Genomic DNA, 42,941 nt, shown 5'->3' with positions numbered 1-42,941 from the left:
ACCAAACACCACCGCGGCGAAACCCTGCCCGACAACCTCACCCACCTCCTCACCAACACCACCCCCGCCACCCAAGAAGCCAGCAGCATCCTCAGCCGCCAGTAGGGAGAACGTCGTACGGAAGTCCGGGTGAATCCCTGACGAAAGTCGACCGCGCGACGGATACCGTCAGCGATACCGTGTGGTTAGCGGGCCGGCATTCGGGCCGGCCCCGGAAGCCGAAGATCAAGGGGACATCTCGTGGCGTTGGTGACCGACTTTCTCGAGTGGTTGCAGGGCCTGCCCCCGGCCGGGGTGACGGCCGGGGCTGGCCTGCTGGTACTCGGCGAGTGCACCCTTGGGCTCGGCTTCATCGCGCCGGGCGAGACCGGGCTGTTCATTCTCGGCACCACGGCCAACACGGTCCCGAAGTTCCTGATCATGTGGCTGGTGACGACGCTCTGCGCGATCGCCGGTGACTCGATCGGGTATTACCTCGGCAAGAGATTCGGCCCCCGCATCCGGCAGACCAAGATGGTGCAGCGCCATGGTGCCGAGGGCTGGGACAAGGCGACGGACTTCCTGCGCAGGCGCGGATCCATTGCTGTGCTGGTGGCGATCTACCTCCCGGTGATGCGCACCCTGATCCCGGCCGCCGCGGGTGCGTCGGGGCTGGCGTTCCGCAAGTTCCTGCCCGCCGTCGCCATCGGTGCCACGGGCTGGACGGCCCTGCACATCGGTGTCGGCGCCGCGGCGGGTGAAGCCGCGATGCGCATCGAGGGCGCGATCGGCAAGGGCAGTTGGGTGGTTCTGGGCGTCATCGTGGCAGTGGGCGTGGTCGTCGTCCTGCGCAAGCGCAAGAAGGCGGCCGCCGAAGCGTCCGCAACCGACGACGACACTGCCCACACCGACACCGACAAAGCCGCCCAGAACTAAACCGCCAGGCCGCCGCTCACCCAGGGATGGTGCGTCTGCAAGTACACCCAAGCAAGATCCACTACTCCTTTTTCTACAGCCAAGCAGGCCAAGCCGTGGCGTGCCTTGGTAGCGGTTGGCGACGAAGTCGATCTTGCTTGGTGGTACTTGCAGACGCTCCAACTGAGTCGGGGACGCTGGTTAGCGGGTGGAGGGCAGGTATCTCCTGGCCACGTTTTCCTGGTCGGACTTGCCTGCGCGCCAGTCCGTGATCCACGGGCCGGTGCCCTCGCTCGGGTCGAGGACACCCTGCTCCAGCCAGGTGAACTGGCCGTCGAGCGTGTGACCGGCGATACGGTGGTCGACGTCGTCGGTGTTCGTCCACAGTGTCTCGAAGAGATGCTCCACCCGCAGCCGCGCCTGCCTGCAGAACGCGTCGGCCAGTTCGAACGCCGCCTTGCCCTGCCGGGCGTCCTCGGAGCGCTGCATCTCCGCCCGGACGCAGGACGCGGACATCGCGAACAGCTCCGCACCGATGTCGACGATCCTGGACAGGAAGCCCTGGCGCTTCTCCAGCCCGGCCTGCCAGCGCGCCATACCGTAGAAAGTGGAGCGGGCGAGCTTGCGTGCGGTGCGCTCCACGAAGCGCAGATGCGTGGCGAGCTCGCCGAACTCGCCGTACGACGTCGGCACGTGCCCCTTGCCGGTCACCAGCTGCGGCAGCCACTTCGCGTAGAAGCCGCTGGCCTGCGCCGCGGCCTTGGCCTTGCTCTTCAGGTCCGCCTCGGCGTCGGCGAGGTCACCGGCCGCGGCGAGGTGCGCGTCCACCGCCTCCCTGGCGATCAGCAGATGCATGATCTCGGTGGAGCCCTCGAAGATGCGGTTGATCCGCAGGTCGCGCACCATCTGCTCGACCGGAGCTGCCCGCTCGCCACGTGCGGCCAGTGACGCGGCGGTCTCGTATCCGCGACCACCACGGATCTGCATCAGCTCGTCCGCGACCAGGCAGGCCATCTCGCTGGACCACAGCTTCGCCAGCGCCGCCTCGATCCGGATGTCGTTGCGGCCCTCGTCACTCATGTGCCCCGAAAGGTCGAGCACACTCTCCAGGGCATACGTCGTCGCGGCGATGAAGCTGATCTTGTTCTCCACCGCACCGTGTTTGCCGACCGGCTTGCCCCACTGCACCCGCTCGGCCGACCACTCCCTGGCGATCTTGAGGCACCACTTGCCCGCGCCAGCGCACATCGCCGGGATCGAGAGCCGTCCGGTGTTCAGGGTGGCCAGCGCGATCTTCAGCCCGTCGCCCTCACGGCCGACGACGTTCTCCTTCGGCACCCGAACCTTGTGGAACCGCGTGACCCCGTTCTCGATGCCGCGCAGTCCCATGAACTCGTTGCGCCGCTCGACGGTGATCCCCGGGGAGTCCGCCTCCACGATGAACGCCGTGACCCCGCCCCTGCGCCCCTCGGACTTCGGCACCCTGGCCATCACCACGACGAGTTCGGCGACCACTCCGTTGGTGGTCCACAGCTTCACGCCGTCCAGCTCGTACGCCTCACCGTCCTCGGTGGGCGTGGCTGAGGTGGCGAGGCGGGCCGGGTCGGAGCCGACGTCGGGCTCGGTGAGCAGGAACGCCGTCACCGCGCCCTTCGCGCATCGGGGCAGGAACTTCTCCTTCTGCTCCGGGGTGCCTGCCAGCTTCAACGGCTCGGGCACACCGATCGACTGGTGGGCCGACAGCAGCACTCCCAGCGTCGAGTGCACCGAGCCGACCAGCATCAGCGCCCGGTTGTAGGCGACCTGGGTCAGCCCGAGGCCGCCGTACTCCCGCGGGATCTTGATGCCGAAACAGCCGAGCTCGGCGAGACCCTTGACGTACTCGTCAGGGATCCTGGCCTCCCGCTCGATGACCGTGCCGTCCAGCCCCTCGCAGTACTCCCGCAACTGCGCCAGGAAGGCTTCCGCGCGCGCCGCCGACTCCGGCTCGGGCCGGGGATGGGGGTGCACCAGGTCGAGCCGGAACCTGCCGAGGTAGAGCTCCTTGGCGAAAGACGGTTTCTGCCAGCCGCTCTCCCGGGCCTGCTCGGCGACCTCTCTGGCTTCCTTCTCCGTCACCTTCGGCTGCTCCGCCACGGCGCACCTCCTGATCAGACAGCTCAGGGCGAGTCAAGATTGTGTGACCAGTGTTACCCATCGGTAGGATTTAGGAAACCCGCAGCCGGCCCAACGGGGCACCGATTTCGCGACGGCCGCAGCGCACCAACCCGGTTACGATCTTGACCGCGGGGAGGAATGCGATGACCGGGAGCCAGAACGAAGCGGCTTTCGCACTACCGGGAGGCAGGCATCACCCGGACCTGGTCACCGGCACCTCCGTCGGGCTGGCCTCGACCATCGACGACCATCTCGGCGCGGACACCCGGTTCGAGGACCTGCGCCTGCCCGTTCACGGCCATGGTCAGCATGCGCAACCAGGCGGTCCCGGAAGCACCGGTCGCGGCCGCCGAAGTTTCCGTCCTCTACCTGCCGGGCCCCGCGCCGATCCGGCTCAGCCCGCTGGACTTCAGCCACGCCAACCAGCTTGTGGAGCAGGCGTACGAGGCGGCACGCGGCTACCTCGCCGCGCTGGCCGTGCACGGCCCCGGCCTGTACGGCGGGCCGGGAGTCGTCGTCTGAGCAGCCGCACCGACACGGTCAACAGCAACACCGGTCGAGCGAGTTGTACCGGATGGGCTCGGGGCACCGGAGATCCCGAGCCCACCCGGCAGACGCCCTCGAAGGGGGACCAGCAGCTGTGGTCGCGCCCCTCGCACGTCACCGATCGATCCCCCGCGGCCGCCGATAACGCCCTACTGAGAGGTAACCGTCCGTGTTCATCCCGCTGTGGTTCCGAAACACTCCGGTCAACTCGATTCCGCAGTCACTCCCCGGACTCCGCATCGAGTTGCCACTCTTGGTAGCTGTTTTCCCGTCCTGAAGGCGGTATCAGCCTTCCACAGTAGCTCTCCGTAGCGCTACTACTTTGAGTAACTAGTAACCCGAATGGAGTACTCGTGGTGACTTACCGTCACCATTCGCCTGCGTGTTGGCAGCACTGCCCCTGCCGGAGCACAACTGGGCGATGGCGATGGCCAGTGCGATGATCGTGAACCCCACCGAGCAGAACATCGCCACGGTCAACCCGGAGGTGAACTCGCCGGAGGACAGGGTGACCGCGTGGAAGACCGAGGCGAGTACCGCCGTTCCCAGCGCGGTACCGAGCCGCTGCCCGGTCTGCAGTGCGCCACCGGCGACGCCGGCCATTCGCGTCGGCACGCTGCCCAGCGTGAGCGTGGTGTTCGGCGAGATCACCATGCCGCCACCGATGCCGGCCACCAGCAGTGGCAATACCGTCACGAGTCCGATCCGGTGTTCCGGCACCAGCCCCGCCAGCACAGCCACCACCGAGAGCCCGGCCGCGACGAGCCCCAGCCCGGCGACGGTGAGCCAGCGGCCCCAGCGGGGTACCAGTCGTCCGGCAACCGCGGCCGACACCGCGGACCCGAGTGCGAACGGAGTCACCGCGAGCCCGGACTCCAGCGGCGTGTAGCCCAGCCCCTGCTGGAAGAACAGCGCGAAGACCAGCCAGATCCCGGCGAAGCCACAGAAGTACACGGTGCCGATGGTCGCCCCGGCCGAATAGCCGGGGGTGCTGGTGAAGAGCCGGGTGTCGAGCAGCGGCGGCCTGCCCCAGCGCACCGTACGACGCTCCCAGCGAACGAACAGGAAGCCGAGGACCGGCGCGACCCCGAAGAGCCACCACAGCGTGCGCAGCCCGCCCTGCTCGGACTCGACCAGCGGCAGCAGCACACAGAACACCGCCCCACCAAGCAGCAGCATCCCGGGAACGTCGATCTCCGATCGCACCGGCCCCTTCCGGGGGACCGAAGGCAGCAGCCTCGCGGCCAGCACCAGTGCGACGATGCCGATCGGCACGTTGACGAAGAACACCCAGCGCCAACCCGAGGAGTCGCCGAACGCGGCGAGGATCAGCCCGCCGAGAACCGGTCCGATGGCCGTGGAGATGCCGACCGTCGCCCCGAACAACCCGAAGGCCTTGCCCCGCTCCGCCCCCCGGAACAGGTCCTGGATCAGCCCGGTGTTCTGCGGCGTGAGCAGCCCCGCGGAGAATCCCTGCAACAACCGGGCCAGCACCAGTGTCGTCTCGGTGGGGGCCGCCCCGGCGAGCGCGCTGGTGACGACGAACGCACTCAGCGCGATCAGGAACATCCGGCGACGGCCCAGCACGTCGCCGAGCCTGCCGCCGGACACGAGCACGAGCCCGAAGGTCAGCGCATACCCCGAGATCACCCACTGGATCCCACCGGCAGACGCATTCAGACTGTCCTGAATGGACGGCAGAGCCACGTTCACGATGCTGACGTCGAGCAGGCTCATGAACCCGGCCATCAAGGTGACGGCAAGAATCCGCCACCGGCGCGGATCGGGCTCGTAGGCCTCCGAGCTTGTCTGAGAACTCGGGTCACTTTGACCTGGCGATCCACCGTTCTCAGACGCACTCTCCGGCACGCCGGTCATCCTCCGGCGGTGATTCCCGGGATCCCCTTCAGCTCACCCATGAGCATCGAGCTGACCTTGACCGGGTAGTCGTACAGCGCGAAGACCGTCTGCCGCCGCTTGCCGACGAGCTTGAGGTGCACCGGAGTCTCACCGCGGTGTGCCTGCAGTGTCTGCTTGAGTTCGCTGACCACGCCCTGGTCGATACGTTCGGCCGCGGCCAGCAGCATCAGCGGTGGTTCGTCCCCGCCGAGTTCGGCGGAGCTGAGGTCGAGTGGGACGAGACCGCCGCCGAAGATCGACATCTTGTCCTCGCGCCAGTTGACCCTGCCCTTCACCAGCACCGCGTTGTCCTCGGCCAGGTCGGCGGAGAACATCGCGTAGGCCTTGGGGAAGAACAGCACCTCGAGGGAGGCGTCCAGGTCCTCAACCGTGCAGATCGCCCACGGCTCGCCCTTCTTGTTGACCCGCCGGTCGAGCGAGGTGATCAGCCCGGAGATGATGAGCTCGCCCTCCTTCGGCGGATCGGCGAGGATGGCCGCGATCGGCCTCGGCGCGTGCTTGCGCAGAATGCGCTCCGCCCCGTCCAGCGGGTGCGCGGAGACGTAGAGCCCCAGCATCTCCCGCTCGTAGCCGAGCAGTTGCTTGCGCGGATACTCCTCGTCCCCGAACTTCAGATGCGCCAGCGGAGACGAGGCGTCGGAACTCGAATCGTCGTCCCCACTGAGTCCGAGCGGGTCACCCGCACCCGGGCTGAAAAGGTCGAACTGCCCCATCGCCTGCTGGCGCTTGAGTGGCACCACGGCTTCCACCGCGTCCTCGTGTACCTGCACCATCGACAGCCGGGTGTTGCCGAGCGAGTCGAACGCACCCGCCTTGATCAGCGACTCGATCACCCGCTTGTTGCAGGCCAGCAGCTCGGACTTGTCGAGGAAGTCGGTGAAGGAGGAGTACTTGCCCTTCTCCTCGCGCGTCTTGATGATCGACTCGACGACGTTCGCGCCGACGTTGCGCACCGCGCCCATGCCGAAGCGGATGTCGTCGCCGACCGCGGCGAAGCGCAGCGCCGACTCGTTGACGTCCGGCGGCAGCACCTTGATGCCGAGCCTGCGACATTCGGACAGGTAGATCGCCGACTTGTCCTTGTTGTCGCCGACCGAGGTCAGCAGGGCCGCCATGTACTCGGCCTTGTAGTTCGCCTTGAGGTACGCGGTCCAGTACGAGATCAGGCCATAGGCGGCGGCGTGACTCTTGTTGAACGCGTAGCCGGCGAACGGGAGGATCGTGTCCCACAGGGCCTGGATGGCTTCGTCGGAGAAGCCGTTGTCCCTCATCCCGGCGTGGAAGCCCTCGAACTCCTTCTCGAGGACCTCCTGCTTCTTCTTGCCCATCGCGCGGCGCAGAACGTCGGCTCGGCCCATCGAATAGCCGGCGACCTTCTGCCCGATGTGCATGATCTGCTCCTGATAGACGATCAGGCCGTGGGTGTCGGCCAGGATCTCCTTCAGGGGCTCTTCCAGCTCCGGGTGGATCGGTTTGACCTTCTGCCGCCCGTTCTTGCGGTCGGCATAGTCGTTGTGGGCGTTCATGCCCATCGGGCCGGGGCGGTACAGCGCGCCGACCGCGACGATGTCGTCGAAGCTGGTCGGCTGCATCCGGCGCAGCAGGTCCCGCATCGGCCCGCCGTCCAGCTGGAACACACCGAGCGTGTCACCGCGGGCGAGCAGTTTGTAGGTCTCGGGGTCGTCCATCCCGAGCCGGTCGAGGTCGATGTCCTCGCCGCGGTTGGCCTTGATGTTGTCGATCGCGTCGCCGATGACCGTCAGGTTGCGCAGACCGAGGAAGTCCATCTTCAACAGCCCGATGGCCTCACACGACGGGTAGTCCCAGCCGGTGATGATCGAGCCGTCGTCACGCTGCCACAGCGGGATCGAGTCCATCAGCGGCTGCGAGGACATGATCACCGCGCAGGCGTGCACGCCCGCGTTGCGGATCAGGCCCTCGAGGCCGCGCGCGGTCTCGAAGATCGTCTTGCACTCTTCGTCGGTCTCGACCAGCGCGCGCACCTCGGCGGCCTCGCCATAGCGCTCGTGCTGCGGATCGACGATGCCGGACAGCGAGATGTCCTTGGCCATGATCGGCGGCGGCAGCGCCTTGGAGATCCGGTCGGCGATCGAGTAGCCGGGCTGGCCGAACTGCACCCGCGCGGCGTCCTTGATCGCGGCCTTGGTCTTAATGGTGCCGAACGTGATGACCTGTGCGACCCGGTCGGCGCCGTACTTCTCCGTCGCGTAGCGCACCATCTCGCCGCGCCGACGGTCATCGAAGTCGATGTCGATGTCGGGCATCGAGGCGCGCTCGGGGTTGAGGAACCGCTCGAACAGCAGCTTCTGCGGAATCGGGTCCAGGTTGGTGATACCCAGCGCGTACGCGACCAGCGAACCCGCCGCCGAACCACGGCCGGGCCCCACCCGGATGCCCACGCTGCGGGCGTAGTTGATCAGGTCGGCGACGACCAGGAAGTAGGCGGGGAAGCCCTTCTGCACGATGACACCGAGCTCGTGCTCGGCCCGTTCCTTGTAGCCCTCGGGCAGGCCTTCCGGGAAGCGCCAGTCGAGGCCCTTCATGACCTCTTTGTGCAGCCAGCTCGCCTGGTCGTGGCCCTCGGGCGCCTCGAAGACCGGCATCCGGTCGTGGTGGGCGTAGACGTCCTCGTAGGACTGGACCCGCTCGGCGATCAGCAGCGTCGAGTCCGCGGCGCCGGGCACCTCGGTGTCCCAGTACTCGCGCATCTCGGCCGCGGACTTCAGGTAGTAGCCGTCCCCGCCGAACTTGAACCGGTTCGGGTCACTCAGCGTCTTGCCGGACTGCACACACAGCAACGCGGCGTGCGAGTCGGCCTGGTCCTGCGTGACGTAGTGCGAGTCGTTCGTGGCCAGCGGCATGAGGCCGAGGGTCCGGCCGACGTCGAGCAGGCCCTCCCGCACCGACCGCTCGATCGGCAGTCCGTGGTCCATCAACTCCAGGAAGAAGTTGTCCTTGCCGAAGATGTCCCGGTAGTCCGATGCCGCCTGGATCGCCGCGTCGCGCTGGCCAAGCCGCAGCCGGGTCTGTACCTCACCGGACGGGCAGCCGGTGGTGGCGATGATGCCCTCGGCGTTCTCCGCGATCAGCTCGCGGTCCATCCGCGGCTTGCGGTAGTAGCCCTGGATGCTGGCCAGTGAGGACAGCTTGAACAGGTTCCGCAGGCCGGTCGCGTTCTCGGCGAGCATCGTCATGTGGGTGTAGGCACCGCCACCGGAGACGTCGCCACCCTCACCGAACTCGTCGGCGCCGCGCTGGTTGCTCTGCCCCCAGAAGACCGGCTTCTTGTGGAACCGGCTCTCCGGGGCGACGTAGGCCTCGATACCGATGATCGGCTTGATCCCGGCCTTCTTCGCCTGCTGGTAGAACTCGTCCGCGCCGTACATGTTGCCGTGGTCGGTCATCCCGACGGCAGGCATTTCCAGTCTGGACGCCTCCGCGAACAGAGGAGCGATCTTCGCCGCGCCGTCGAGCATCGAGTACTCGGTGTGCACGTGCAGGTGGACGAAGGAATCGTTCGACACCAGCGAAAACCTCCCCTGAGTGGATCAACCGACAACGCGTGCGGCCGGGTGTTCCACCTTAGTCCTGTCGGTTTCGGAGCGGTCCCCCGCCACGCCGTTCGGGTTGTCGCCCTTCGGTGTGCTGGGCATACTCCGTGGACTCCAGTTCGCCCACTACGAACGGGACCGGTCGGGGAATGCAGAGCGAGTGCGTTGAGCTGCACGGGGTGCTTCCGCACGCCCGCAACCGTGTCTGGGGTGTCCTCGGCTCCCCCGAGCTGTACCCGCGGTTCGTCCGCGGGGTCACCTACTGTGAGCGGCTCACTCCGCGGAACACCGAGCAGGATCTCCGCTATGCGGTCCGCGCCCGGTTCGACGACGGTGACGTCGTGCGGGACGAGGTCCGGGCGCTGGTCTACCGCCGCGGTGAACAGGTCGTGTGGACCAGCGTCCTCGACGAGCGCCGGTGGTTCTCGATCCGGCTGAAGGACACCGGCGACGGGCAGACGGTCCTGAACGCCGTGCTGGGGCTACCGCCCGCGACGAAGGTCCACGGCAGTGCCGTGACCAGGCCCGCCGCCCGGCGCCGGTTGCAGGAGCTGCTGGACGAGGTACTGCGGCGCCTCGACGACCATCTTGCCGAGCGGCCCGCGCCCCTGATCGGTCAGGGCCGCAAGGCCTCCACACTCGCCGTGGCCCACACACTGGTCGAGGCGGGCGTGCTGGCACCGTCGCGACCGGACCGGATGCTCCGGCAGCTGTCCTCCCTCGCCAGGTGGGGCCCGACCGTCGCGGGCGGCTACCGGGCCGCGGCGGGACGCGGGCCGGACGATCCGGCGTTCATCGACGAGCGCGGCGCGCGCACCTTCGGCGAGGTGGACGAACGCAGCACCCGGCTCGCGGCCGGTCTCGCCGCGGCCGGGGTGGGACAGGACACCCAGGTGGCGATGATCTGCCGCAACCACGGCGCCATGGTCGAGGCGCTCGTCGCCTGCGGCAAGCTCGGCGCCCACGTGCTGCTGCTGAACACGGGGATGTCGGCCCAGCAGCTGGCCACCGTCGTACAGCGGCACAGCGCCAGAGTGCTGCTGTACGACGACGAGTTCTCGGCGCTCGGACGCTACCTAGGCCCCGACGTGGTCCGGATCAGCACATGGTCCGACGGCGCCGGCGCGCATCGGGCAGCGGACACCGCGGACATCGACGTCGCGACCCTGGACGAACTGGCCGGGCACGCCTCGGCGGACACCCTGCGACCGCCGGACAAACCCGGCAGGCTCGTGGTGCTGACCTCGGGCACCACCGGCACACCGAAGGGGGCCCGCAGGCCCACCCCGAACGGACTCGGGGACGCCGCGGGGATCCTCTCCCGTATCCCGCTGCGGGCAGGTGAGCGGGTTCTGGTCGCCGCGCCCCTGTTCCACACCTGGGGACTGGCCGCGCTGCAGCTGGGCATGCCGCTTCGGGCGACGCTGGTGCTGCGGCGGCGATTCGACGCCGAGGACGCGCTGCGCACCATCGCCCAGCACCGGTGCACCGCCCTGTTCGCGGTGCCGGTGATGCTGCAGCGGATACTGGACCTGCCGGCCGAGGTCCGGGCCCGCTACGACACGTCCTGCCTGCGCATCGTCGCGAGCAGCGGGTCCGCCCTGCCCGCCGCGCTCGTCGACGGTTTCATGGACGCGTTCGGGGACGTCCTGTACAACCTCTACGGCTCCACCGAGGTGTCCTGGGCGAGCATCGCCGATCCCGCGGACCTGCGAGCTGCCCCGACCACCGCGGGCCGCCCGCCGCTCGGCACCAGGGTCGCGGTCCTCGGCCGCACCGCCACGCCGGCGCCGCCCGGCACTGTCGGACGGATCTTCGTCGGCAACGACATGCTGTTCGAGGGCTACACCGACGGTCTCACCAACGAGGTCGAGCACGAGCTGATGAACACCGGCGACCAGGGTTTCCTCGACGCGGACGGCAGGTTGTTCGTCGCGGGCCGGGACGACGAGATGATCGTGTCCGGCGGCGAGAACGTGTTCCCGCGGTCGGTGGAGGAGATTCTCGCCGCGCTGCCCCAGGTGCGGGAGGCGGCCGTGATCGGCGTGCCCGACGCGGAGTACGGACAACGCCTCGTGGCGTTCATCGCGCTGCGGGACGGCGCGCGGCTCGACGAGGACACCGTGCAGAGTTACGTGCACGGCAGGCTGGCGCGGTTCTGTGTACCGCGCGAGGTCACCTTCGTGCCGGAGCTGCCCCGCAACGCCACCGGCAAGATCCTCAAGCGGCTGCTGGAGGACGGCGACTGGTAGGCCGTCCGGCCGCACCTGCTGGACGACAATACGTGAAACATGTTCTAATTTTGCGGTCCGCCCACGTCGAGCACTCTCGCCGGAGGTACCGCCAATGCGTGGACGTCGATTCCTCGGCCTGCTGCTGCTGGCCGCGCTGCTGCCCTCGCTCGCGGGCACGTCGGTCGCCCAGCAGGCGGCCGAACCCGCCGCCAAGGCACCCACACTGCAACGTGACGGCCGGTGGCTCGTCGACCAGCACGGCCGGATCGTGCTGTTGCACGGGCTGAACCTTGTGTGGAAGCACGATCCGTACGTGCCGCCGGACTCGCCGGAGGGCTTCACCTCGGCCGACGCCGACTGGCTGGCCGAGCACGGGTTCAACGGCGCCAGGATCGGCACGTTGTGGGCCGGGGTCACGCCGGACACGCCCGGCGTCGCGGACGAAGCCTACCTCGACAGGTGGGACCGCGTGGTCGACCTGCTCGCCGAACGCCGGATCTGGATGCAGTTCGACTTCCACCAGGACCAGTGGCACGAGACATACGGCGGTGGCGGCGTGCCGGACTGGGCGGTGCGCCGGCCCTTCCCGTTCAACCTGCTGCCTCCGGTGATCGCGCCGTTCCCGTACGGCTACTGGACCCCTGAAGTGTCCACTGTGTACGACCGGTTCTGGGCGGGCAAGGACGACCTGCTCACCGGATGGGCCTCGGCGTGGCGGGTGGTCGCGCAGCGGTGGCGGGACCAGCCCTACTCGATGGGCTACGACCTGATGAACGAGCCGTGGGCAGGCCTCGAATGGGCCGACTGCCTGATCACCGGATGCGCGGGCACGTACTCAGGCGAACTCCAGCCCGCTTTCGAGCAGGCGCTGGCCGCCGTCCGGGACGTCGACCCGGACGGACTGGTCTGGTTCGAGCCCCAGCAGTTCGCGGGCGGGCAGCGGGTCCCGACGTTCTTCACCCCCGTGGCGGGCGAGGACCAGCTCGGGTACTCGTGGCACAACTACTGCCCCGAGGTCTTCCTCGAGTCACAGGGCCTGCCCGGATCCGATGTCACCAAGTGCGCCGACTTCAGCGACGAGCGCACCCGCACCGCTCTCGACCAGGGCGAGCGGATGAACGCTGTCGGGCTGATGTCGGAGTTCGGCGCGACCGACAACATCGAGGCTCTCGAGATCGACACCGCGGTCGCCGACCGGCATTTCACCAGTTGGATGCACTGGGCGTACAAGCAGTGGAACGATCCGACCACAGCGGACCAGGCGCAGGGACTCTTCACCGACGACGCCGACCTGAGCAGCGCGAAGCCGGAGAAGCTGCGCACACTCGTCCGCACCTACCCGCAGGCCACGGCCGGCACACCCCTGGACTTGTCCTTCGACCCCGGCACGGGCGACTTCCACTACCGCTACCAGCCGCGCGAGGCAGGCGCGCCGACGGAGATCTTCGTCAGTCCCCTGCACTACCCCGGAGGCCACGACGTCGAGATCGACGGCGGGCGCGCCACGGGCGCGGCCGAGGACAACCGCATTCTCGTCGAACCGGACGGCACCGGACCGGTTTCGGTCACCATCACCGGCAGGGGCTGACCTCACCCTTCATCGGGCAGCAGGGTGCTCGCGGCACAGAGCGTGGCGAAGCCCATCGCGAAGGCGGCCACGAACCGCCGTTTGCCGGGATCGGGCAGTCGCGTGCCGAACAGCAGTGCGTCGGCGCTGTCGGAAAGGACGCGCACGCCCACCGCGATCCTTCGTGCCCGGCCGGGGGGAGCGAGCACCATGGCGACCCCGGACGCGAGGTCGCGGGCACCGATCGCGCCGATGAGCAGCGCCGGCGCCTGCGACACCTGCTCCCGGTCGCCGGCCAGCCCGCACGGACGGGCCAGCAGTTCCGGGCGGGCGATGATCGCGGCGCCGTAACCGGCTGTGGCCAGTCCGAGCAGGCGGGTCAGATGCGGCATGTACGGGTGATGCCCTGATCAGTCGGACATCAAACGTCCCGGCGGTCCCTGAGCAACTGCCGCCCGATGACCAGGCGCTGGATCTCGCTGGTGCCCTCGTAGATGCGGAACAGCCGGGCGTCGCGGTAGATCCGCTCCACGGTGACGCCGCGCATATAACCATCACCGCCGTGGACCTGGACCGCCCTGTCGGCGACACGCCCGAGCATCTCCGAGCAGAACAACTTGGCGCTCGACGGCCCCAGCGTGCGGTCGGTGCCCGCGTCGTAGGCCGCCGCCGCGTCGTGCACCAGCGCCCTGCCCGCGGCCAGTTCGGCATGTGAATCCGCGAGCAGCGCCCGCACCAGTTGGTGGTCGCCGATGGGCCGCCCGCCCTGCCGGGTGTCCCCGGCGTGCGCCACGGCTTCGGCGAGGGCGCGCTCCGCCATGCCGACACAGACGGCGGCGATGTGCAGCCTGCCCCTGGCCAGCGCGGCCATGGCGATCCTGAAGCCGTCGCCCTCGGCACCGAGCAGCGCGGTGGCGGGGACACGGACGTCGTCGAGGCGCACCTCGGCGGTCCATGCACCGGCCTGCCCCATCTTCTCGTCCCGCGGTCCCACCGTCAGCCCCGGCGACGCCGAGGGCACGAGCAGGGCCGAAATCCCGGTCCGGCCGGTGGCGGCGGGGTCGGTCCTGGCGAACACGACGAAGACGTCGGCGATCGGCGCATTGGTGATGAACCGCTTGGTACCGGACAGGGCGTACTCACCGTCGCGAGCGACGGCGGTGCTGCGCAGTCCGCTCGGGTCCGAACCGGCCTCGGTTTCGGTGAGCGCGAAGGAGGCGATCGCGGAACCGGCCGCCAGCTTCGGCAGCCAGTGGTCCCGCTGCCGGTCGGTGCCGTGCCGCACGATCGCCTGTCCGGCGATGCCGTTGTTGGTGCCGAACAAGGACCGGAACGCGGGCGTGGTGTATCCGAGTTCGATCGCGAGCCGGACGTCCTCGGCCATGCTCAGCCCCAGGCCGCCGTACTCGACCGGCAGCGCCCAACCGAAAAGACCGATCTGTGCCGCCTTGTTCTGAATGTCGGCGGGAATCTCGTCCCGCTCGTCGATCTCCGCCTCCCTTGGCAGAACTTCCCTGCGGACGAAGTCCCGGACCGTGGCCAGCACCTCGGCGAACTCTCCGGCTTCCACAAGACCTCCTGAGCAAGCGCTTAGGTCCTTTGCGCACTTTCCCGGGAAAGTGCGGTTGGGGCAGTGGCGGGGAACACAATCGGGATGCTCGACATCCTTGTGGAGCAAGAGTAATGACACGCAGCGACCAGCTGGGGACCCGTTGTGGACAAGCTCCACAGTCTCTGATTGCATTGCTGCCGTTGCCGCCGGGGACGGCTGGCGGACAGGACCCGCACACAGCGACGAGAAGGTAGTGAACTACATGGCGACGCGGGCTCGGGAACTGCTCAATCGCTCGCGGTCGCTCCTCGACCGATCGCGCGTCGTGGTGGCTTCCCGACTTCTGGAGAACACCGAGTTCGAGAACACCGAACGTGAGCCCCTTGCCCTCACCACGGGAACGCAGGGGCCCCAGCCACAGGCCGCGACACCGGACCGGGAGGCCGCTGAGGCGCTGGTGGGCATCTGCTCCAGCATCGCGCTGCGTGACCTCAACCTGGTCGACAGCCTGCTGGCCCAGCTCGAGGAGATGGAGGCGAAGGAGGAGGACCAGGACCGCCTCGCCGAGCTCTATCGCCTCGACCACACGGCGACCCGGCTGCGGCGCAACGCGGAGAACCTGCGCGTGCTGGCCGGCCGGGACTCCGACGACTCCGGAGCGGAGACGGCGTCGCTGGTCGACGTCGTCCGCGCCGCGATGTCCTCGATCGACCACTACAGCAGGGTCACCATCGGCAGGGTCGTCTCGCTCGGCGTCGTCGGCTTCGCGGCCGAGGACCTCAGCAGGCTGCTGGCCGAGGTGCTGGACAACGCCGCCAACCAGTCATCGCCGGACTCCCCGGTGCGGGTGAGCGCACATCTCACCGAGCAGGGCAGCGTGCTGCTGCGCATCGAGGACGAGGGCATCGGCCTTCCGCCGGACCGGCTCAGCGAACTCAACCACCGGCTCTCCGCGGCACCCGTGCTCGACGACGACTCGGTGCGGCACATGGGGCTCGCCGTCGTGCGCAGGCTCGCGGACCGCCACGACATGCGGGTGCACCTGGACCGGCGGATGCCACACGGCACCACCGCGACCATCCTGCTGCCTGCCGGGCTCGTGTGTGAACTGCCCGAGGCCAACTGGTCCGGCGCGCAGACCGTGGTCTTCCCGCAGGCGAGCTTCGGCGCCGACCGCCAGCGCTCCGCGCCGAAGGTGGCGCCGAAGGTGGCGCCGAGATCAGGTCTGCCCCACAGAGGGGCGAACCGGAACACCGCGCCGGCCGATCAGCACGCTCCGCCGTTGACCAGGCGCAAACCTTCTCCGGTGCCCGCCCCGGCGTCCGGCGGCACCACACCGGGCGGGTTGCCGCGCAGGGTTCCGCGCAGCATCAAGGGCACAGACCCACGCCCCGCCGGCGACACCGACTCGGACGCACCGTCCAGCGCCGAGGAGACCGTGGGCGGCCATGACCAGTTGCTCGCCGACCTCGACGCCTTCTCCGACGGCGAACAGGCCGCACGCAGCGAGCAGCAGGCCAGCACCAACGACGTGAAAGACACAGGCACGACCAACACCGACTCAGCGACACCACCCGAGGAAAAGACGCCGTGACGGCCCCCGACAACACCACCGGCAAGTCCGAATTCACCTGGTTGCTCAACGACTTCGTGCGGAAGGTGCACGGTGTCACCCATGCGCTGATCATGTCCTCCGACGGCTTCCCGCTGACCGCGTCGGACGCCGTCAGCAGCGACGACGCCGAGCAGCTCGCCGCGATCTCCAGCGGACTGCTGAGCCTCGCGGGCAACAGCGCCGCCCTGTTCGACAAGGGCAACTGCGAGCAGATCATCATCCGGCTCAGCCGCGGGTACTTCCTCTTCATGGGCATTGGCGTCGGTGCAGGCCTCGCCGTGCTCACCGGGCCCGAGTGCGACATGAAGGTCGTCGCCTACGAGATGACCCAGTTCGTCACCAACGCGGGCCACGCACTGACCCCCGAGATCCGCGCCGACCTGCGGCGCGTGCTCACCGCCCGCCGCCCGCAGGCCTGAGCGGCCTGGACAAGGATGTGATCACTGTGTCCAGCGAGGACGCCTCCGACGTGCCGCCGCGAAAGAAGCGCAGCAGGCGGGTCCGGCCCTACGCACTCACCGGAGGCCGGACCAGAACCAGTCACCAGCTCCTGGTGGAGACACTCGTCTCCGTTCCGCAGTACGACCCCGCGCTCAGCGATGCGCTGATGCCGGAGTCGCGGACGCTGTACGAACGGGCCCGCAGCCAGGCCTCGATCGCCGAGCTCTCGGCCGCGCTGAACCAGCCGCTGGGCGTGGTGCGCGTGCTGATCAGTGATCTCGCGTCCGAGGGAGCCCTGTTCATCCACCCCACCGCCCACGCATACCAACACGACATGCATGTGCTCGAGAGGATCCTCGATGGACTCAAGCGGCTACCGGTCTGACGACGAGTCGCGTTCCGGCACGGACGCGGGTCTCCTGACGATCTCGGCGAAGATCGTCGTCGCAGGTGGCTTCGGCGTCGGCAAGACGACCCTCGTCGGGTCCGTGTCCGAGGTCCCCCCGCTCAACACCGACGCGTGGATGACCGAGGCCAGCGAGAACGTCGACGATCTACCTCCTGGCGGCGGCAAGTCCACCACCACCGTGGCAATGGACTTCGGTCGCATCACGCTGCACTCCGACCTGCTGCTGTACCTGTTCGGCACGCCAGGACAGGCACGCTTCTGGTTCCTCTGGGACGACCTGTCCCGGGGCGCACTCGGCGCGATCGTGCTGGTGGACACCCGGCGCATCGACGAGTCGTTCGCGGCGATCAACTACTTCGAGAACGACTCGGACCTGCCGTTCATCGTTGCGGTCAACCGGTTCGACGGGCAACTCGAGCACGACCTCGACGAGGTCAGGGACGCCCTCGCGCTCGCACCGGAGATCCCGCTCATCACCTGCGACGCCAGAGATCCGGCGTCGGCGGCCGAGGCGCTGCGGACCGTTGTCGAGCACACGATGTCGCTGGCCGAGGTGTCCGACTCGGGACGAAGGACGGATCTGCCGCGACCACGGTCGGAGTACAGCAGGGCGTGACGCGCAACCTGCTTTCACGACGAGCACTGGAGGATGCCAAGGATGCGTAAGGTTCTGATCGTCGGCGCCGGTCAGTCCGGCCTGCAACTCGGACTGAGCCTGCTGGCCCGCGACTACGACGTCACGCTGATGTCCGCGCGCACACCGGACGAGATTCGCGGTGGCAGGGTGATGTCCACCCAGTGCATGTTCAACTTGGCTCTGCAACACGAGCGGGACGAGGGTCTGAACCTGTGGGAGCAGGAGTGCGTCAACGTGGACGGCCTGGGAATCTCGATCGCCGCTCCGGACAGCAGCAGGGCCGTCGACTGGGTCGGCAAGCTCGACCGGTACGCGCAGTCGGTGGACCAGCGCGTGAAGATGGCGGGCTGGCTGGAGCTGTTCGAGGAGCGTGGCGGCAAGCTGATCATTCACGGCGTGACGACAGCCGATCTCAACTCGCTCGCGGGGATGTACGACCTGACCGTCGTCGCGGCGGGCAAGGGTGAGCTGGTTCAGCTGTTCGACCGCAATCCCGAACTGTCGCCGTTCACCGCACCGCAGCGGGCGCTCTCGCTGGCCTACGTACACGGGATGGCACCACGTCCCGAACACCCCGAGTACTCCGCCGTACGGTTCAACGTCATTCCCGGCGTCGGCGAAATGATCATCATCCCGGCGTACACGCTCAGCGGGAACTGCGAGATCCTCTTTTTCGAAGGCATCCCCGGCGGGCCACTGGACTGCTGGCAGGATCGACCGTCCCCACAGGAGCATCTGGACCGCATCCTCGCCCATATGAAGCAGTTCCTGCCGTGGGAGTACGACCGCACCCGCGACGTGGAGCTCACGGACTCCCGCGCGACACTGGCAGGCGCCTACGCGCCGGTGGTGCGCAACCCGGTCGGTGAGTTGCCGTCGGGCCACACGGTGCTGGGGATGGCGGACGTCGTCGTTGCCAACGACCCCATCACCGGGCAGGGCTCCAACAACGCCAGCAAGTGCGCGGCATCCTACCTTGAGTCCATAGTGGAACACGAGGACAAGCCGTTCGACCGGCGGTGGATGCACGGAACCTTCGATCGCTACTGGGAATACGCGCAGTACGTGACCACGTGGACCAACATGATGCTGCGCCCCCCAGAGCCGCACGCCCTGGAGATCTTTGGTATCGCGGAGACGAAGCCAGCGGTGGCCTCCCGCTTCGCCAACGCCTTCGAGGACCCCTCGGAACTCCGACACTGGTTCTTGGACCCGGAAAAGGCCGCAAAGTACCTGGCCAGCGTCTGAGCCCAGTCCCTCCCGGAATTCATCGACGAGTTCCGGGAGGGGATCAGCCAGCGAGGACGCGCTCGATCTCGGCGGCCTGGGGCATACCGGCGCGGGCGCCGACCTGGCCGACCGAGATCGCGCCGGCCACCGAGGCGGCGTGCACCGCGGCCGTGAGTGTCTCGCCTGCGGCCAGCCTCGTGGCCAGGACTCCGTTGAAGGTGTCGCCGGCGCCGGTGGTGTCACGCACCGTCGCGGGGCGCGGCGGGACGTGCTGTGGACGTTCACCGGGGAGCAGGACGAGTGCGCCGTCACCGCCCATGGTGACCACGACCGGCGCTCCCGACGCGGCCAGCACGGCCTCGGCCGCGGCCGTGACCCCGGCGATCCCTTCGCCCGCCCCCGCGTCGTGCGCGCCCAGCATCGCCGCCAGTTCGGCGACCTCGGTGACGTTCGGCGTGAGCACCGGCCCGTGCCGGAGGAGGTCGACCACCACGGGCTGCACCGGTGCCGGGTTGAGCACGCACCGAACCCCTCCCCCGGCAGCGGTCTCCACCGCCGCGGCGACGGCCTCGCCGGGAATCTCGGTACTCACCAGCACGCAGCCCGTGGACTGCAGCGCTGCCCGCAGTGCCGCGCGCACACTGTCGGCCACCACCGCCGCGTTGGCCCCCGCCCCGACGGCGATCTGGTTCTCGCCTGCCGGGTCCACCACGATCAGTGCCGCCCCGGTCGCCACCGAGTCCAGTTCGGCGACCCCGTCGACCAGCACCCCGTCCGCACGCAGTTCCGCCAGCGCGGCGCTTCCCGTCTCATCGGTGCCGACGGCGCCGATCAGCCGCGTGACCGCGCCCGCACGGGCCGCGGCCACCGCGGCGTTGGCCCCCTTGCCGCCGCCGTAACGGCGCAGGTCGGGACCCACCACGGTCTCGCCAGGACCGGGCAGCCGAGGAGCGGCGACCACGAAGTCGACGTTGATCGCCCCGACCACGATCACTTCCGGAGCCGAGCGACCGCTCGGGAATGACGACATACTCCAACCTCTCGCGCCACGGCACTGTCTGTGTCCTGTTTCTTGGTCGGGTTGTTCACTTCCGAAGTGCTGTCATGTCCGCGCCTCACCCGCGGTCGGCAGCAACAACCCTCACGGCGGCAGTATCTCGGTCAGTACTCGAAGTGCGCGATCGCGGTGGGCGTCCATCTCGGCGATCAACAGGTCGGCGTCGCGACGGCGGACCGCGTCGAGGATGCGGTCGTGCGCGTGCACGGCCTCGCGCCGTTCCTGTGGCGAGTTGTAGTACATCGCCCGGTAGGCCTCCGTGGAATCCCAGAGCAGCTGGATCAGGCGCATGGCGTGCACCTGACCAGGTGCCTCCAGGATGGCGAAGTGGAAGCGCCGGTTGGCCTCCAGTTCGGCGGCGACATCCGCACGATCCACCGCGTCCGCGCAGTCCCGCGCCGCCAGCTCGATCCGGTGCAGTGCGTCGGCGTCGAGTGTGGGCAGCGCCCTGCGCGCGGACCTTTCCTCGAGCACCTGGCGCAGCTCGTAGATCTCCTCGAGGTCAGCGGCGCGCAACTCGGTGACGAAGTATCCGCGCCGGGGCCGGTAGACGACCTGCCCCTCCTGCTCCAGCGCCCGCAGCGCCTCCCGTACCGGCGCCACGCTCACGCCGAAGTTCTCCGCGACGTCCTCCTGCAGCACCCGCTGCCCCGGCCGTAACTCGCCGTCGACGATCGCCCGCCGCAGGCCGTCGAGAGCGTGCTGCGCCGTGGTTCCCGGACCGGCCCCGCGCGAACTCACCGGAACGCCTGTATCCCGGTCAGCGCCGAGCCGATGACCAGCGCGTGCACGTCGGCCGTGCCCTCGTAGGTCACCACGGACTCGAGGTTGTTCATATGCCTGATGACCGGGTAGTCGAGGGTGATGCCGTTCGCCCCGAGGACCTGCCGGGCCGTCCTGGCCACCTCCAACGCCGCGTTGACGTTGGCCAGCTTGCCCATGCTCACCTGCTCCGGCCGCAGCGTGCCCGCGTCCTTGAGCCTGCCCAGGTGCAGGGCCAGCAGCGTCGCGCGGTTGACCTCGAGCGCCATCATGGCCAGTTTCTGCTGCTGGATCTGGAACGACGCGATCGGCCGGTCGAACTGGATGCGGCTGGTGCTGTACTCCAGTGCGGCCTCGAAGCAGGCGCGCGCGGCGCCTGCCGCACCCCAGACGATGCCGTAACGTGCCTCGTTCAGGCAGGACAGCGGCCCTTTCAGCGAGGTGGCGCCGGGGAGCATCGCGTCGGCGGGCAGCCGGACGTCGTCGAGCAGGAGTTCCGAGGTCACCGAGGCCCGCAACGACAGCTTGCGGTGGATGTCCCTGGTGCTGAAGCCCGCTGTGCCCTTCGGCACCAGGAACCCGCGGACGCCCTCTTCGGTACCGGCCCAGACCACGGCCACGTCGGCCAGTGAGCCGTTGGTGATCCACATCTTCTGCCCGTGCAGGATCCAGTCCGCACCGTCCCTCCGGGCGTGGGTGCGCATCGAACCGGGATCGGATCCCGAGTCCGGCTCGGTCAGCCCGAAGCAGCCGACGGCGTCCCCGGCAGCCATGAGCGGGAGCCAGCGCTGCTTCTGTTCCTCCGACCCCCACCGGTGGATGGCGTACATGGCCAGCGACCCCTGCACGGAGACCAGACTGCGAACCCCGCTGTCGCCTGCCTCGAGCTCCATGCAGGCAAGGCCGTATGCGGTGGCACTGGTCCCCGCGCAGCCGTAGCCCTCGAGATGCATGCCGAGCACACCCAGTTTGCCCAGTTTGCCCGGCAGCTCATGCGGAATTCGAGCCTCCTCGAACCAGCCACCGACCTCGGGAACGACCCGGTCACGCACGAAGGCGCGGACCGTGTCCCTGATGTCGCGCTCCTCGTCGGAGAGCAGCTGGTCGATACCGAGGAAGTCCTCGGGGCGGACGGCTGGGGACATGGGAACGCTCCTTGTGGTTGGACAAATGGGCGTCATGCACATGACGCAGGGCGGCTACCGTGCGCGAGTCACCTGCACTCGGTCGCCGCGAGCAGGCCCTACCGCGGCAGAGAAGCATGCCGCAGCGGGAGCCCTTCTCCGCGAGCTCCGGGCCGCCCCCGTCCACCGAGTTGTGCATAACGCTCCTTGACCAGGTCGATGCGGGGATCTACTCTCGGCTCACTCGATTTTCGAAATTCGAAGGGTTATTCTTCCAGGTGGCTTCCGCGCTTGACAACCTCCGGATCCTCGACTTCTCCCGAGTGCTGGCGGGGCCGTTTGCCACGATGATGCTCGCCGACCTCGGCGCCACAGTGACCAAGATCGAACGCCCTGGCATCGGTGACGAGACGCGCACCTGGGGACCGCCGTACGACGACAGCGGCGAGTCGACCTATTTCCAGTCGGTGAACCGCAACAAGGACAGCCTCGTGCTCGACCTGACCGACGCCACCGACCTGGACCGTGTGCGGAAGCTGGCGCTGGCTGCCGACGTAGTGGTGGAGAACTTCCGGCCAGGGGTGATGGCTCGGCTCGGACTGGGCTACGACGACCTGCGCGCGGACAATCCCGCCCTGGTGTACTGCTCGATCACCGGATTCGGCAGCGGGCCGGGAGCCGGGCTGCCCGGGTACGACCTGCTGATCCAGGCGCTCGGCGGGTTGATGAGCATCACCGGACAGCCCGACGGCGATCCGCAGAAGGTCGGGGTGGCCCTGGTCGACGTGCTGACCGGCCTGTTCGCCAGTGTGGGAATCCTGGCCGCGCTGCGCCACCGGGACGCCACCGGCGAAGGCCAACTGGTGGAGGTGGACCTGCTGTCCTCGCTGCTCGCCGCACTGGTCAACCAGGGGTCGGCCTACACCTCAGGCGGTGTCGTCCCCGGCAGGATGGGCAACGAGCATCCGAGTATCGCGCCGTACGAACTGCTGCCCTGCGCAGCTGGGGAACTCGTGCTGGCGGTGGGCAACGACCGTCAGTTCGCGGCGTTGTGCGAGGCACTGGGCGCGCCGGAACTGGCGACCGACTCCCGGTTCACCGGCAACGCGGACCGGGTCAGGCACCGGCAGGACCTGCGCGCCGCGCTGGTGGAACGACTGGCCACGCGGTCCGCCGAAGACTGGGTGTCGCGGCTCGCCGAGGCGCGAGTGCCCGCAGGAGTGGTCAACGATGTCGCGGGCGCGTTCCGGCTCGCGGCGAGTCTTGGGCTCAACCCGGTCGTCCGGTTACCGCGCGAGGACGGGACGACGGTGGCTCTGACCAAAAACCCCATCGGGCTTTCCGCGACTCCGCCGAATTACCGCTCCGCTCCGCCCCGGCCCAGTTGAATAGAGTGGAATCCGACGCAACGTAGTGCTTGACGCTGTTTGGTGGTACACGAAGTCGGGTAACTTCCTGTGTCCTTGTACACATGCGGTACCTGACGAGATGGGGGTAGCACGCATATGGGGCAGGAAACCGAGCCCCGCTTCACGCTTGGAGCGGCCGCGCAGGAGGATGAGCGCGCCCTTGGCGGACCCGATCGCGACGGCGTGCTCGCCGGGCGGTACGAGCTCGGTGACGTGCTCGGCAGCGGCGGAACCGCGACGGTGTACCAGGCGTGGGATCGCTCGGTCGAACGGTCGGTGGCCGTCAAACTGTTCCATCCCAGTGCACGGCGTGCCGACCAGCATCGACAGGCGGAGGAACTGCGCATCCTCGGCGCACTGCACCACCCGGACCTGATCGCGCTGTACGACACCGGCGTACACGAGGGCAGGCCCTTCCTGGTGATGCAGCTGGTGTCGGGGCCGACCCTGGCGGGGCGGATTCTGTGTGGCCCCCTCTCCCCGGACGAGACCGCGGACATCGGTGTGCGCCTCTCCCGCGCGCTCGCGTACGTGCACGAGCAGGGCGTCACCCACCGGGACGTGAAACCGGCCAACGTGCTGCTGGGACCCGCCGGGCCGAAACTCGGCGACTTCGGCATCGCCCACACCTTCGACGGGACCAGGGTCACCTCGACCGGCGTCGTGGTCGGCACCGCCGCCTACCTCGCACCGGAACAGGTGCGCGGCGATCACGTCGGCCCAGCCGCGGACGTGTTCGCGCTGGGCCTGGTCCTGCTGGAGTGCCTCACGGGCAACCGGGAGTACCCTGGCCCGCTCGCCGAGTCCGCCGTCGCCAGACTGCACCGCTCACCGGTGATTCCCGACAGGTTGTCTCGCAGGTTCGGTTCCCTGCTCAGAAGGATGACCGCCCTCGACCCCGAACTCCGCCCCAGCGCCGACGAGGTCGCGGAGCGGCTGGCCGCGACGCATTCCAGCGGAAGTCTCGTCGTGTCCGCCCGCACCGCGCGGATCGCGGCCGCGACCGGCAGGCTGCGGGGCACACTGCTGCCGGTGGGCGCGCCGGTCGCGGCTGTGTCGGCCATCGCCCTGGGGCTGATGTTCCTGAACGGCCCGGACGGCGGAACGGTCGTGGACGAAGGCACCGAGGCGAGTCCCAACGAGGCCACCGGGGCCCCCTTGCCCGGCCCACCGCCCTCGACCGCGTGGGACGTGACCTCGCCCAGCCGGGCCGGTGAATCGTCTCCGGTGACCGGCGAACCGGCCGCGGACGAATCCGTGGGTTCCGTGAGCTCGGATGGCAGGCAGCAGCCGCAGGACCCGCGCGGCAGGGAGACCGCCCCCGACCCGCAAACCCCGGCCGAGCCCGAACCCGCCGAGGCCGAGGGCCGTCCCGGCTCGCTCCCCGGCAACGCCAGCGACGAAGCCCGCGAAAACAGGGGCAAACCCGAAAACCCAGGCAAAGGCAACAAGTCCGAAGAGGACTGACCGACTTGGCAGTTCCGGGCGTGAGTTGGCGGTTTCCGTGGCGCCACTCGCCGCACCCACCGCTTCGCAGACCGACCGGTGGCGACTCGTAGGCTCCGGGTGCAACGGTCCGAACGAGATGCCGAGGAGCGCCCCGATGCCCCAAAGCCCCGCCACCGCTGATCTGGTTGACGAGTGGGGAGACCAGCTCCAGGTCTGCGACCTGCAGTTCCGCCACTTCGGCGGACGCAGCAGGTTCACCGGCAAGATCAGGACGATCAGCTGCTACCAGGACAACGCACTGGTCAAACAAGCGCTGCACGAGCCGGGCGAAGGGCAGGTGCTGGTCGTCGACGGCAAGGGCTCACTGCGCACCGCGCTGCTCGGCGACCTGATCGCCGGCGCCGCCGAACGGTCCGGCTGGGCCGGGGTCGTACTGCACGGCGCGGTTCGCGACAGCGTCGCGCTGGCCGGGCTGGACCTCGGCGTCGCGGCGCTCGGCACAACGCCTCGCAAGAGTGGCAAACAGGGCATCGGGGTGCGAGATGAGCCCGTCGGCTTCGGCGGCATCCTGTTCCGTCCCGGCGACGAACTCTTCGCCGACGAGGACGGGATCGCCGTCCTGCCCGCGACCGAACAGGGGTGACGGCCGACCCTGCGAAAGTCGTCGGGCATCCGGGTGACGTCCTGACCCGTCGGCCCTGATCGTGATCGCCACTGTTGCCCCAGTGGTCTATACCTTGCATACTTCTGCTCGCCGCAAGCAAAAAGGTTTCGGGTTCTCCGAGCGAGAGGCGAGCACATGCGAGCGCACCCGTTTTCCCGACGACTCCGCACCGGGCTGGTTCTGGCCACGACGACCGCCGCGGCGATCGGCACGGCCACACCGCACACTCCCGCCAATGCCACCGCCAGCGACGCACAGCCTGCTGCCGTCGTCTTCGAGGACAACTTCGACGGTCCCGCGGGCTCCCCTGTGGACGGTGCCAAGTGGCAGCTCGAAACCGGTGACAACGTCAACAACCGCGAGCGGCAGTACTACACGAACAGCACACGCAACGCCGCGCTCGACGGTCAGGGTAATCTGGTCATCACCGCCCGCAAGGAGAACCCCGGCAACTTCAACTGCTGGTACGGCCGCTGCGAGTACACCTCTGCCCGGCTGAACACCGCAGGCCGCTTCAGCCATACCTATGGACACTACGAAGCTCGGATTAAGGTGTCGCGCGGCCAGGGAATGTGGCCCGCCTTCTGGATGCTGGGCAACAATTTCGGCGATGTGGGCTGGCCCGACAGCGGCGAGATCGACATCATGGAGAACGTCGGCTTCGAGCCGGCCACAATTCACGGCACCCTGCACGGACCCGGATACTCCGGCGGCGAGGGCATCGGCGCCGGATACACCCTGCCCGACGGACAGCACTTCGCCGACGCGTTCCACACCTTCGCCGTCGACTGGTCACCGAACCGGATCACCTGGTCCGTCGACGGCACCGTCTACCAGACCAGAACCCCCGCCGACCTCGACGGCGACCGCTGGGTCTTCGACCACCCGTTCTTCCTGATCCTCAACCTCGCCGTCGGCGGACAGTGGCCTGGTGACCCCGACGGCAGCACGGTGTTCCCGAACCAACTGGTGATCGACTACGTCCGCGTCACCACCGGCGACAACGGCGACCAGGGCCCGACCGGGCAGATCACCGGCCTCGACGGCAAGTGCGTCGACGTCGCGGGTGCCGACAGCGCGAACGGCACCCCGGTCCAGCTGTACGGCTGCAACGGGACCCCCGCACAGCAATGGACCGTCTCCGGCGACGGGACCATCCGCGCGCTCGGCAAATGCCTGGACGTGACGGCGGCGGGCACCGCTGACGGAACCCCCGTTCAGCTGTACGACTGCAACGGCACCGGCGCCCAGCAATGGACCGTCACGGCCGCCCGCGACATCGTGAACCTCAGCTCCGGAAAGTGCCTCGACGCCAGCGGGCACAGTTCCGCCGACGGCACACGGCTGCAGATCTGGAGCTGTACCGGCGCCGCGAACCAGAAGTGGACCGCGCCAGCCTGACGCACAGCCGGCACGCGGTGGACTTCAGCACTCGGAGCCCACCGAAACCGGCCCTCCGGGGTCCTCGATCCGCAATCGGTCACCGATACCGTGCCGTCGGTACAGCGTGCGCGCCGAGCGCGCCAACTCCGGGGAGCCGCACAGGAAGGTACTGGCTTCCCGGAACCAGGGCGCGACGACATCGAGATGCTGGACATCGAGGCGGGGAGCACCGCCGCACGCGGTCTCGACATGGATCTGAAATCCGGGACCAGCGGCCGCGAGCTGGGCGAGTTCCTCGGCTTGGACAGGCACGGAGCCATGGTGCATCAGGGCCACCCTGCCCCGGTGGCACTCGTCGGCCAACGTGCGCATCATCGACAACACGGGTGCGATGCCGACCCCCTCGCTGACCAGCAGAATATCCCCCGCGGGGGCAGCGGGGAGAGTGAACTCGCCCTCCGGAGCGGCGAGACCGACAACGGTGCCCGGGGCGGCATGGCGATACAGATACCGGGCGACCGGAACTCCACGATCGGCCTGGATGAGCAGTTCAATGCGCCCATCGGCCCGATGTTGTGAGGAGACGGGTGAGAAACAGCGGGACTTCGGCACTCCGTTGATGTCCACGGTCAACCCGACCCGCTGCCCCGCCCGGAAACCACCCCAGTCCCGGCCGGGTCGCAATTCCGCGGACAGAACGGTGTATGCGCGCCTTGACACCGAGGTGATCTCCGCGCAGGCATCCCGGACCGTGATCAATGGATGCGCGAGCTCGAAGAACTGGTCGACCCCCGTGGGAGTGGCCAACTGCCGGAGACGGATCGGCTCGAACCTCGTCCACCACGGCGCGGGAATGCCACGTCCGGCCGGCCTTACGAACACTGCCCCTCCACTGAACCGGTGAATGACTCGCTACGCGACGCACAGCAAGTTTGTTGGTGCCAGAGTGGACTGTCAAATAGGCGCCCTGTGACCAGGCGTACAGAAAATACGACACCCACTCATGTTCGAGTTGCCCGAAGGCACCGGACGCCTCAGGCAATCCCGTGATTAGCACCCCTATACGAACACAGGCGACTGAAACCGTGTCGTTCTTCCTTGTTTCGCATGTTTTTTACTCGGCTTTCCGGCCAGACGGCGGGGTGCGCTAGCTTGGCGCGAAACCGGAAAGGTGAGCGGATGACAATCAACAAGCGAAACGTCACCCTGCATGGGCACACAATGAATTTCTGGGAATACCGTCCCGCCGTCCGGTCGGCCGAATCCGACGGCGACGTCCTCGTGTTCGTCCACGGAATCGCGGGCAGTGCCCGAACCTGGCTGCCCCTGCTGCACGAACTCGACCGGCGCGGCGTCGCGCGCAGGGTCATCGTGCCCGACCTGCTCGGTCACGGGGAGTCCGCGACACCCCGTGGGGACTACTCGCTGGGCGCCTTCGCTAGCGCGATCCGGGACCTGCTGGTGCTACTGGGCCTGCGGCACGCCACGGTCGCCGGACACTCCCTCGGTGGCGGGGTGGCGATGCAGTTCGCGTACCAGTACCCCGAGATGTGCGGCAGGCTCGTCCTGATCTCGAGCGGAGGCCTCGGCAAAGAGGTGAGCGGGGTACTGCGGGCCACCGCGATACCCGGGACCAAGGCGGTCCTCGCCCTGCTGGTCAACCGGGCAACACTGGCGACGGGCCACGCCGCGGCGGCGGCGCTGGGCCGTGCGCTCGGCGGGCGTCTCGACACCGAGAGCCGCGAACTGGTCGCACACCTCGCCTCGCTCGCCGACCCCGGGCGACGGACCGCCTTCCTCAGTACCGTCCGCGGACTGCTCGACCTGCGAGGACAGCGTGTCAGTGCGCACGACCGGCTCTACCTCTCGGCCGCCGTTCCGACGCTGATCGTCTGGGGCGCACGGGACTGGATGATCCCGGCGCGACACGGACGCGAGGCCGCCGGGCTGATGCCCGGCAGCCGCATCGAGGTCCTGCCGATGGCGCGGCATTTTCCACACGCGGCCGAACCGGCTCATGTCGCCACGATCCTGAACGCCTTCCTCAACGAGACCGAACCGGCACGGTTGAATCTTGAAGAACTCGCTGCCGTGCTTCTCGCGGGCGGCCAAGCCACGGTTCAGCACAGCGGGTGAGCATCTTTTTTGTCACCTGGAGACGATCCGGCGCAGAAAAAAACTCACCGCTTCACTCGAAGTGATGAAGCGTCAGAATATCTTCGTATGCGTTCCGTCAGGGCCTGTTGACAGCCATACTCGGCGGTAATTATGTTACCCGGACCACAAAAACTGGTAGGACTTCGGCAGGGAAGTCCCCGATTTTGTTGTGACACAGGGGTAACGATGACGATGAACCTGAGCGGGCAAGGCGTGCGCAACGAAGAAGCGCGGAACGGACTCGCGTCTAACTCGATGGGTACAACAGTCAGCCATGCAGGTGACAAACGACCCCGTTCTGTCACTCCCCGTCCCAGATCTGGAGAAGGAGCAATCGCCAGCGGAATCGGCAGGGCGGACCGTTTGTGGTCCTCCCTGCCCAGGGATCTCGCGGTTCGGTTTCGGCCGCACGCGGACCGGATGGCCCGGGACATTCTGCGGGAGATCCAGCGAGTCGTCCCGGAATACGCACAGCCACTCGACGGCCCGTTCGGCGAGATCATCACCCGTGGCGTCGGGCAGTCGATCCTGCACTGCATCGACAACATCGGTAATCCGGCCGCGCCGAAGGAAAACTGGATGCAGGTCTTCCGGCACCTCGGCAAGATCGAGTTCAGCGAAGGGCGCAGCCTCGACTGTCTCCAGACGGCCTACCGGGTCGGCGGCAGGGTCGCCTGGCGACACGTCGCGGAGTTCGGTCAACGGCACGGCGTCTCGACCGACACCCTCTGTGTGGGCGCCGAGGCCATCTTCGCCTACGTCGACGAGATCTCGGCGTTGTCGATCCAGGGATACACCGCTGCCCAGGCCAAGGCCGCGGGCACGACGGCACGCCGAAGACGGCGTCTGCTCGAACTGATCCTGGCCGACCCACCAGCGTCCCCGCAGGCAATCGCGAACCTGGCTGCCACCGCCCGTTGGAAGCTCCCGGAATGGGTCACCATGGTCGCCCTCGAACCACGGGACGACCGGCCCGACCCGGCTGGCCCCGCACTCGGCGGTGATGTCCTGGTCGATCTAGAGAGCGCCCAGCCCTGCCTGCTGACCCCGGACGACGTGAACGAACCCGGCGAACTCGATGTGCAACTGCAGGGCTGGCGGGCGACCATCGGCCCGAGGGTGCGGCTGAGCGACGCCCTGGTGTCCCTGCGCTGGGCCCGAAGGGCGATGGACCTCGTCCGCCGCGACATCATCGCGGACGCGCCGGTTATCCGGTGCACCGATCACCTCGCCACGATGTGGCTGCTCACCGACGAGTTCCTGGTTCGGGAACTGAGCACCAGGTGTCTCGCGCCGTTCGACTCCCTCACGGTGAAGCAACGCGCGCGGCTGAGCGAGACCCTGCTCGCCTGGCTGCAGTCCCGCGGAAGCGCACCGGAACTGGCCAACAAGCTCAACGTCCACCCCCAGACGATTCGCTACCGCATGCACCAGCTGGAGGAGCTCTTCGGCGACCGGCTGCACGACCCGGAAGCACGTCTTGAGATGGAGATCGCGCTGCGCGCCGAACGACTCACCGGCTCCCGTCAGCGGGGGCAGAAAGCACACTCATGACGGCATGTGTTTTTCACTGGTCAAATAGCACCTGCAACACAATTTCGACGAGCAGCATTCGGTCCACATAATCCTTTCACAAGGACCATTGCATCGGCATTGATTCCATATGGATTCGGCGTTAGCGGCGCGGTACGTTGACCACGGGGAAGGATCCGGTCTGGTCACCGGTCCGGGGAATCCGCTGACACCGAATGTGGGGAATCCGAGTGACCGATTCGCCGAACGACGCTTCCATCGCGCGACCGGAACGTGTCGACGCCACCTACGACTCACTGCTGGCGCCGTCGACACCGCCCTCCGTGGGATCCGGCGATGCGGGGGGCAGGACCGTGCAACTCTGGGCCCTGCTCCCCCGCGACCTCGCCCAGATCCTGCGCCCCGGGGTGCTTGATCTCGCCGACGAGGTGCTCGAGGAGATCCAGAGCGCGGTGCCCGACTACGCACGCCCACTCGAAGGCCAGTTCGGCACGACGATCACCTCTGGTGTGCAGCAGGCGATCCTGGAGTTCGTCGACCGGCTCGGCGATCCCTCCGCTCCCCGCGCCGACCGCAGTCAGGTCTTCCACCGACTCGGCCAGCACGAACTGCACCAGGGTCGCAGCCTCGATGTACTCCAGACCGCCTACCGCGTCGGCGCACGGGTGGCCTGGCGGCGGATGGCCGAGGTTTCGGCGAAGGCCGGCGTGCCCACGTCCACCCTCTGTCTACTCGCCGAGGCGATGTTCGCGTACATCGACGAACTGTCGGCGTTGTCGGTGGAGGGGCAGGCAGCCGCCCAGGAAAGGGCGGCAGGCACGCTGGAACGGCGCAGGCGGATGCTGCTCGACGTCGTACTCGGCCAGTCCGCGACACCTCCGCAGGCACTGGCCGCGCAGGCGACGGCCGCTCGCTGGCCCATCCCCGACCAGGTCGTCGCGATCGCCCTCGCCCCCCGCGCGAACGACGACTGGGCGGCGCCACCACTGGGCGACGACGTGCTGATGGACCTGGAAGGCAACGCTCCCTGCCTGGTACTGCCCTCTCCGGAGTCGCAGCGGCGCGAGACGATAGAGCGGGCCCTGGCAGGCTGGCGCGCGGCCGTGGGACCCGAAGTGCCGCTGGCGGAGGCGGCACGTTCCCTGCGCTGGGCCCGCCACGCGCTGGAACTGGTGCACACCGGCGTGCTGCCGGACACCCCCGTCACCTGGTGTGCGGATCACCTCGCCGATCTGTGGCTGATGCAGGATCCCTTTCTGGCGCGGGAACTGGTGGCCCGGACGCTGGCACCACTGCGACCGCTCACCGGAAAGCAGCGCGAGCGGCTGTCCGACACACTGCTCGCCTGGCTGGAGACACGCGGCAACGTGCGGGTGGTGTCGCGGCAGCTGGCCGTGCACCCGCAGACGGTGCGTTCGAGGGTCCAGGAACTCGACACCCTCTTCGGATCCGATATAGACGATCCACAGCAGCGCTTCGAGCTGTTACTGGCCCTGCGGGCACAACGGGCTATGCGTAACGCCGAACGAAGCGCACCCGTACCGGGCGACGTGAACGCCGGTGCGCCGAACAGGCCCTGAAAGCGCGCTCGGATGTCCCTCATATGACATTGGGGACATTCTCCGTGGGGAACGGCACGCCTACTCCCTACTCCTGCCAGCCGGATCCGAGCCCGCCCGCGAGGTAACGTTCCCGGCACCGTGCCCGCGCGGCCGTCCCGCCGGGGGTCCTGGGCAGCAGTCCCGGCCCGAGCAGCAGTACTTCACGCAGCGCGAGACCGTGTTCCACGGCCACCGCCCTGCGGATCGCGGCCGCCACCTCCGCTTCGTCGAGCTCCTCGACGAACACCCAGGTCGCGCGTTCGGCGACCAGCACCGCCCTGGGGCCGTCGTCGAACAGCGCGGTGAACGCGCACACCTGGTGAGCCGCGATGGCGGGATGTGCCGATTCGGCCGTGGCCTCCACATCCTGCGGATAGTGACTGCGGCCGTCGACGGTGAGTACGTCACTGACCCTGCCCGTCACATAGAGCTGCCCGCCGTACTGCACCCCGAGGTCACCGGTGCGCAACCACCAGCACGGTTCGCCCGCTTCGGCAGCGCCCGCGAGCAGCACGCAGAACGTCTCCGTGGAGGCCTCCGAGCGCCGCCAGTAGCCGCGTGCCACGTTCGGCCCGCTGACCCAGATCTCACCGACCCTGCCGTCGGGGACCGGAGTGCGCGTAGCCGTGTCGACGACGCAGACCTGTTGCCTGCGTGGCACCCCGGCCGCGACGAGCGTGACGGCGTCCACCTCTCCCGGTACCGTGGGCACCGCGCGGCCCAGTGCGAGTTGCGCACGGTAGAACGCGGTCTCGGTGTGCTCGCCCTCGGTGGCGGCCACGAGTGCGGTCGCCTCAACGAGGCCGTAGCACGGGCGGTAGACCCACGGGCGCAATCCGTACTCGGCGAACGCGGCGGTGAACCGGTTCGCGACTTCGGGCCGAACCGAGTCGCCCACATCGGCCAGCGCCGCGACCCCATGCAGTCGCAGCTCCGCCCGGTCCCGTAACGCGATGCGCGAAACGCAGAACGCGTACGCGGCATTGGGGGCCGCGCCGACAGCGCCCGGGTAGTTCGCCAGCGCGCGCAGCCAGTTCAGGGGATCGTCGTGGAACGCCGAGGGATGCAGCAGTACCGTCTGGATACCGGCGACCAGCGGGGTCAGCAGACCGAGCAGCAGACCGAGATGCTCGAACAACGGCAACCAGCTGACCGAGGTGTTGTGCCCGCGCCGAATCCCGAGCGCCCCGGCAGCTTGGCGGGCGCCCGCCACCAGATTGGCCTGGCTGAACATCACCGCGCTCGCCCTGCCCACCGCCTGAGCCTGGTACTGCAGGCACGCCAGGTCGTCCGGCCCCGGCTCGGGACAGGGCGGAACTCCACCACGCAGCGGCGGGAGCGTGTCGACCGCCGCGAGCTGCACGGGCGCGCGGCGGAACTCGTCCACAAAGGACTTGGTTGGCCCCAGCAGGTTCGAGGTGGTCAGAATGACGCTCGGATCGGCGTCGAGGACAGCGTTCGCCAGTTGCCTGCACGATTCCCCTCGGGCGGGCGGGAACAGCGGAACCGCGATCAGTCCGGCACGGATGACGCCGAGCAACGCGACCACGTAGTCCGCACCCTGGTCCATCAGCAGGGCGGCGCGCTGGCCCGGCCTGCATGTCCGACGCAGGAACGCGGCCAGGTCACCGGTCCGGCGATCGAGTTCGCGCCAGGTGAGCGTGCCGGCACGGGCATGTGGCTTGCCTCGGTGATCCAGCACGGTCAGTGCGGGGTCGGTGCCGTGAGCGCGCGCCCATGCGGCAAGGATCGCCGGAAGTGTGTCGCGGAACCCGTCATCCTGCCAGGACGGCGGCATCTCGATCGGCGTGCCCTGAACAGAAGCCGTGAGCGGAGAAGTGCTGTGCATCATTCCTCGCGAGGGATTTCGGACGACCGGACGAAACGGGATCAGCCAGTGGTCGTTGGTTCATACAGCACACGGATCTGACACCGGAGAACCAATTTCCTTTCGGCAGTTGATTCTTCAGTCGGGCCCCACCCGATCCAGCCATCTGGATGATGTTGCCACCGTACCGCCTGCTCCACATGGCCTACAAGTAATTCCACGTGCTGAAAGCAGACCCAAGACCGATACAAAAGTTATTGGCATTTCTTGACAAGATCGACCGGTTAATTGTGCTCTCGCTCAGGAGCACGGTGGTTCACCGGCCGGGCCTCGGGGCGTTCCGGGAACCCCGCACACCGGTGATGTCCCCCTTCGGCAGACTGCAGTGCGCGGCCGTGTTCAGCGGCCCCCCGCCGGAGGTGTCCAGCCCGTTGCGATACGGCGTCGAGCCGTACCCGCTGGTACACGGCGGCGGGTCGGAGAAAGTCAGGGCCAGTCCGAAGTGTGCTCCGTCGGCACGGACGACGGACGAACCCGCCGCGATCGCCTGCGGTGTCATCACCAACAGCTGTTCCAGCCCGCGCTGCCTGACCTCGAGCACGGTGGACGTTGACAACAGGTTCGCCATCAGCACACCAAGGTTCGGGCCGCTCTGCCGGACGAGCTGGGTCACCTCCCGCGCTGCCGGCGCGACCGCGGGAATGAGCTCGCGGATGTCGGAGTCGGACTTCTTGAGCTGGGCCGCCAGCAGCGCCGCGTTCCGCGCGAAGGACCGAATCGCGTCGGACTGTTCGACCTGGGTGGTCAGTACGGTATCGGCGTCGGTGACCAGACTCGTCACGTCCGGTATGTGTTCGGTCGCGGTCTCGATGAAGTCGATCCCGCTGTCGAGCAGGACCTCCAGGTTCGGCCCCGCCCCGGAGGTCGCTTCGTACAGTTCGTCGACGACGATACGCAGGGACTCCTTCGGCACTGATTCGACGAACAGGTCCAGGTTGCCCAGCACGGCGTCCACCGAAAGCGGAACGTCGGTGTCGGCCTGTTCGATGACCGATCCCTCGGTGAGCATCGGCCCGGCCGCCTGCCGCGGGCGCAGGTCGACGTACTGTTCCCCGGCCGCGGACCGGCTGGCCACGACGGCAGTCAGATCGGCCGGGATCTCCGGGGCACTGGGATCGATGTCGAGATCGGCCTCCATCCCGGCCTCCGTCAGCCGCAGCTCACCGACACGGCCGACCGTGACGCCACGGTAGGTCACCTCCGAGTTGGTGAACATGCCGCCGCTGGTGGCGAACCTGGCGGTGACCGTGTACCCGCTGTCCCACAGCATCTTGTGCAGGCCGACGTACTTGGCTCCGACATAGCTGACGCCCAGCAACGCGATCACCACGAAAATCGTGACCTGCAGGCGAACGAGTCTGGTCAACATCAGCGCACACCTCCCGCTCCGCTGGTGCGGGTGTTGAAGTCCAGGAACGAGTTGAGGTAGTCGCCCCTGATGGCGTCCAGCGCGACGTCCGGGAACGGGAACGTGAGCAGCGTCTGCATCGCGGCGGGAAGGGCCGCACCGGATTCGGCGAGTTCCCGCAACGTCGGTTCGAGGGCCGTCAGGTCGGCAACCAGGTCGTCCTTGGTCCGGTTCACGGTGTCCACGGCGACATCGCTGAGATCCGCGAGCGCCGTGAGCATGGCGACAAGTGCTTCTCGCTGCTCCGAAAGAGCTTCCACGCCGGGTGTGAGGTCGGTGAGCACCTCGTCGATCTGCGCCGTACGTGCGGCGAGCGTGCCCGCCAGCTCGTTCACCCCGTCCAGTGCCCTGCTGATCTCGGCCTTGTGCTCGTCGAGGCCGGTGACGAACTCGTCCAGATTTCCGATCAGCGAGCGGGCGGCGCTCTCATTGCCGGAGAGCGCGGCGTTCAACTCCCGATTGATGGTCTTGATCTGCGCGATCCCGCCACCACCGAGCAGCAGTGACAGGGCACCGAAGACCTCCTCGATCTCCGTGCCCCGTTCCGTGCGCTCCACCGGAATCACCGCGCCGTCACCGAGTTCGCCGGTCGGCGTCCCCAGCTCGGGTGGCGCCAGCTCGACGAACTTCTCCCCGAGCACACTGGTCTGGCGTAGGCGGGCCACCGCGTTGGCGGGCAGTTCCACCGCACCGTTGACCGCGAGCGTGAGTAGCGCCGTCCTGCCGTCCTCGGCGAGTTCGACCCGCTCCACCGCGCCGACGGCGACGTCGTTCACCTTCACCCCGGACTGCGGAACGAGATCCAGCACGTTGGTGAACTCCGCGATCACGCGGTAGGGCCGTGGGCCGAGGTCCGCACCACCGGGCAGCGGAACGTCGTACATGCCGTCGAAACCGTCCCTGCCGCACCCGGTGACCAGCACCAGCAGGACCGTGAGTGCCGTCGCCCGCGCCCTTCCCCTGCGCCGCCACACGGGCCTCTCGGTTTTCGCGAATCTGTTGGTCATCGCGCACCCCCTGCCGAGCGCAGCGTCCCGGTCAGCGGCAGCGGCAGCGCGGGCGAGCCGGATCCGCCGCCGTTCAGTTCGGGGAACTCGAGCAGATTGGCTCTCGCGTCGATCGTTCCCGAACGCGGGTTGTAGGCCTGCACCAGATTGGTCAGTGCGTTCGGCGCGGTGTCCAGCGCCTCGGAAAGGGAGGCCTTCTGCTCCACCAGCACTCCGGCGATGCCGGCCAGCTTGTCCACGTTGGACTTGATCTTGCCCCGGTTGTCCCTGACGAAACCCTGTACCGCGCCGACGGCATCGGTCAGTTCCGCCAGTGCGGCGGCGAGGTCATCCCGATCCTCGGCGAGGACACCGCTGATCGAGGCCAGCTGCTCGGTGAACTGCTCGACCTGACCGTCGTTCGCGGCGAGCATCGCGGTGAACTTGCTCAGGTTCTCCACCGTGCCGAACAGATCGTCCTTCGACCCACTCAACGTTCGCGCCAGTTCGCCGAGCTGCCGGATCGACTCCCCGAGCGGCTTGCCGTTGCCCGCCAGCGTGCTGGCCCCCTGCTCCAGCACCTCGCTGACCGCTCCCTCGGAGTTGGCTCCCTTCGGTCCCAGTGCGACGGTGAGTTCGTTGAGGCTCTCGAACAGCTCGTCCACCTCGACCGGGGTCGCGGTACGTGAGAGTGGGATGTGCGTCCCGTCCGCGAGCTCCGGCCCGCCGGAGTAGACCGGGGCGAGCTGCACGTACCGGTCCGCGACGACGCTCGGAGTGATCACCATCGCGCCCGCTTCCGCGGGGATCTTCACCTCCTCCTCGACGGTCATCCGGACCTCGACGCGGTCGCCACGCGGCTCTACCGACTCCACTGTGCCCACGACGACGCCCAGCACCCGGACATCCGACGCCGGGTAGATGCCGACCGTGCTGGTGAAGGACGCGGTCACCTGCTTTCCAGTGTCGACGGCCAGGACCACCCAGGTCGCCGCGGCGAGCAGGACGACCACGGCGCCCGCCGCGATGAGCCGGAGTCTGCCGCGTGGCCCGCGCCCCTGCGCCGGCACCCGCTTCTCCGCCTGCCCCCCGGAAGGCCTCGCCGGTACCGGACGCATCCGCAGCGTCCGCGTGAGCTTTCCGCGATCTGGTCGCCTGGTTCGCTTGCCCATCAACGGCCCCCGTTCCTCGGCGGAATGCAACTGCCCGGCTGCTGCGCGGGTACCAGGCCGCAGATGTAGCCCTCCACCCATCGGCCGTTGCCGACCGCGTTGCCGACGAGCCGGTAGAACGGCCCGGCAAGGCGCAGGCTCTCGGTCAGCTTGTCCTGGTTGCGCCGCAGCACCGTCGCCACCCGGTCGAGCTGGTCGAGCGCGGGACCGAGAGTTGCCTGGTTGTCGGCCACCAGGCCCTGCAACTCCTCGGCGAGATCGCGGGTACCGGTGAACAGCCTGCCGATCGCGTCCTTGCGCGCGTTCAGCTCGGTCAGCAGGATGTTGCCGTTCTTGATCAGCGACTCGAACTGCCCTGTGCGATCACCGATGGTCGTGGTGATCTCGTTGGTCTCCGCGAGCAGCGTCCGTAGGTCCTCGTCCCTGGACGCGAGGGTGCGCGAGACCGCGGACATCCCGTCAAGCGCGGAGTGCACGTCCTCCGGCGCGGTGGCGCCGAGGGTGTCCGACAGCGTGCGAAAGGCCTCCGCCAGCTGATCGGTGTCGATCGCACCCGCCGCGGTCGCCAGATCCCCGAACGCCTCGTTGACGTCGTAGGGCGAGGTGGTGCGCTCCCGTGGGATCGGCTGCGCCGGATCGAGGTTGCCCCTGCCCAGCGGATCGAGAACCAGGTTCTTCTGACCGAGCAGCGTTTTGATCTTGATGCCGGCCGTCGTCCTGTCGCCGAGCCAGATGCCGGAGACGGTGAACGTCACCGTGGCGTGGTCGTCCTCCAGTTCGATACGGTCCACCTCGCCGACCTTGACTCCCGCGACCCGCACCTCGTCCCCCGAGCGCAGGCCGGCCGCCTCGGTGAACTGGGCGGTGTAGGTGGTTCCCCCGCCGATGATGGGCAGATCGTCCGCCTGATACACGACCAACCCCAGAACCAGCATCACCAACGCGCCGATGCTGCCGACCGTCACCGGATTGCGCTCGTGGAAGGACTTCATCGCCTGCACCTCGCTTGTGTCACGGGCACCCCGACGGGTGGACCGCCAGGTGCCGGCGCCGCATCCGACGACGCTTCGCAGAGATAGAAGTTGAACCAGGAGCCGTAGGAAACCAGCGTGCCGATCCGGTCGTACTTCACCGGCAGGTTGCCGAGGAACTTCTCGAACACGGCGGTGTTGTCGGCGAGATTGCCTGAGAGATCACCGAGTGCGGTGATGCTCCGTTTCAGTGGCGCCCGTCCCTCCTCCAGCAACTCCGCGGTGCTGTCCGCGAGATCGCCGAGTCCACCGATCGCCGCGCCGATGGGCTTGGCATCCTCCGCGAGTCCCTTGACGAGTTGCTCGGTGGTAGTGACCAACGTGGAGAGCTGGTCACCCTTGGCGTTCACCGACTCCAGCACGGTGTTCAGGTTGGCGATCACCTCACCGATCACCTTGTCCTTGTCGGCCAGGGTGGATGTCAGTGATGCGGTGTGCCGCAGGAAGCTGTCCAATGTGGCACCTTCGCCCTGCAGGACCTGGATGATCTCGTAGGAGAGCTGGTTCACCTCGTCCGGCGACAGTGCCTCGAACAGTGGCTTGAAGCCGTTGAACATCGCCGTCAGGTCGAGCGCGGGGCTGGTCCGCTCCAGCGGAATGTGCGCCCCCGGTTCCAGCTTCTCCCCGTCCGCCTCCGGCCCCTGATCCACCGCGAGGTAGCGCTGGCCGACCAGATTGCGGTAGCGGATGTCCACCGTGGCCGAAGCGTTCAGCTCGCGGCCGGCCTCGAAGGAGAACCGCACGTCGGCGAATCGCCGATCGACAACGATCACCTCGTCCACCTGGCCGACCCGGACACCAGCCATCCGGACGTCGTCCCCCGGATTGACCGAGGTGACGTCGGTGAATCTGGCCGTGTAGTAAACGGCATCGCCGACACCGACGTTGGCGATCGTGACAGCCAGTACCGCGGCGGCCATCGAGGTGACCACGAAGAAGATCGCTCCCTTGATCAGTGGGCCCCAGAATCCGGTCATCGCAGTGTCACCTCGGTTCCGCGCAACAGCGGCCCCAGCAACATGCCGCTCCAGCCCGCCACCTCGGGCGGGGTGACGCCGAGCACCGGTGCCATCAGTTCGGCCATGAGTTGTCGCTCGTACGGTGAGTTCTCGATGGGGATGGACTGCAGCGCGAGCGGGAGGGACGCCGCGGCCCTGGGCGCGGGCCCACCGGCGGCCGCTCGCCTTCCCTGCCCTGGAGCGCTTCCCGGCGGGTAACACCGTGGCCCGCCACCGGCGTTGTAAACCGGGGCGTCCCTGCCTGGAACGTACTTGCCCCGCGGCTGCTGGACACTCAGCTTGACGTGCAGCCCCGGTTCTCCAGTCCCCGCGCCGAACGCCTTCTCCAGCAACGGTGTCAACCGGTTCACCGAGTCGAACAGGCAGGGGAAGGAAGGCGAGTATTTCGCCAGCAGTTCCAGTGTCGGCCTGCTCGACTCGGTAAGCCCGATGAGGCTGTTGCGGTTGTCTCGGAGGAAGGCGCCGAGTTCCCTCGCGGCCGTGCGCACCTCGGCGTACAGGGCGTCCAGACTTTCCCGCTCGTCCGCGATCGTCCGGCCGGTCACCGTCAGATCCGCCAGTGCCTGCAAAATTTCCGGCGCCACATCCGTGTACAGCTCAGCCACGTCCGCGGTGCCGCTGATCGCCTCCTTGAACTGCGGCATCAGCGGATTCGTTTCGGCAAGCAGGCGGTCGAGGCCCACGATGCTCTCGCCCAGCGCCTCACCACGGGTGTCCAGCGCCTGAGCCACCGCGCCCAGCGAGGCGGAAAGCTTCTGCGGCTGTACGGCTTCCAGCAACGGCAGCAGGTTGCCGAGTACACGCTCCAGCTCGATCGCGTTCTCCGACCGGTCCTGGGGAATGACGTCACCCGCGGCAAGACTGTGCGGATCGGGTTGATCCGGGAGCACGAGGCTGACATAACGCTCCCCGAACACTGTCTTCGGCAACAGCCGTGCCGAGACGTTCCGGGGCAGCTGGTCGATCTTGGCCGGGTCCATCGCCAGCTCGATCTCGGCTCCGGCCGGCGTGGTCCGCACGTCCCTGACTTCGCCGAAGGGGACGCCTCGTACCTTCACCTCCGCGTTCTCGTCCAGCTGCATCCCGACCCGATCGGCACGCAGGATCACCGAGTCCACAGTGGTGAAGCGCTTCTCGTACACGGCGACCGCGAACCACAGCATCAGCGCCAGCACCAGGAAGAAGATGACGCCCGCGAACTGCGTACCCAGCCGTTTGCGCGTGTCGCCCGCCGTCATCCCGCCACCTGCACAGTCGTGTTCGCGCCCCAGATCGCCAGGCTCAGGAACAGATCCAGCACACTGATCAGCACGATCGAGGTCCGCACGGCGCGCCCGACCGCGACACCGACTCCCGCGGGGCCGCCCGAAGCGCGATACCCGTAGAAGCAGTGCGTCAGGATCACCGCCACGCTGAACACCAGTACCTTCCCGAACGACCAGAGCACGTCCTCCGGTGGCAGGAAGAGGGTGAAGTAGTGGTCGTAGTTGCCTCCCGACTGGCCGAAGAGCCACACGGTGACCTGCCGGGAAGCCACATAGGACACCAGAAGACCGATCACGTAGAGCGGGATCACCGCGACGAACCCGGCGATGATCCGGGTGGTGACCAGGAACGGCATACTGCGAACCGCCATCACCTCGAGCGCGTCGATCTCTTCCGAGATGCGCATCGCACCGAGCTGGGCGGTGAAGCCGGAGCCGACCGTCGCCGAGAGCGCGAGCCCGGCGGCCAGCGGGGCGATCTCCCTGGTGTTGAAGAAGGCGGTCATGAATCCGGTCAGCGCCGAGATGCCGATCTGGTTCAGCGCACTGAATCCCTGCAGCCCGACCGTGACCCCGGTGAAGATGCAGAGACCCACCATGACGCCGATGGTCCCGCCGATCACCGCGAGTGCCCCGGTACCGAAGGTGACCTCGGCGAGCAGCCGTACCACCTCGCGGAAGTAGTGCCGCAGGGCGAGCGGTACCGCGCCCAGCGCCTTGAGATAGAACAAGAGCTGGTCGCCCAGGTTGAACAGCGCGTTTCCCGGACGGCTCAGGGTCCTTTTCGCCCGCTCGGCGACGGTGGTCACGTCAGGTTCCCTTCGCCGGCACCAGCTGCAGGTACAGCGCGGTGATCACGGTGTTGACGAAGAACAGCAGCAGGAAGGTGATGACCACGGACTGGTTCACCACATCGCCGACGCCCTTGGGGCCGCCCCTGGGATTGAGCCCCCGGTAGGACGCGACGACACCGGCCAGGAAGCCGAAGATGAACGCCTTGATCATGCTGACCCAGAGGTCCGGTAGCTGCGCGAGCGCGTTGAAGCTGGCGAGGTAGGCGCCCGGTGTCCCGCCCTGCACAATGACGTTGAAGAAGTAGCCACCTGCCACCCCGACCACGCTGACCAGCCCGTTCAACAGGACCGCCGCGACGATCGCGGCGAGTACCCTCGGCACGATCAGCCGATGGATCGGCGAGACGCCGAGCACCTTCATCGCGTCGATCTCCTCGCGGATCGTCCGCGAACCCAGATCGGCGCAGATCGCGGAACCGCCTGCTCCGGCGACGATGAGCGCGGTGACGATGGGGCTCGCCTGCTGGACCACCGCGAGCACACTGGCCGCGCCGTTGAAGGACTCGGCGCCGAGTTGGCGGGTGAGCGACCCGAGTTGCAGGGAGATGACCGCACCGAAGGGGATCGCCACCAGGATCGCCGGGGCGATGGAGACACTGGCGATGAACCAGAACTGCTGGACGAACTCCCGCAACTGGAACGGTCGGCGGAACATGGCGACGACAACGTCGAGGCCGAGGGAGAACATCTGGCCGAACTCGCGTATCGCCGACCGGACCGCACTCACTCCTGGCAGGGATGTGGGTGCCGTCATCGGAGCCTCCCGCTCGCCTCTTCCATGGCAGCCCTTCGGTGGCTCGACAACGGTTTCAGCCCGTAGCGCGCTCGTTCCTCCGGTTCGAGGCTGGCGATGACGCCGTGCTGGGCCAGCGCCGGAAGGGTGTGCAGCACCCGCATCACCCGGTCCTTGCGCCGCCGGACGGCGTCGCGGTGAGGCAGTCCGGGGGTCGGCACGAGCTGGGGCGCGACGCCGCGCACGTCCTCGTCCCCGGAGCCGTCGGAGTGCCCGGCATCGGCCTGGGCCTGCTCGCGGGCCATCTGGGCGGAGTCCTTTTCCTCGCTCATCCCGATGGGACCCAGTCGGCGACCGTTGAGGAACTGCTCCACCACCGGCTCGTCCGAGGTCAGCAACACCTCCCGCGGCCCGAACATCACTAACTCCTTGCGGAACAACATCCCCAGGTTGTCCGGCACCGTCCGAGCCACGTTGATGTTGTGCGTCACGATCAGAATCGTCGCGTCGATCTGCGCGTTCAGATCAATCAGCAACTGCGACAAATACGCCGTCCGAACCGGATCCAAACCCGAATCCGGTTCATCACACAGAATGATCTCCGGATCCAGCACCAACGCCCGCGCCAACCCCGCACGCTTACGCATGCCACCGGAAATCTCCCCCGGCAAC

At 68.0% G+C, this 42,941-nt stretch carries 35 protein-coding genes and 1 pseudogene; 16 read left to right on the top strand and 20 right to left on the bottom strand.

What is annotated here, in order from left to right; translation table 11 throughout:
• The first annotated feature begins 240 nt into the window (after positions 1 to 240).
• Entirely contained in the window at positions 241 to 915 is a 675-nt protein-coding gene (locus BM199_RS31010) for a DedA family protein (RefSeq protein WP_091679304.1), read from the top strand.
• A gap of 180 nt (positions 916 to 1,095) precedes the next feature.
• Here BM199_RS31010 and BM199_RS31005 read toward each other — a convergent pair whose 3' ends face one another.
• Together BM199_RS31005 and BM199_RS35050 are read right to left on the bottom strand one after the other, a co-directional pair.
• Positions 1,096 to 3,030, bottom strand: coding sequence for an acyl-CoA dehydrogenase family protein (locus BM199_RS31005; protein WP_091679301.1), 1,935 nt, complete (start codon positions 3,028 to 3,030; stop codon positions 1,096 to 1,098).
• Between the two features lie 197 nt (positions 3,031 to 3,227).
• Positions 3,228 to 3,362, bottom strand: a complete 135-nt coding sequence (locus tag BM199_RS35050; RefSeq protein WP_281245772.1) for a hypothetical protein — start codon at positions 3,360 to 3,362, stop codon at positions 3,228 to 3,230.
• On the opposite strand from BM199_RS35050, the pseudogene BM199_RS31000 reads away from it, so the two are divergent.
• A pseudogene (locus tag BM199_RS31000) lies at positions 3,343 to 3,573 on the top strand (patatin-like phospholipase family protein); the annotation flags it as partial. The gene BM199_RS35050 and the pseudogene BM199_RS31000 sit on opposite strands and share 20 nt — an antisense overlap.
• Before the next feature lie 354 nt (positions 3,574 to 3,927).
• Here the strand turns inward: BM199_RS31000 and BM199_RS30995 are convergent.
• Both BM199_RS30995 and dnaE read right to left on the bottom strand, forming a co-directional pair.
• Positions 3,928 to 5,346 carry an MFS transporter gene (locus tag BM199_RS30995; RefSeq protein WP_245788947.1) on the bottom strand — a complete coding sequence of 473 codons (1,419 nt, stop codon included), beginning with the start codon at positions 5,344 to 5,346 and terminating at the stop codon, positions 3,928 to 3,930.
• A 125-nt stretch (positions 5,347 to 5,471) separates the two neighbouring features.
• Positions 5,472 to 9,062 (bottom strand): DNA polymerase III subunit alpha, encoded by a 3,591-nt coding sequence (gene dnaE, locus BM199_RS30990; protein ID WP_091679299.1) that lies wholly within the window; start codon positions 9,060 to 9,062, stop codon positions 5,472 to 5,474.
• 176 nt (positions 9,063 to 9,238) lie between these two features.
• On the opposite strand from dnaE, the gene BM199_RS30985 reads away from it, so the two are divergent.
• A complete protein-coding gene (locus tag BM199_RS30985) occupies positions 9,239 to 11,341 on the top strand; it encodes an AMP-binding protein (protein ID WP_091679296.1) in 2,103 nt (700 codons plus the stop codon).
• 94 nt (positions 11,342 to 11,435) lie between these two features.
• The gene (locus BM199_RS30980; RefSeq protein WP_091679293.1) at positions 11,436 to 12,911 is read left to right on the top strand and encodes a cellulase family glycosylhydrolase; all 1,476 of its coding nucleotides are present in this window, start codon (positions 11,436 to 11,438) and stop codon (positions 12,909 to 12,911) included.
• 2 nt (positions 12,912 to 12,913) lie between these two features.
• Here BM199_RS30980 and BM199_RS30975 read toward each other — a convergent pair whose 3' ends face one another.
• Both BM199_RS30975 and BM199_RS30970 read right to left on the bottom strand, forming a co-directional pair.
• Positions 12,914 to 13,282: a hypothetical protein gene (locus BM199_RS30975; RefSeq protein WP_091679290.1), complete on the bottom strand. Its 369-nt coding sequence runs from the start codon at positions 13,280 to 13,282 to the stop codon at positions 12,914 to 12,916.
• A gap of 29 nt (positions 13,283 to 13,311) precedes the next feature.
• On the bottom strand, positions 13,312 to 14,460 hold the full coding sequence (locus tag BM199_RS30970; protein WP_091679287.1) for an acyl-CoA dehydrogenase family protein: 1,149 nt from the start codon (positions 14,458 to 14,460) through the stop codon (positions 13,312 to 13,314).
• Positions 14,461 to 14,704: 244 nt separating this feature from the next.
• On the opposite strand from BM199_RS30970, the gene BM199_RS30965 reads away from it, so the two are divergent.
• The 5 genes from BM199_RS30965 to BM199_RS30945 are packed head-to-tail and all read left to right on the top strand — an operon-like array spanning position 14,705 to position 18,792.
• Positions 14,705 to 16,036, top strand: coding sequence for a sensor histidine kinase (locus BM199_RS30965; RefSeq protein WP_091679314.1), 1,332 nt, complete (start codon positions 14,705 to 14,707; stop codon positions 16,034 to 16,036).
• Positions 16,033 to 16,476 (top strand): roadblock/LC7 domain-containing protein, encoded by a 444-nt coding sequence (locus BM199_RS30960; RefSeq protein WP_091679285.1) that lies wholly within the window; start codon positions 16,033 to 16,035, stop codon positions 16,474 to 16,476. The genes BM199_RS30965 and BM199_RS30960 overlap by 4 nt, the downstream gene beginning before the upstream one ends.
• Positions 16,477 to 16,496: 20 nt before the next feature.
• Entirely contained in the window at positions 16,497 to 16,883 is a 387-nt protein-coding gene (locus BM199_RS30955) for a DUF742 domain-containing protein (RefSeq protein ID WP_177242871.1), read from the top strand.
• Entirely contained in the window at positions 16,858 to 17,523 is a 666-nt protein-coding gene (locus BM199_RS30950) for a GTP-binding protein (RefSeq protein WP_091679282.1), read from the top strand. Before BM199_RS30955 ends, BM199_RS30950 begins: the two co-directional genes overlap by 26 nt.
• A 42-nt stretch (positions 17,524 to 17,565) precedes the next feature.
• The gene (locus BM199_RS30945) at positions 17,566 to 18,792 is read left to right on the top strand and encodes a styrene monooxygenase/indole monooxygenase family protein (protein WP_091679280.1); all 1,227 of its coding nucleotides are present in this window, start codon (positions 17,566 to 17,568) and stop codon (positions 18,790 to 18,792) included.
• A gap of 43 nt (positions 18,793 to 18,835) precedes the next feature.
• On the opposite strand, the gene BM199_RS30940 is transcribed toward BM199_RS30945, so the two are convergent.
• The 3 genes from BM199_RS30940 to BM199_RS30930 form a co-directional block, all read right to left on the bottom strand.
• Positions 18,836 to 19,804 carry a PfkB family carbohydrate kinase gene (locus BM199_RS30940; protein WP_091679277.1) on the bottom strand — a complete coding sequence of 323 codons (969 nt, stop codon included), beginning with the start codon at positions 19,802 to 19,804 and terminating at the stop codon, positions 18,836 to 18,838.
• A 111-nt stretch (positions 19,805 to 19,915) separates the two neighbouring features.
• Entirely contained in the window at positions 19,916 to 20,572 is a 657-nt protein-coding gene (locus BM199_RS30935) for a GntR family transcriptional regulator (protein WP_091679275.1), read from the bottom strand.
• Positions 20,569 to 21,738, bottom strand: a complete 1,170-nt coding sequence (locus tag BM199_RS30930; protein WP_091679272.1) for an acyl-CoA dehydrogenase family protein — start codon at positions 21,736 to 21,738, stop codon at positions 20,569 to 20,571. The genes BM199_RS30935 and BM199_RS30930 overlap by 4 nt, the downstream gene beginning before the upstream one ends.
• Before the next feature lie 257 nt (positions 21,739 to 21,995).
• Here BM199_RS30930 and BM199_RS30925 point away from each other — a divergent pair, with 257 nt between their 5' ends.
• The 4 genes from BM199_RS30925 to BM199_RS30910 all read left to right on the top strand — a co-directional run bounded on the left by BM199_RS30925 (position 21,996) and on the right by BM199_RS30910 (position 26,640).
• Complete coding sequence (locus tag BM199_RS30925; protein WP_245788945.1) at positions 21,996 to 23,105, top strand: CaiB/BaiF CoA transferase family protein; 1,110 nt, start codon at positions 21,996 to 21,998, stop codon at positions 23,103 to 23,105.
• 117 nt (positions 23,106 to 23,222) lie between these two features.
• Positions 23,223 to 24,593, top strand: a complete 1,371-nt coding sequence (locus tag BM199_RS30920) for a serine/threonine-protein kinase (protein WP_091679267.1) — start codon at positions 23,223 to 23,225, stop codon at positions 24,591 to 24,593.
• 136 nt (positions 24,594 to 24,729) lie between these two features.
• Positions 24,730 to 25,218 (top strand): ribonuclease E activity regulator RraA, encoded by a 489-nt coding sequence (rraA, locus tag BM199_RS30915; protein ID WP_091679264.1) that lies wholly within the window; start codon positions 24,730 to 24,732, stop codon positions 25,216 to 25,218.
• A gap of 156 nt (positions 25,219 to 25,374) precedes the next feature.
• Positions 25,375 to 26,640, top strand: coding sequence for a glycoside hydrolase family 16 protein (locus BM199_RS30910; protein ID WP_091679261.1), 1,266 nt, complete (start codon positions 25,375 to 25,377; stop codon positions 26,638 to 26,640).
• Between the two features lie 24 nt (positions 26,641 to 26,664).
• On the opposite strand, the gene BM199_RS30905 is transcribed toward BM199_RS30910, so the two are convergent.
• Entirely contained in the window at positions 26,665 to 27,504 is an 840-nt protein-coding gene (locus tag BM199_RS30905; RefSeq protein WP_177242870.1) for an FAD-binding oxidoreductase, read from the bottom strand.
• A 297-nt stretch (positions 27,505 to 27,801) separates the two neighbouring features.
• Between BM199_RS30905 and BM199_RS30900 the strand changes: the two genes are divergently transcribed.
• From BM199_RS30900 to BM199_RS30890, 3 genes are all read left to right on the top strand, one after another.
• Positions 27,802 to 28,758 carry an alpha/beta fold hydrolase gene (locus tag BM199_RS30900; protein ID WP_091679255.1) on the top strand — a complete coding sequence of 319 codons (957 nt, stop codon included), beginning with the start codon at positions 27,802 to 27,804 and terminating at the stop codon, positions 28,756 to 28,758.
• 276 nt (positions 28,759 to 29,034) lie between these two features.
• Positions 29,035 to 30,333 carry a PucR-like N-terminal domain-containing protein gene (locus tag BM199_RS30895; RefSeq protein WP_091679309.1) on the top strand — a complete coding sequence of 433 codons (1,299 nt, stop codon included), beginning with the start codon at positions 29,035 to 29,037 and terminating at the stop codon, positions 30,331 to 30,333.
• 209 nt (positions 30,334 to 30,542) lie between these two features.
• Complete coding sequence (locus BM199_RS30890) at positions 30,543 to 31,892, top strand: PucR family transcriptional regulator (RefSeq protein ID WP_245788943.1); 1,350 nt, start codon at positions 30,543 to 30,545, stop codon at positions 31,890 to 31,892.
• Between the two features lie 67 nt (positions 31,893 to 31,959).
• Here the strand turns inward: BM199_RS30890 and BM199_RS30885 are convergent, their stop codons facing one another.
• From BM199_RS30885 to BM199_RS30840, 10 genes are all read right to left on the bottom strand, one after another.
• Positions 31,960 to 33,762: an AMP-binding protein gene (locus BM199_RS30885; protein ID WP_177242869.1), complete on the bottom strand. Its 1,803-nt coding sequence runs from the start codon at positions 33,760 to 33,762 to the stop codon at positions 31,960 to 31,962.
• 295 nt (positions 33,763 to 34,057) lie between these two features.
• The gene (locus BM199_RS30880) at positions 34,058 to 35,170 is read right to left on the bottom strand and encodes an MCE family protein (RefSeq protein WP_091679247.1); all 1,113 of its coding nucleotides are present in this window, start codon (positions 35,168 to 35,170) and stop codon (positions 34,058 to 34,060) included.
• Positions 35,170 to 36,216, bottom strand: coding sequence for an MCE family protein (locus BM199_RS30875; protein WP_091679244.1), 1,047 nt, complete (start codon positions 36,214 to 36,216; stop codon positions 35,170 to 35,172). Before BM199_RS30875 ends, BM199_RS30880 begins: the two co-directional genes overlap by 1 nt.
• Positions 36,213 to 37,265 carry an MCE family protein gene (locus BM199_RS30870; RefSeq protein ID WP_245788941.1) on the bottom strand — a complete coding sequence of 351 codons (1,053 nt, stop codon included), beginning with the start codon at positions 37,263 to 37,265 and terminating at the stop codon, positions 36,213 to 36,215. Before BM199_RS30870 ends, BM199_RS30875 begins: the two co-directional genes overlap by 4 nt.
• A 101-nt stretch (positions 37,266 to 37,366) precedes the next feature.
• Complete coding sequence (locus BM199_RS30865) at positions 37,367 to 38,359, bottom strand: MCE family protein (protein WP_091679242.1); 993 nt, start codon at positions 38,357 to 38,359, stop codon at positions 37,367 to 37,369.
• Positions 38,356 to 39,375 carry an MCE family protein gene (locus BM199_RS30860; RefSeq protein ID WP_091679239.1) on the bottom strand — a complete coding sequence of 340 codons (1,020 nt, stop codon included), beginning with the start codon at positions 39,373 to 39,375 and terminating at the stop codon, positions 38,356 to 38,358. The genes BM199_RS30865 and BM199_RS30860 overlap by 4 nt, the downstream gene beginning before the upstream one ends.
• Positions 39,372 to 40,655 (bottom strand): MCE family protein, encoded by a 1,284-nt coding sequence (locus BM199_RS30855; protein ID WP_091679237.1) that lies wholly within the window; start codon positions 40,653 to 40,655, stop codon positions 39,372 to 39,374. Before BM199_RS30855 ends, BM199_RS30860 begins: the two co-directional genes overlap by 4 nt.
• Positions 40,652 to 41,491 carry an MlaE family ABC transporter permease gene (locus tag BM199_RS30850; RefSeq protein ID WP_091679234.1) on the bottom strand — a complete coding sequence of 280 codons (840 nt, stop codon included), beginning with the start codon at positions 41,489 to 41,491 and terminating at the stop codon, positions 40,652 to 40,654. Before BM199_RS30850 ends, BM199_RS30855 begins: the two co-directional genes overlap by 4 nt.
• 1 nt (position 41,492) lies before the next feature.
• Positions 41,493 to 42,290 carry an MlaE family ABC transporter permease gene (locus BM199_RS30845; RefSeq protein ID WP_091679232.1) on the bottom strand — a complete coding sequence of 266 codons (798 nt, stop codon included), beginning with the start codon at positions 42,288 to 42,290 and terminating at the stop codon, positions 41,493 to 41,495.
• Positions 42,287 to 42,941 (bottom strand): ATP-binding cassette domain-containing protein (locus BM199_RS30840; RefSeq protein ID WP_143101965.1); only part of this gene is annotated, 655 nt, incomplete at its 5' end. The genes BM199_RS30845 and BM199_RS30840, both read right to left, overlap by 4 nt.

It is taken from the genome of Amycolatopsis marina, from assembly GCF_900111885.1.
GTDB classification, from domain to species: Bacteria; Actinomycetota; Actinomycetes; order Mycobacteriales; family Pseudonocardiaceae; genus Amycolatopsis; species Amycolatopsis marina.
The sequence above is the reverse complement of the archived record's forward strand: the minus strand, read 5'-3'. Positions and strand labels throughout refer to the sequence as shown.

Excerpts from the sequence above, each read along its gene's own strand:
- BM199_RS35050 (WP_281245772.1), bottom strand. The coding sequence starts at position 3,362 with ATGCTGACCATGGCCGTGAACGGGCAGGCGCAGGTCCTCGAACCGGGT.
- BM199_RS30995 (WP_245788947.1), bottom strand. The coding sequence starts at position 5,346 with ATGGCCGGGTTCATGAGCCTGCTCGACGTCAGCATCGTGAACGTGGCT.
- BM199_RS30985 (WP_091679296.1), top strand. The coding sequence starts at position 9,239 with ATGCAGAGCGAGTGCGTTGAGCTGCACGGGGTGCTTCCGCACGCCCGC.
- BM199_RS30980 (WP_091679293.1), top strand. The coding sequence starts at position 11,436 with ATGCGTGGACGTCGATTCCTCGGCCTGCTGCTGCTGGCCGCGCTGCTG.
- BM199_RS30975 (WP_091679290.1), bottom strand. The coding sequence starts at position 13,282 with ATGCCGCATCTGACCCGCCTGCTCGGACTGGCCACAGCCGGTTACGGC.
- BM199_RS30965 (WP_091679314.1), top strand. The coding sequence starts at position 14,705 with ATGGCGACGCGGGCTCGGGAACTGCTCAATCGCTCGCGGTCGCTCCTC.
- BM199_RS30950 (WP_091679282.1), top strand. The coding sequence starts at position 16,858 with ATGGACTCAAGCGGCTACCGGTCTGACGACGAGTCGCGTTCCGGCACG.
- BM199_RS30945 (WP_091679280.1), top strand. The coding sequence starts at position 17,566 with ATGCGTAAGGTTCTGATCGTCGGCGCCGGTCAGTCCGGCCTGCAACTC.
- BM199_RS30940 (WP_091679277.1), bottom strand. The coding sequence starts at position 19,804 with ATGTCGTCATTCCCGAGCGGTCGCTCGGCTCCGGAAGTGATCGTGGTC.
- BM199_RS30930 (WP_091679272.1), bottom strand. The coding sequence starts at position 21,738 with ATGTCCCCAGCCGTCCGCCCCGAGGACTTCCTCGGTATCGACCAGCTG.
- BM199_RS30920 (WP_091679267.1), top strand. The coding sequence starts at position 23,223 with ATGGGGCAGGAAACCGAGCCCCGCTTCACGCTTGGAGCGGCCGCGCAG.
- rraA (WP_091679264.1), top strand. The coding sequence starts at position 24,730 with ATGCCCCAAAGCCCCGCCACCGCTGATCTGGTTGACGAGTGGGGAGAC.
- BM199_RS30910 (WP_091679261.1), top strand. The coding sequence starts at position 25,375 with ATGCGAGCGCACCCGTTTTCCCGACGACTCCGCACCGGGCTGGTTCTG.
- BM199_RS30900 (WP_091679255.1), top strand. The coding sequence starts at position 27,802 with ATGACAATCAACAAGCGAAACGTCACCCTGCATGGGCACACAATGAAT.
- BM199_RS30895 (WP_091679309.1), top strand. The coding sequence starts at position 29,035 with ATGGGTACAACAGTCAGCCATGCAGGTGACAAACGACCCCGTTCTGTC.
- BM199_RS30885 (WP_177242869.1), bottom strand. The coding sequence starts at position 33,762 with ATGCACAGCACTTCTCCGCTCACGGCTTCTGTTCAGGGCACGCCGATC.
- BM199_RS30880 (WP_091679247.1), bottom strand. The coding sequence starts at position 35,170 with ATGTTGACCAGACTCGTTCGCCTGCAGGTCACGATTTTCGTGGTGATC.
- BM199_RS30875 (WP_091679244.1), bottom strand. The coding sequence starts at position 36,216 with ATGACCAACAGATTCGCGAAAACCGAGAGGCCCGTGTGGCGGCGCAGG.
- BM199_RS30865 (WP_091679242.1), bottom strand. The coding sequence starts at position 38,359 with ATGAAGTCCTTCCACGAGCGCAATCCGGTGACGGTCGGCAGCATCGGC.
- BM199_RS30860 (WP_091679239.1), bottom strand. The coding sequence starts at position 39,375 with ATGACCGGATTCTGGGGCCCACTGATCAAGGGAGCGATCTTCTTCGTG.
- BM199_RS30855 (WP_091679237.1), bottom strand. The coding sequence starts at position 40,655 with ATGACGGCGGGCGACACGCGCAAACGGCTGGGTACGCAGTTCGCGGGC.
- BM199_RS30845 (WP_091679232.1), bottom strand. The coding sequence starts at position 42,290 with ATGACGGCACCCACATCCCTGCCAGGAGTGAGTGCGGTCCGGTCGGCG.